This is a genomic window from Streptomyces sp. NPDC033966, assembly GCF_055575955.1.
Genome location: NZ_JBVIRQ010000020.1, coordinates 1 through 56,050, shown reverse-complemented (window position 1 = coordinate 56,050; position 56,050 = coordinate 1). Strand labels below are relative to the sequence as shown.

Genomic DNA, 56,050 nt, shown 5'->3' with positions numbered 1-56,050 from the left:
GCTGGTGCTGTACACCTCCGGCACCACCGGCCCGCCCAAGGGCGTGGTCCTGACCGCCGGCGCCGTCGCCGCCGACCTCGACGCGCTCGCCGGAGCCTGGCAGTGGAGCGCCGAGGACACCCTGGTGCACGGGCTCCCGCTGTTCCACGTGCACGGCCTGGTCCTCGGCGTGCTCGGCGCCCTGCGCACCGGAAGCCGCCTCGTGCACACCGGCCGCCCGACCCCGCAGGCGTACGCCGCCGCCGGGGGCAGCCTGTACTTCGGGGTGCCGACCGTGTGGTCCCGCATCGCCGCCGAACCGGAGCACGCGGCCGCGCTGTCCGGGGCCCGCCTCCTCGTCTCCGGCAGCGCCGCCCTGCCCGCGCCCGTCTTCCGGGACCTGGAGCGCCTCACCGGCCACCGCCCCGTCGAGCGCTACGGGATGACCGAGACCCTGATCACCGTCAGCGGCCGCGCGGGCGGCGAGGTCCGCCCCGGCACCGTCGGCACGCCGCTCCCCGGCATCCGCACCCGGATCGCCGCCGAGCCGGGCGCCGAGATCGGCGAACTCCAGCTCACCGGGCCCACGCTGTTCTCCGGCTACCTGGGCCGCCCCGAGGCGACCGCGGCCGCGTACACGGACGACGGGTGGTTCCGTACGGGCGACATCGCCGCCGTCGACCCGGAGGACGGGGTCCACCGCATCGTCGGCCGGGCCTCCATCGACATGATCAAGTCCGGCGGCTACCGCATCGGCGCGGGCGAGATCGAGAACGCCCTGCTGGACCACCCGAAGGTGGCCGAGGCGGCCGTCGTGGGGGTCCCGGACGCGGACCTCGGGCAGCGGATCGTCGCCTTCGTCGTCGCCGAAGGGGTCACCGGTCCCGAACTCACCGACTTCGTCGCCGCGCACCTGTCCGTGCACAAGCGCCCCCGCGAGGTCCGCTTCGTCCCCGCGATCCCGCGCAACGCCATGGGGAAGCCGCAGAAGAAGCTCCTGCTGACGGGCGGGTCCGGGGAGTCGGGGCCGTCCGGCGGGGCCGGGTCGTCCGGCGGCTCCGGGCCGTCCGGCGGGGCCGGGCCGTCCGGCGGGGCCGGGCCGTCCGGCGGGGCCGGGGCGGATCGGTGAGCGGCGCCGGCCCGGGCAGCCCCTGGATCCGCCGGTTCCACCCGCCGTCGATGCGGCCGGGGAGCCCCGTGCCGGTCCTCGTCGTCCTCCCGCACGCGGGCGGCAGCGCCTCCTTCTACTTCCCGCTCTCCCGCGACCTGGCCGCGCACGCCGAGGTGCTCACCGTCCAGTACCCGGGCCGCCAGGAACGGCTGGGGGAGCCGATCCCGGACACCATCGCCGGGCTGGCCGACGGGGTGGAGCGGGCGCTGGATCCGTGGCGCGGCCGGCCCCTCGTCCTGTTCGGGCACAGCATGGGCGCGGTGCTCGCCTACGAGCTGGCCCGGCGGCTGGAGGCGGCCGGCGAGATCCCGCGCGGCCTGATCGTCTCCGGGCGGCGGTCGCCGCTGATCGAGCGGGAGGAGGAACTCCTCCACGCGCGGGACGACGACACCCTCCTCGCCCGGGTGCACTCCCTCTCCGGGACCGATCCCGCGCTGCTGGCCGACCCGGAGTTCAGGGCGCTGATCCTGCCGGCGCTGCGCAGCGACTACAGGGCGGTCGAGACCTGGCGGCACGAGCCGGGACCGCCGTTGCGCACTCCCGTCAGCGTGCTCTGCGGAGAGTCCGACCCGCGGGCGAGCGTGGCGGAGGCGATGGGCTGGCGGGAGGTGGCCGGGGGCGGGTTCGGCTTCCGGGCCTTCCCCGGCGGGCACTTCTACCTGGCCGAACAGCACACGGCCGTGGTGCGGGCGATGGCGGAGGACCTGGCGGGATTCACGGCGGGCTGACGCCGTCTCAGGCCGTCCCGCTCAGGCCGTCCCCCTCAGCCTCCCCCTTCAGGTCGTCCTGCTTCAGGCCGTCCCCCTCAGCCGTCCCGCTTCAGGCCGTCCCGCTTCAGGCCGTCCCGCTCAGGCCGTCGCGTTGCCGCGGACCGCCAGGTGCCGGGCGAGGACCTCCAGGGCCTGCGTCACCTCGGGGAGCCGCTCGGCGCCGGCCTCGCCGAGTGCCCGGGCGAGCGCCTCCTCGACCTTGGAGCTGCCGGCGGCCCGTACGGCGGCCACCCGCGCGGAGGCCTTGGGGGACTGGCGCACCAGGGTCCGGCGGCGGTCGGCGGGGTCGGGGGCCGTCTCGACCGAGCCGGCCTCGCGCAGCCGGGCCACGGCGCCCGAGACCTGGCTCTGCGGCAGCCCCGTGCGCTGCGCCGTCTCGCCGACGGTCGTGTCCGGGTGCGCCGCGATGTCCCCGGCGACGATCACCACGGAGCGGGTGCCGCCCGCGTACTGCCCGGACCCGCCGGGGGGTTCGGGCAGGGCCTCCTCGCCGAGCTTCATCAGGGCGCGGCCCAGCAGGAACAGTTCGATGCCATCCACCACTCCAAGGTACATCAGGATTGATTCATCGAAAATGATCCATCGGTCTTGATGTATCGAGATCGATGGAATACCTTGATTGCAGGGCGGCGGACGAAGGGTCCGGCGCCGACAGTCGAAGCAGTCGAAGGAGAGTCGTCATGCCCGCTCTCGCCGTTCCCGGTGCCACCCTCCACTACCAACTCCAGGGATCCGGGCCCCTGTTGCTCATCTCGCAGAGCGGCGAGGGCGACGCGGACCGCACCGTGGACATGGTCCCGCACCTCACCGACACCTTCACCGTCCTGACCTACGACCGCCGGGGACTGTCCCGCAGCCGCCTGGAGCAGCCCGGCCGGACCACCTCGCTCGCCGAGCACGCCGAGGACGTCCACCGGCTGCTGGCCGCCGTCACCGACGAGCCGGCCCTGATGCTCGGGTGCAGCCTCGGCGCCGTCATCGGACTGCACCTGGCCGCCGAGCACCCGGGGCAGCTCTCCGCCCTCGTCGCCCACGAGCCGGTCGCCCCCCGCCTGCTGCCGGACGCCGCCGACCGCGAGCGGCACGAGGCGGAGCTCGTCGAACTCCAGCACATCCACCGGGAGGAGGGGCTGTCCGCGGCGGCGCGGGAGGCCGCCCGGGTGCTCGGCATAGACACCAGCGGCAAGGACTACGAGCCGGGCCTCACCCCGCAGCCGATGAGCGAGACGCGACGCGCCAATTTCGCCTACTTCATCGAGCACGACTTCTCGGCGATCCTCCAGGACACGCTCGACCCGGCCGCCGTGGCCGCGACCACGACCCGCATCCTCCCGGCCGTCGGAGCCACCACCCCGTCCACCGTCTTCGACGTCGCGTGCGCCCACGCACTGGCGGATCTGGTGGGCTCGGAGATACGGGTCTTCCCGGGCGGGCACAACGGCAACACCAGCCACCCCAGGGCCTACGCGGAGCGTCTGCGTGCCGTTCTGACGGCCCGCTGAGAGGCCGCTGAGCGCCTGCTGACGGCCCCTTGACGCCCTGCTTGCGGCCTGGCCGGATCGCCCGAGACGACCTAGGCAGCGTCAGCGCCCGTCGGTACGTTGGCCGGCATGGATCAAATGGCCGGTGCCTCCCGAACCAGTCTCGATCAACGTGCCCTCGCGGCCGCCGCCGTCACCGTCGTGATGTGGGCCTCCGCGTTCGTCTCCATCCGCGCCTCCGCGGAGCACTTCGGCCCCGGAGCGCTCGCACTGGGCCGGCTCCTGACGGCCTCGCTCGCGCTGGGCGCCGTACTGCTGGTCAAGCGGACACCGCTGCCGCCGCGTCAGGCGTGGCCCGGGATCCTGGCTTCCGGGGTGCTGTGGTTCGGGCTGTACATGGTGGCGCTGAACTGGGGCGAGCAGGGGGTCGACGCCGGCACCGCCGCCATGGTGGTCAACATCGGGCCCATCGTCATCGCCCTGCTCAGCGGGTGGATGCTGAAGGAGGGCTTCCCGCCGATGCTGCTCGTCGGGATGGGCGTCTCCTTCGCGGGGGCGGTCGTCGTGGGGATGTCCAGCTCGAAGGGCGGCACCTCGTCCCTCACCGGTGTGCTGCTCTGCCTGGTGGCCGCGCTCGCCTACGGCGCCGGGGTGGTCTCGCAGAAGCCCGCGCTGCGGTACGCGAATCCGCTCCAGGTGACCACGTACGGCTGCTTCGTCGGCACCGTCTGCACCCTGCCCTTCGCCGGCCAGCTCCTCCAGCAGCTTCCCGAGGCACCCCTGTCCGCCACCCTCAACATGGTCTACCTGGGCCTCTTCCCGACCGCCCTCGCCTTCACCACCTGGACGTACGCCCTCTCCAAGACCACCGCCGGGAAGATGGGCGCCACGACCTACGCGGTGCCCGCCGTGGTGATCGTCATCGCCTGGGCCCTGCTGGACGAGGTCCCGGCCTGGCTGACCCTGCTGGGCGGAGCGATCTGCCTCGCGGGCGTGGCGGTCTCCCGCCGCCACCCCCGCCCCGCGCCGCGACCGGCGGCAGCGGTGAAGTAGCCGGGGGTGGGGTTCACCTCCGAGAGGCTGCGGAGATCCGTTCCGCGACCTGGCCGGCCTGGGACGCGGCGTCAGTAGGAGAGGAGATGTGGACCGCGATGGCCACCGGCCGGCCGGCCGAGGTCCGGGTGGCCGACAAGGCCCAGGCGGTCGAAGCGGAGGGTACCCACGTGCCGAACGAGTCCCCGAGCGCCGACCGCAGCTCATCCGCGGTGTGCTGGGCGACGGCACGCTGAGCCGGCGCGGCTGTATTCGAACCGGTGACGAGGTTGGGATGAACGCGGCTGCCACCGTTCACGAGCAGAGCCATGACCATGGCCATCTGTATCGGGGTGGCCTTCACCTCGAACAGGCCGTTGGCCATCATGGCCAGCTGGGTGGGGTTCTCAGGCTTGCGCGGCCAGGTGCTCTCGAAGGCACGCACCGGCGTATCCATCGTGCCGTTGTTGAATCCGAACGTCTGTGCTGTCGATGCCAGTGCGTCGGCGCCGAGGTCGGATGCGATACGGGCGAAGACGTTCGCGCACGCGTACCGCAGGGCTGTGCGGAGGGAGGCGTCGGTGCAGTGTGCCGGGTCACCGGAGAACTGGGTGCTGCTGTCCGGGGCGGCGTAGACCGCTGGGGTGCGGGTCGGCGTGTCCACCGACGGCAGCAGGCCCTTCTCCAGGGCGGCGGCCGCGACCAGGACGTGGATTGCCGACCCCGGGTTGAACGTGTCGCGGAGGGCGCGGTTGACCAGGGGCCTTTCGTCGGCGTCCTTCAGCTGGTCCCAGGCCCGTTGGTCGTTCATGGAGTTCCCGCTGAAGGTTCCGGGGTCGTACGAGGGGGTGCTCACCTGGCCGAGGACGTCGCCCGTCTGCGCGTCGAGGACGATCGCGGCCCCGCGCCGGCCCCGGAGTCCGTCGTGGGCGGCGCGCTGTACAGCGGGGTCGATGGTGGTCGCCACATCCTTGCCGGCCTTGATGTCGTCCGCGAAGAGGGACTCGAGCTGGGTGGCTCCAAAGGGCAGGGACGAGTACCCGGTGACCGCCGCGTACAACTCGCCCTCTGTGTATGTGCGTTTGAACGGCGCTCTGGCGATGCCGGACGGCACCGATCCCGTGATGGGGCGGCCGGCGACCAGGATGTCGCCGGGGCTGCCGTCCTGCTTGGGAGGGCGCGGCTTGGCGGCGGGAGTCTGCCCGGTGCTGCCCGTGGCCGGACCGGCCGTGGCCGCAGAACCGTGTTCCGCGGTGCAGCCCGACAGGGATGCGGCGAGCAGCGTGGTGAGGGCGGTGACCAGGACGCCGGAGGCGCGCAGCGAAATGGGCATGAGGGCATCCTATGAGCTGGAATGATCTACGTCCGCGCCGCGGTGGACGGGCCGGACCGTCACGCGAAGGGGATGCGTCGGCCTCCCCGTTCGCGGAGGTAGGCGTCCAGTTCGGCGGCGCCCTTCAGCAGGGCCCGGCCGCGGGTGGACAGGCGGGTGTGCCAGTCGTGCAGGGCGGCTTCCAGGGGCTCCAGGCCGCCGGCCGTGCGGACCTGGGTGATCAGCGGGGCGATCTGCTCCAGCAGGTAGCCGCCCCGGCGGAGTTGGTGGGCGAGGCGGGCGTCGCGCACGGCGGCCTCGTCGTAGACGCGGTATCCGGTCCGGGGATCGCGGCGCGGGCGTACCAGCCCGGCGTTCTCCCACTTCCGCAGGGTGGCGGGCCGGACCCCGAGTTTCGCCGCCAGCGGGCCGATGAAGACGCCGCCCGGCTCGGGTGCCGGGAGGGGCTCCAGGCCGCGGAGCGCGGCCTCCACGGCCTGGAGGGTCCGGCGGTCGTCCAGGAGCTGGGCGTGGCTCTCGTCGATGAGGCGGAACGCCTCGTCGACCGCGTCCTCGTGCACGGCCCGCATGACGGCCGTCGCCGTCCGGTGGCCGTGGCCCGGCAGCAGGGCCAGGAACGCGCGCAGGGCGCCCGCGTGCAGCGGGGTGTAGGCGCGGTAGCCGCTGGCCGTGCGGGCGGCGGCCGGGAGGATGCCGGCCTCCTCGTAGTTCCTGACCGCCTGGGTGGACAGGCCGTGCGCGCGTGCCAGGTCGATCGGCCTGAGCTGTCCGCCGGTTTTAAGGTTCTGGCCCATGGAGGCCGAGAATAGCGGCCAAAGTTTCAACCGAAGGTTCAGCGATAGCGTTGAAGGCATGGAAACCTCTGTGAAGGACCACGTCCGTTCCGTCGACGCCGCCGCCGTCATCGGCCTGCTTTCGCGAAGGCCCCGGCTGCTCGCCCTCGGCGAGCCCACGCACGGCGAGGAGACCCTGCTCGAACTGCGCAACGAGCTCTTCCGGCAGCTGGTGGAGGAGGGCTACCGGACCATCGCGATCGAGAGCGACTGCCTGATGGGCCTGACCGTGGACGACCACGTCACCTCCGGCGAGGGCGTCCTCGACGAGGTCGTGGAGGGCGGCATCAGCCACGGCTGGGGCACCTCCGCCGCCAACCGCGAGCTGGTGCGGTGGATGCGCGCCCACAACGAGGGCCGGCCGGCCTCCGAACAGGTCCGCTTCGCCGGCTTCGACGGCCCGTTGGAGATGGCCGCCGCCGCGAGCCCCCGGCACGCCCTCACCGCGCTCCACGGCCACCTCGCCGCCCGGGTGGACGCGGACCTGCTCCCCTGCACGCGCGAGACCCTCGAACTCCTGCTGGGCGCCGACGAGCAGTGGACCGAACCCGCCGCCATGACGGACCCGGCCCGGTCCGCGGGCCAGTCGGCCGAGGCGGGCCGGCTGAGGCTGATCGCCGACGACTTGGCGGCCCTGCTCGAAGAGCAGGAGCCCCAGCTGACCGCGGCGGGCTCGCGGGAGGAGTGGGACCGGGCGCGCCTGTACGCGCGGACGGCCACGGGCCTGCTGCGCTACCACCACTGGATGGCCGACGGCTCGCCCGCCCGGCTCGCCCGGCTCGCGGGGGTGCGCGACCAGATGATGGCCCGCAACCTGCTCGCCCTCGCCGAGCGGGGGCCGGTGTTCGTCCACGCCCACAACGCGCACCTCCAGCGGGAGAAGAGTTCCATGCGGATGGGCGGGCAGCGGCTGGAGTGGTGGAGCGCCGGTGCGCTGGTGGACGCCCGCCTCGGTGCCGGGTACGCCTTCGTGGCCACGGCCCTCGGCACGATCCGGCACCGGGGAGTGGACGAGCCGGCGCCGGACACCTTGGAGGGGCTCCTGTACGAGCTCCCTGAGGACCGCCGCCTCGTCGACACCCGGCGGCTGGCCGAGGTGTTCGGCGGTGCCCGGCCCGCGCCCCGCGTATCGCCCTGGTTCGGCTACGCCCCGCTAGACCCGGCGCACCTGGCGGACGGCGACGGGGTCGTGTTCGTCAAGGACATGGCTCCGGCGTAGCGTTCAGCCTTCGTCTGTTGCAACGGAAAGGCGGCGTTCGTTGCGTTGAATTCAGACCCGGTGCAACGATTGCATGGCTCTGACCTGCAAGGATTGCGGTTCTTCGCAATGGGTGTGTTGCTGGGTGTGTGAACGCGACGTAGCGTTCAGGTCGTTGGAAACACCGAGTGATGAACCCGAGGGAAGAGAAACCATGCAGAAGTTCGCCACCGCCGCCGCGATCGCCGCCGTCCTGGACGTCCCGGCCGGGAACATCCGCTTCATCGCCGCCGACCGCGCCGACACCACGGTCGAGGTCCTGCCGGCGAACGCCTCCAAGAGCCGTGACGTGAAGGCGGCGCGGGAGACCGCCGTGGAGTTCCGTGACGGTGTGCTGCGGATCGCCTCGCCGCGGAAGAACCAGATGTTCGGGGCCTCGGGTACGGTCGAGGTGACGGTGCAGCTGCCGGCGGGGTCCAGTGTCGAGGCGAAGACGGCCAGTGCCGAGTTCCGGGGTGTGGGCCGGCTGGGTGAGGTGTCGCTGGAGAGCGCGCACGGCACGGTCAAGCTCGACGAGGCCGCCGGGGTGCGGCTGGTGCTGGCCGCCGGTGACATCGCGGTGGGCCGGCTCGGGGGTTCGGCCGACATCCGGACCCAGAAGGGCGACCTGACGATCGCCGAGGCCACCGGCGGCACGGTCACGCTGCGCACCGAGCACGGGAACATCTCCGTCGGCGCGGCCCGGGGCGTCTCGGCCTCCCTGGACGCCGGCACCTCCTACGGCCGCATCAGCAACGCCCTCCAGAACACCGGCGAAGGCACCGTCCTGAACATCCACGCCACCACCTCCTACGGCAACATCACCGCCCTCACCGCCTGAACACGGTCACGGCAGTAAGGTCGGCCGGACCGAGGGAGTGAGGAGAGCCGTGACGACCGGCATCGTGATCGCTCAGACCACCGTCGACGACGCGGAGCGCGCCCAGCGGCTGGCGCGCGGGGCGGTGGAGGAGGGGCTGGCCGCCTGTGCGCACGTCGACGCTCCCCTCACCGCCGTCTACCGGTGGAAGGGGAGCGTCGAGACGGCCACCGAGTGGCGGGTCTCCTACAAGACCGCCCGGGACCGGCTGCCGGCCCTCGCCGAGTGGGTCGAGCGGGCCCATCCCTACGAGGTCCCGGAGTGGATCGTCCTCCCCGTCGTCGGCGGCTCGGCCGCCTACCTCGAATGGGTCGACCGGGAGAGCCGCGGTTGACGGTCCGTCAAAGGACATAGGTCGCCTCGTTGCGGCCGAGCAGGTACCCGAGCTGGAGCCGGTTCAAGGCTCCGAGGTCCTGTTTGATGGCCGCGATGTGCGCCTGGAGGGAACGCTCGCTGATCCCTATGCGGCGCGCGATGGCCTTGTCGGAGTAGCCCTCCACCAGCAGCCGGCTGATGGACTCCCGGATCGCCGGGACCACCTCGTCCGCCGCCTTGGCCGCGTGCAGCGGGACGAAGGGAAAGGGTTTCGCCCGGTCCCAGGCCTTGTCGAACGTATCTCTGAGAAATCGTACGATGGTCGGTTCGGTAATGGAGATCGCCGTGGTACGGTCCTCGTTTGCCGAAATGAAGGCGACATCGTCCACAATGATCAAACGGTCAAAGAATTCTTCCAGCGTCCGTACTTGAGCGCCGTATTCCGTTACGGTGCGGACGTATTCCTTCGTCGCCTCGTCGAATCTCGTCGTGTGCTGATACAGCGTCCGCATGGCGATCCCCGCCGCGATCTGCCGCCGCACGGATTCCAGGGCGTCCTTCAGCACCGCACTCGGGCGCGCCCCGTCGGGCTGCGCGGTGAGGATGTCCCGCCGGACCGATCCGAGGGCGTCGTTGATCGCCGTCGAGATGCTGCCCAGGCCGTGCAGGTACCGGACCCCGGGCCCCACCACCTCCTCGCCGCAGGTCTCCAGTCCCGCGGGCGGTGCGGGGTGCGCCGCGGCCTGCTGCGCGGCTTCCTGCGCCAGCAGGCCGAGGTGCGTTGCGAGTTCCCGCAAGAACGCCTGCGGTTCTCCCGCCGCAGCCGCGTACAGCTCCTCAGGTGCACCGCTTTGTGCGGTTTTGACGTATTTGACTACGTCCACTTGTCACCCCTGTCTGTCCGGTATGCAGGTATTTGCGGCGGTTGAGACCCCGTGGGTTCCCGCAATGCGGAAACCGGAGCCATCGTAGGTCTACCTGGTCTCGAGTCGGCAGGGGAGATTTGGTCTCACCGCAGGAACGAACACCGAGAAGGCGCACCGGAGATCAGCACCGCCGGAAACCGCCTCGGTTTGGCGTTCCTGGAATGGCCAAAGGCGAAACGACTTGAGGGGACTGGGAAAAATGGGGAAGAACCACATGGTGACTCGTCCGGCCGGCCGCGTTTCGGGAATCCGCGGCCGTGTCGTACTCGCGACGGCGGGCATCGCCCTCGGCCTGGGTACGACGGTCGCCGGCATCGCCACCCAGGGTGCCTTCTCCGCCGACTCCGGCAGCCACCTGCGCCTCGGCGACGTCGGCTGGAACAACGCGAACCCGCACGTCGTGGCCGGTGGCACCGATGACGTCGGCTGGAACAACCCGCAGCCGGTCACCACCCCCGCGCCGACGCCCTCCTCCTCCGACGACGTTGGCTGGAACTGACCCACCCCCAGAGCCCCGTACTGCACTGCCTCACCTCCCGCCACTGACCGACCGGCAAAGGAATGGCTGATCCTCGTGGTTGCCTCCCCCTGGTTCCTGACCTCCGAGACCGTCGCGGTTCCCGGCCCCGCCGCCCGCGTCTTCTGCTTCCCGCACGCCGGCGGCAACCCCCGGACCTTCCTCGGCTGGCAGCCCGCGATGCAGGACGACGCGCAGGTCTTCGCCGTCTGCCCGCCCGGCCGCGGCCACCGCTTCCGCGAACCGGCCCCCGCCTCCCTCGCCGAGCTCGCCGACGGCTCCGCCGCCGCCATCGCCCTCGCCGCCACCACCGACGACCGGCCCCTCCTCCTCTTCGGCCACAGCTTCGGCGCCGCCCTCGCCTTCGAAGTGGCCCGCCGCCTCGACGGCGTACGCGGCCTCGCCGGGCTCGTCGTCTCCGGCTGCAGTGCCCCCTCGCTGCTGCCCACCCCCCGCGTGGTCGAGGCGGCCCGGCTGGAGGGCCGCGCGTTCACCGAGGCCGTCGGCTTCTTCGGCGGCCTGCCCCCCGAGGTGCTGGCGGACGAGGCCGTGCAGGAGCTCCTCCTGCCGCACCTCAAGGCCGACTTCCGCATGGTCGCCGGCTACCGCTACCGGCCCGGCGCCCCCCTCGCCGTCCCCGTCACCCTGCTCAACGGCACCGAGGACCCGCACGTCAGCGCCACCGCGCTCGACGCATGGTCCCGCGAATGCGCCGCGCCGCCCGAACGGCACTGGACGGACGGCGGCCACTTCTACTTCGAGGACCGGCCCGACGCCGTCACCTCCGTCCTGCGCCCGCTGGCCCGCGCGGCCGCGGCCGGAGCAACCCGCCCCGACGCTGAGTACGTTGAGCTGATCTAGCCCGTACGAGGCCCTGCGAGGAATCCCATGCACCCCACCACCACCCCGAGCACCGACCACGCCGCCCGGTTCCGGCGCGCCGTCGCCTTCCGCGACCTGCACGAGGGACCCGGCCCCTTCGTCGTCCCGAACCCCTGGGACGCGGGAACCGCGCGGATCCTGGCCTCCTGCGGCTTCGCCGCCCTCGCCACCACCGGAGCCGGCCTCGCGCACAGCCTCGGCCGCCCCGACGGGGCCAACCAGGTCAGCCGCGCCGAGATCCTCGCCAACGCCGCCGCGATCGTCGACGCCACCGGACTGCCCGTCACCGCCGACCTGGAGAGCGGCTTCGGGGAGCGCCCCGAGGACGTCGCCGAGACCATCCGCCTCGCCGCCGGAGCAGGCCTGGTCGGCGGCTCCGTCGAGGACTCCACCGGTCGTGACGGGGACCCCGTGCGGCCCCTCGAAGAGGCCGTCGAACGCGTCGCCGCCGCCGTGGAGGCGGCAAAGGCACTGGACTTCCCCTTCACCGTCACCGCCCGCGCCGAGAACTTCTTCCAGGGCCGGCCCGACCTCGACGACACCATCCGCCGCCTGAGGGCGTACGAGGCCGCCGGCGCCGACGTGCTCTACGCCCCGGCCCTGCCCGACGCCGACGCCGTCCGCGCCGTCTGCGCCGCCGTCGAACGGCCCGTCAACGTCCTGATGACCGCCGCCCTGAAGCTGTCCGTGGCCGACCTCGGCGCCCTCGGGGTACGCCGCGTCAGCACCGGCTCCGCGCTCTCCCGCGCCGCCCTCGGCGCCCTCACCCGCGCCGCCCGCGAGATCACCGGGACGGGCACCTTCGGCTTCGTCGCGGACGCCCTCCCGTACGACGAGGCCAACGCCCTGCTGGCCGCCGCCCCCGCCCCGTCCGCCGACCCAGAGAGCGACCCGGCACCGTGAGCCTTCCGTACGCGTCACCCGCCGCCTCCGCACCGGCCGAGGCCCCCGCCGTCCACCTGTCCGCGCCCCGTTACGTACTCGGCGAGACCGCGGCCGACCACACCACCGTCGAAGGCCTCCTGGAGCGCGCCCGCGGCTTCGGGATGCCTCCCCGCGCCGAGCTGTGGGGCTGGGGCACGGTCCACCGGACCGCCAAGACCCTGGAGACCCTCGCCGCCGAGACCGCCGCCGCCACCCTCGACGGCGCGGGGGTCTCCCCGGGGGAGGTGGACTGCCTCATCCTGTGCTCCACCCGCTTCCCCGGCGGCCCGCGCACCCACGGCGCGTTCGTCGAGAACGTCATGGCCGCCACCGGCCTCGGCGCCGCCGCCTTCACCGGCCTCACCCTCGGCCGCTGCGCCAACCTCCTCGCGGGCATCCGCACCGGCCAGGCGTACGTGGCCTCGGGCATGCACCGCCGGGTCATGGTCATCACCGCCGACCGGGTCACCGACGAGGCGGTCCGCATGGAGAACTTCGCCCTCTTCACCGACGGCGCCGCGTCCTGCCTGGTCAGCGCCGAACCCCTCGGCGCCGACGCGTACGAGATCGTCGCCGGGGCCGGCGCCCAGGACCCCGCCGGACTCGACTGGTCCAACGAGATCAGCTCCGACCTCGCCCGCGAGGTCAACGAACGGATCCTCGACGAGGCCGGCATGAAGATCGGCGACATCCACGGCGTGCTCCACGCCAACCTCTACAAGCCCCTGGTCGTCCTCAAGGAACGCCAGGCCGGCTTCACCCGCGAGCAGCTCTTCCTCGACAACATCCCGCGCGTCGGCCACTGCTTCGCCGCCGACCCGCTCATCAACCTCGTCGACCGCGACGCCGCCGGAGCCCTCAAGCCCCACGGGCACTACCTGCTCGCGTCCAGCGTCCCCGGCGTGCGGATCGGCGTCCTGCTGCGCAAGCTCCCGCACCACACCGCACCGGACACCGCACGGCTGGGGGACCACTGACATGACCGCGCCCATCACCCCGGACGAGGAGACCTCCCTCGACATGGCGCGGAGCTTCTACGCCCCCGCCTTCACCCTCCCCGACCTGACCACCTCGCTCCCGGCCGGCCCCGTCGAGGCCTCGGCGGCCGGCGCCGACGAAGCCGCCCGGATCACCGCCGCGCCACCCGCCGAGCTGTTCCGCCGGCTGATCTCCGACCAGGAGAGCGAGGCCGTCCTGCTCGCCGCCCGCCGGGTGCTCGCCGCCTTCCTGACCCCCGCGGAGGCGGCCGGCACCGACCCGGCCGGCACCGACGAGGCGGGCACCGACGAGGCCGACGCCGACGCCGTCGCCGCCGAGGTGCTCGCCGCCCGCGACGGACTCGCCGCCGTCCTCGCCCCGCTGCGCACCCACCCCGACCCCGAGGTGCGCGAGGCCGTCCTGCGCCAGCGCGCCCCCCTCGCGCTCACCGGCGGCTGCTGGCTCGACACCCTCTCCCAGGCCGCCACCCAGCCCGCCGAGATCGTCGGCCGCCTCTTCGGCCAGCACTGGCGGCTCCAGGGCGAGGGCACCGCCGAGGCCGGACTGCCCGCCCGCCGCCGCCGGGCCCTGGTCGCGCAGGGCGTCTTCCTCCCCGGAGTGGAGGCCGCCGCCTTCCTCGACGACGCCGGCGCCCTGCCCCTGACCGCCCTGCACGGCGCCTTCCGGCTGGCCCTGTCCCGGCTGCCCGCGTCGCACCTCCCCGAGGTCGTCGGCGTCCACTACGCCGCCCACGCCCTCGGCCTCGACGAACTCCTGCTCGGCGGCGAGCCGGTGCTCGCCGAGAGCGACGTACGCCCCGTGCTCGCCGCCTACCTGTCCTACACCCGGCAGTCACCGACCGGGCCCGAGGACCGCCGCCGCGCACTGGCCGCCGTACGCCTCCTCGTACGCCTGGAGCGCGAGCACACCGCCGCCCTCGCCGAACTCGCCGCCTGGCACGACGGGCTGTCCCTCGACGCCCGGGTCGCGCGGATCGTCGAACTGCACGCCCCGCACGCCGGCCGCCAGCACCGCGCGGTGCGCCTGGGCACCCGCAAGCTCACCGACTGGCTGGACGCCGGACAGCTCGACGCCGCCGCCTTCGTCCGCGAGTTCCGCACCGCCCGGCAGCTCCGGCCCGCACGCGACGGCGGCCCCTGCCGGTTCCTGAAGTCCATCAAGTTCGGCGGCCCCATGTTCGGCATCTTCGACGAGCGGGAAGCGGCCGTCCTCGCTTCCTGGGCGCGGTCCGTCGCCGCCGGCGAGCCCGCCGGGGCCGGCCTGGTCCCCACCACCGCCGGGCAGGACGCCGCCCGCGCCTGGAGCGAACGCCTCGCCGCGGCCGAACCCGCCGGCCTCCTCGTACGCGACCCCGACGGGCCCGGCGGCCTCGCCGACACCCGCGACCACCGCCGCTTCTTCCACCGCCTCGTCAACTTCGAGCGCCACCCCGGCGTCCTGCCGGCCGCCCGCGCCCGCGCCGAAGCCGGACTCGCCGAGGCCGAGCTGCTCTTCGAGCACGGCGCCGCCGGGCTGCTCACCGACGCGTCCTGGTTCACGTACACGCCCGAGGCCCTGCTGGAGCGGGTCGAGCGGATCTACTGGGACAAGCTCGTGGACCCGTACGAGCCGCTCACCGAGATCCCCTCACGCGACGAGGTCGTCTTCGAGCAGTCCACGTACGCGCTCGGCAGCCTCATCGACGGAGCCTGGGCGCACCGCGTCGGCAACCTCGGCCGGCGCGGACGGCGCAGCGACGACATGCTCTTCTCCATCTACGCGGACGAGATGGGCCGCGGCGACATGGACAAGAACCACATCACGATCATCCACAAGGTCCTCGCCAGCATGGACATGGACCTGCCGCACATCCGGCAGGAGGCCTTCCTGCACCAGGGCGACCTGCCCGACCACCTGTACGGCTTCTCCGTCCACCAGCTGTGCCTGTCGCTGTTCCCCGACAGCCTCTACAACGAGATCCTCGGCTACAACCTGGGCATCGAGATGTTCGGCCTCGGCGCGATGCGGATGCACGAGATCCAGAAGCTGCGCAAGCACGGCCTCGACGTCTCCTACGAAGAGGCCCACCTGTCCATCGACAACTTCTCGGCGGGCCACGCCCGCCAGTCCGCCGACATCGTCGTCGCCTACCTCGACGACGTGCGGCACCTGTCCGGCGAGGAGGCCGTCCAGCGCGAATGGCGCCGGATCTGGCGCGGCTACGCCTCCTTCGCCTTCTTCATCGAGCACGCGCTGGTGAAGCGGGTCCGCGCCGAGGCGGCCGCGGAGGCCGCCTCCGCGGCCGCCGGCACCCCCGCCGACCTGGTCATCTGAGGAGCGAGGCGATGGAAATGACGACGAGCTTCGACACCGAGGTCCTCGCGCTGCCCTTCTACGAGGACTCCCACCGCCGCCTCGCCGCCGAGGCGGGCGCCTGGTGCGACAGCAACCGGGTGCTCTGGGAGGAGATCCGCGGCCTCGCCCCCGACGCCGCCGGACGGCGCCTCGTACGCGTCCTCGGCGCGGCGGGCTGGCTGAGCGAACTCGACCCGGGCGGCGCCCCGGTGGACGACTTCCGCGCGGTGTGCCTGCGCCGCGAGGCCCTGGCGTACGCCGAGGACCTGGCCGACTTCGCCTTCTCCATCCAGGCGCTGGCCGCGACCCCGCTGCTGCGCTTCGGCAGCGAGGCACAGCGCCGCCGCTACCTGCCGGGCATGGCCGCCGGAACCCTGATCGGGGCCTTCGCGGTGTCCGAGAAGGAAGCCGGTTCGGACGTGGCCTCGGTCGGGCTGGAGGCGGTGCGCGACTCGGACGGGGACGGCTCGTACGTGCTGAACGGCCGCAAGGCGTGGATCGCCAACGGGACCATCGCCGACGTGTTCGTGGTCATCGCCCGCACCGGCCAGGGCCCGGGCCCGCTGGGCCTGTCCGCCTTCCTGGTGCCGGCCGGCACCCCCGGGCTGCGGGCCGAGCGGATCGACGCGATCGCCCCGCGCTCCTTCGCCCACCTGTCCTTCGAGGACTGCCGGCTGCCGGCCGACGCGGTGCTCGGGCGGCCCGGGAAGGGGTTCGTGGTCGCGGTCGACCTGCTGGAGCGGTTCCGCACCACGGTGGGGGCCGCGGCCCTCGGCTTCGCCCGGAGGGCCTTCGACACGGCGCTCGCGCACGTGCTGGCGCGGGAGGCGTACGGGTCCACGCTCTTCGATCTCCAGCTGGTCAAGGCCTCCCTCGCCGACATGGAGGTCCAGCTGAACGCGGCCGCGCTGCTGGTGGCGCGCGCCGCCTGGGAGACCGACCGGGGCAGCCGCCGGTTCGCCCGGCACTCCAACATCGCCAAGGTCCACGCGACCGAGGCCGCGCAGGACGTCGTCGACCGCGCCGTGCAACTCCTGGGCGCCGCGGGCATCGTGGAGGGCTCGGTCACCGAGCGCCTGTACCGGCAGATCCGCTCGCTGCGGATCTACGAGGGCACCACCGAGGTGCTGAGGATGGCCATCGCGGGGTCCCTGGACATGCGCAGGGCCACCCGGGCCACAGCAGCCTGAAACCGTCGTACCCGTACCACCGTTCAGCAGGGAGCCCGTAGTGAGCACCACCACCGTCAGCAGTCCCGTCGAGGCCGTCCGGCTCGCCGACCCGTACCCGTACTACGCGCGCCTCGTGGCCGAGCGCCCCTTCGCCTGGGACGAGGCGCTCGGGGTCTGGGTCGCCGCCGACGCGGCCGCGGTGCGCGCCGTGCTGGGCAGCGGCGCGCTGCGGGTGCGGCCCGTCGCGGAACCGGTCCCGGCCGGGATCGCGGGCACGGCCGCCGGGGAGGTGTTCGGCGAGCTCGTGCGGATGACGGACGGCGCCCCCGCGGCCCGGCTGAAGGGGGTCGTGGCCGGTGCGCTGGCCCGTGCGGACACGGCGTACGCGGCCTCGCTGGCGGCCCGCCTCACCCGCGAGGTGCTGGCGGCGGGCGGCGAAGTCCCGTACGAGGAGCTGATGTTCTCCGTCCCGGCGCGGGTGGTGGCCGCCCTCAGCGGCCTGACCGACGGGGCGGGCCGGGAGGCGGCCCGCGCGATCGGCGACTTCGTGCAGTGCATCCCCGCGACCGCGACGGAGGACCAGTGCAGGGCGGCCTCGGCTGCCGCCACCCGGCTGCGCACCCTCCTGGGACCGGCCCTGGCGGAAGCCCGGGCGACCCCGCCGGCGGACCCGGTTCCCGGGTCCGGGCACCCGGAACCGCCCGCGCCCGGCGCGGCGTCCGGGTCCGGGTGCGGGGTGGTGGCCGGCTCCGGCGCGTCCGCCGGGGTTCCGTATTCCGCCCGGCAGGGGCAGGGGCTGTTGCAGGAGCTCGTCGCGGCCGCCGAGCGGGACGGGTGGCCGCGTCCGGGGCCGCTGCTGTCCAACGCCATCGGCTTCCTCTCCCAGACCTACGACGCCACCGCCGGGCTGATCGGCAACACCCTCGTCGCCCTCGCCCGGGGCGCGGACGGCACCGACACCGGCGCCCTGGTGCGCGAGGTGGTCCGGTACGACGCCCCCATCCAGAACACCCGCCGCTTCGCCGCCGAAGCCTTCACGCACGCCGGCTCCACCGTGGAGCCGGGACAGCAGGTCCTCGTCCTCCTCGCCGCCGCCAACCGCGACCCCGCCGTCAACCCGGACCCGCACGCACTGACCCCCGGCCGGGTGAATCCGGCCGTCTTCACCTTCGGCGCGGCGGCCCACCGCTGCCCGGGTGCGGAGCTCGCCACGGCCCTCGCCGGCGCCGTCGTCACCGAACTGCGCGCGGCAGGCTTGGGCACCACCGCGACCCCCGCCTACCGCCCGCTGGCGAACGCACGGATCCCGCTCCTCTAGCGCGCGGGCCGTCCCCGACGGAAGCCGACGCAGCCCCCGCAACCGCGATCAGGCCGGGGGTCGGTCACCCCTATGCCTTCAGACAGGACAAACCGCATCATGTCGGACAGCCTTCACCTCTGGATGCGTCACGAGGCCCGCCCCACCGAACGCCGGGCCCCCCTCACCCCCGAGGACGCCGCCCGCCTCGTCGAGGCCGGCATCCGCGTCACCGTCGAGGAGTCGGACCGCCGCGCCTTCCCGCTCACCGCCTACGCCGCCGCCGGCTGCGCCACCGCCCCCACCGCCTCCTGGCACGAGCAGGCCCCCGACGACGCGTACGTCCTCGGCCTCAAGGAACTCCCCGCCGGCCCCGACGCCCCCGCCCTGCGCCACCGGCACATCTACTTCGGCCACGCGTACAAGGGCCAGGCCGGCGCCCGCGAGCTGCTCGCCCGCTTCACCGCGGGCGGCGGAGCCCTGCTCGACATGGAGTACCTCACCGACGAAGCCGGCCGCCGCGTCGCCGCGTTCGGCTACTGGGCCGGCTACGTCGGCGCCGCCCTCGCCGTCCTGCACCACCGCGGCGCCCTCACCGCCCCGCTGGTCCCCACCGACCGCCCCGCCCTGGACGCCCTCCTCGCGGCCGGAGCCGCCGGGGCCGCCGGTGCCGTCGGCGCGGGCGCTCCCGACCCCACCACCGCCCTCGTCATCGGCGCCCTCGGCCGCTGCGGCCGAGGCGCCTGCGACGCCCTCGTCCGGGCCGGGCTGGAGCCCACCCGCTGGGACCTCGCCGAGACCCGGAACATCGACCGCCCCGCCCTCCTCCGCCACGACCTGCTGGTCAACACCGTCCTGACCACCACCCCCGTGCCGCCGTTCCTGACCAAGGCCGACCTCGACGACCCCGAGCGCCGGCTCTCCCTGGTCAGCGACGTCACCTGCGACGTCACCTCCGACTGCAACGTCCTGCCGGTCTACGACGAGACCACCACCTGGACCGAGCCCGTCCGCACCCTCCGCGAGGGCGAACGCCCCCTCGACCTCATCGCCATCGACAACCTCCCCTCCCTCCTCCCCGTGGAGGCCGCCACCGCCTTCTCCGCCGAACTCACCCCGCACCTGCTGCGGCTGGCCGGGTGGGACGGCGTCTGGGCCCGCGCCCTGCACACCTTCGAGGCGGCCGTGCAAGCCCAGGAGGCACCCCTTGACCACTGACCCGCAGCCCGCCGCGCCGGCCTCCGGCACCGTCCACTGGATAGGCACCGGCCTGTCCACCGGCCGCTCGGGCCTCTCCCTCGTCTGCGAACGCGCCCGCCGCGTGGTCCTGTGGGACCGCACCGCCGAACGCGCCGCCGCCCGCCTGGCCGCCCTCGGCCTGGCGGGCCGCGCCGAGGTCCGCGCCCTCGCCCCCGCCGCCCTGGCGGCGGAGACCGGCGCGGGCGACGTCCTCGTCTCCATGCTCCCGGCCGCCGAACACCCCGCGCTGCTGCGCCTGGCGGCCGGCCGCGGCGCCCACTTCGCCTGCACCAGCTACACCACCCCGGAGCTGGCCGAGCAGGCGCGGGAGGCCGCCGCGCGGGCCCGTACCGTCGTCCTCACCGAAGCCGGACTCGACCCCGGCATCGACCACCTGATGGCCCACGACCTGGTCGCCCGCGCCCGCGAGGCCGTCGGCCCCTCCCCGGCGACCGCCGTGTTCACCTCCTACTGCGGAGGCGTCCCGGCGGACCCGGGCCCCTTCCGCTACCGCTTCAGCTGGGCCCCGTACGGGGTCCTGGCCGCCCTCGGCACCCCCGCCCGGTACGTGACCGACGGCGCCGAGGCCACCGCCCCGCGCCCCTGGGAGGCCACCCGCACCCTGACCCTGGCCGGCGAGGAGTTCGAGGTCTACCCCAACCGGGACAGCCTCCCCTTCGTCGCCCAGTACGGCATCCCGTACTACTGGCACCTCGACACCTTCGTACGCGGCACCCTGCGCAACTCCGGCTGGCGCGCCGCCTGGCGGGAGGTCTTCGACACCGTCGCCGCCGGGGACGCCGGGGCCGTCCGGGAACTCGCCGCCGAACTCGCCGCCCGCCACCCCACCACCCCCGCCGACCGCGACCGCGTCGTGCTCTCCGTCTCCCTGGAGCTGCGCACCAGGGCGGGCGGGAGCTGGCGCGGATCGCGGCTGCTCGACCTCACCGGCGACCCCGCCGAATCCGCGATGGCCCGCTGCGTCTCCCTCCCCGTCGCCTACGGCGTCACCCGGATCCTGGCCGGCGCCCTCCCCGCCGGCCTGGCCCGCGCCGCCGAAAGCCCCCGCGAGGCCGGCCGCTGGCTGGCCTTCCTCGGCGCCCACGGGCTCGCCGGGACCCGCACCGAAACCGCCTTCACCGCCGCACGCATACCCGCCTGACCGCCGTACCGGCACCGCACCCGCGCGCGCACGGCCGACACGGCCCAGCGCTCCCACCCCACCCACCCCTCCCTCCTCACCTCACACACCGAATCGAACGAGAGGTTCCGACAATGGGGCACGAGAGCTTCCGGCCGGGCATCACGCACTTCCGCTGCGTGGGAGTCGGCGTGGGCCCGGCCAACCTCAGCCTGGCGTCCCTGCTGCACGGCAGGCCGGACGTACCCAATCTCTTCCTCGACCGCAAGGAGTCCTTCGGCTGGCACGACGGCCAGCAGATCCCCGGCAGCACCCTCCAGGTCTCCCAGTTCAAGGACCTGGTCAGCCTCGCCGACCCCGCCAACCCCTTCTCGTTCCTGTCGTACCTGCACGCCAAGGGACGCGTCTACCACTTCCTCAACGCCCAGTTCGACGACGTGCCCCGGCTGGAGTTCCGCAACTACCTGGCCTGGGCCAGCCGCCGCAACGAGAACGTCGTCTTCGGCGAGGGCGTCCGCGAGGTCGACTTCGACGACGGACTCGGCGTCTTCACCGTCCGCACCGACCGGCGCACCGTCACCGCCGACAACGTGGTGGCCGGCGTCGGCAGCCGCCCCTGGGTCCCGCCGCAGGGCGAACACCTGCTCGGCCCCACCCAGTTCCACGTGGCCGACTACGTCCACGCCGCGCGCGACGTCGGCGGCAAGCGGGTCGTGGTCATCGGCGGCGGCCAGTCCGGAGCCGAGGCCTTCCTCGACCTGATCTCCCGGAGCGGCTGGGAACTGCCCCGCCGGGTCTCGTGGATCTCCCGGCGGCAGAACTACTTCCCCATCGACGACTCGCCCTTCACCAACGACTACTACATGCCCAGCCACGCCGACTACTTCTACGGACTGCCCCGCGAGCGCCGCCAGTCGCTGAACTCCCGCAACGTCCTGACCAGCGACGGGATCTCCGAGTCCACGCTGCGCGAGATCTACCAGACCATCTACGTCCACCGGTTCGTCGACGGCAACGAGGACCTGGTCGCCCTGCACCCCGGCCGCGAGGTCCACGACGTCACCCCCGGCCCCTTCGGCGGCTGGGAGGTCTGCGCCCGCCACACCGGCGAGCCCGAGTCCGTGGAGAAGTTCGAGGCCGACGTCATCGTCTGGGCCACCGGCTACCGGCCCGCCGCCATGGACTTCCTCGCACCCCTCACCGGACGCCTGGAGCACGAGGGCGACGAACTGCGCGTCGACGAGGACTACGCCGTCCGCTGGGACGGACCCGCCGACCGCCGGATCTTCGTACAGAACGGGGTCCGCGGCCAGCGCGGCCTCGCCGACCCCAACCTCAGCCTCAACGCCTGGCGCAGCCGGCGCATCGCCGACCGGCTGTGCGGCGTACGCGGCGACGAGCAGCTCGCCTCCTTCATCGAATGGTCCTCGAAGGCCCCCCAGGAAGAACGGTGGACCGCCTGATGAACACGGACAGCACCCGCGCCTGCCGCACCCTCGCCACGGACCCGGCGGCCGCCCCCATACCCACCGACCCCACGGACCCGGCGGCCGCCCCCGTACCCACCGACCCCACCGACCCCGCCGTCTACCGCACCGCGGCACCCCGCAGCGGCGGCCCCGCCGGGGCCCGTACCGACGTCGCCGTCGTCGGCGCCGGCATCCTCGGCGTCCTCATCGCCCGCGAGATCCTCACCCGCGACCCCGCCGCCGACGTCACCGTCCTCGACCGCGACATGATCGGCTCCGGCGCCACCCGCCGCTCCGCCGGACTGCACTTCCCGCGCGGCGCCAACGACACCGTCCGCACCCTCGCCGCCGAGAGCGAGCGCTTCTACGCCGACCTCCACACCGCCCGCCCCGACCTGCCCATCCACCCCCTCGGCATGACCGTCCTCGCCCCCGAGGCCGCCGAGGACCGGCTCCGCGAGGCCTACCTCCCCGAGGCCAAGCTCCGCTGGACCACCGAACTGCCGCCCGCCGTAACCGAGCTGCCGCGGGACTTCGGGGCCTGGGAGGGCGACGGCTGCCAGTACGCGGACGTCCACGCCCTCACCCAGCTCCTCGCCGCCGAACTGCGCCCCGCGGTCTCCTTCCGCGAGGGCGTCGCCGTCGAGACCGTCGCCGCCGGCCCCGGCGGCGCCCGTCTCACCCTGACCGGCGGCGCCACCCTGACCGCCGGGCACGTGGTCATCGCCCCCGGTCCCTGGCTCGCCGAACCCGCCTGGCGGGACCTGGTCGCCCCGCTCGGAGCCCGCGTCAAGAAGATCGTCGCCCTGCACGTGGAAGTGCCCCCGGCCCCCGGCGACCGGGCCCTCGTCCTGCACCCCGAGGACGCCTTCCTGCTGCCCTTCCACCACCGCGGCCACTGGCTCTTCAGCTACACCTGCCAGGAGTGGGACGTCGACCCCGCCACCGTCGACCCTGCCCTCACCGCCGGCCACCTGCGCGAAGCCCGCGCCCTGCTCACCCGCTACGCCCCGGGCCTGGCCGCGCACTGCCGCTCCGGCCGGGTCTTCTGCGACGCGTACGGGCCCGAGGGCACGCCGCTGACCACCCGCCTCGACCCCTACGGCCGGCTCCTCTTCGCGGGCGCCGCCGGCGGCTCCGGCTACCGGCTGGCCCCGGCCCTCGCCGCCCGGGCCGCCGACCTGATCCCCTCCCTCCCGTCCCCGCGAAAGGCCACGACATGATCATCGCGAGTTATGACGCCGACGTCCTGGAGCAGGCGTTCGGCATCGACATGAGCGACGTGGAGGGCCTGGGCACCGGCGCCGGATGGGGCCGCATAGCCCCCGGCGGCGCCACCGACGGCCACCACCACGACGAGACCGAGCTGTTCGTCATCGTCTCCGGCCGCGGCGAGTTCGTCATCGACGGCGAGACCCACCCCGCCGCCCCCGGCACCGTCGTCCTCTTCGAACCCTTCGAGTCCCACGTCCTGCGGAACACCGGTCCGCGCGACACCGCCGGCGACGGCGGCGACCTCGTCTTCTTCACCCAGTACTGGCGCGACGCCGAACGGGCCATGGCCTCCGCCTCCGCCCCCGCCCGCGAGGGCTTCGGCGACCGTCCCGTCTTCGTCTTCTCCACCCCGCCCACCCCCAACGGCGACCTCCACCTCGGCCACCTCTGCGGCCCCTACCTCGGCGCCGACGCCTTCACCCGCTTCCAGCGCATGAACGGTGCCGAGGCCTACCACCTCACCGGCAGCGACGACTACCAGAGCTACGTGGTCGGCGCCGCCCGCGCCGACGGCCGCACCCCCGCCGAGACCGCCGCCCACTACAGCGCCGAGATCGCCGAAACCCTGCGGCTGATGGACATACCCGTCGACCAGTACACCGTCACCGACCAGGACCCCGGCTACCGCGAAGGCCTGAAGGACTTCTTCACCAAGGTCGCCGCCTCCGGCAGGGTGTCCGTCGCCGGGCACGACGCCCTCTTCGACGCCGGGACCGGCCGCTACCTGTACGAGGCCGACGTCAAGGGCGGCTGCCCCGGCTGCGCCAACGACACCTCCGGCAACATCTGCGAGGAGTGCGGCGAGCCCAACACCGTCGCCGACCTCACCGAGCCCCGCTCCGCCGCCCCGGCGGCCCCGGTGCGCGGCACAGCCGCCCGCTGGACCCTGCCCCTGCACACCTTCTCCGGCGAGGTCCGCGAGCACCACGGGCTGGGCCGCGTACCGGCCCGGCTGCGCGAGCTGGCCGACCGGGTCTTCGCCCGCCCGAGCCTCGACATCCCCCTCACCCACCCCTCCGGCTGGGGCGTCGAACCGCGCGAGGACGACACCGACGGGCAGGTCATCTGGGTCTGGCCCGAGATGAGCTACGGGTTCCTGCACGGCATCCAATCACTGGGCGCCCGCATCGGCCGCCCCTGGCAGGCCGCCGCCCCCGCCCCCGACTGGAAGATCGTCCACTTCTTCGGCTACGACAACAGCTTCTACCACTCGGTCCTCTACCCCGTCCTCTACCGGCTCGCCTTCCCCGGCTGGACCCCCGACATCGACTACCACGTCAACGAGTTCTACCTGCTGGACGGCGAGAAGTTCTCCACCAGCCGCCGCCACGCCGTCTGGGGCAAGGAGATCCTCACCCCCGACACCGTCGACGCCGTCCGCTGGTTCCTCGCCGCCACCCGCCCCGAAGGCCGGCGCACCGACTTCCGCCGCGCCGCGTACGAGGCCGCCCTCGACGACACCCTCATCGGCACCTGGCAGCAGTGGCTCACCGACCTCGGCGCCCGCACCGCCAAGCACCACGCCGGCCGCGCCCCCGACGCCGGGAACTGGACCCCCGAGCACACCGCCTTCCTGGCCCGGCTCGGCACCCGCCTCACCGCCGTCACCGCCGCCCTCGGCAAGGACGCCTTCTCCCTCAACCAGGCCGCCGCCGAACTCGACGGCATCGTCCACGACACCGTCCGCTTCGCCCGCGCCGAGAGCCTCCTCACCGACACCCCCGGCTGGGAGGACGAGAACCGCACCGCCATCGCCCTCGAACTCGCCGCCGCCCGCCTCCTCGCGCACGCCGCCGCCCCCGTCATGCCCCGCTTCGCCGCCCGCCTCGCCGCCGCCCTCGGCCAGGACGCCCCGCGCACGTGGCCGCGTACCGTCGAACTCCTCGCACCCGGCACCGCGATCGCCCTCGCCGACGCCGTCTTCTTCCGGCCCGCCCCCGACGCGGGCGTCACCCCCGACGCCGACCCCGCCCTCACCCCCTGGCTCACCCGGATCGCCCGCACCGCGCTGCGCCTCGGCGAGGACGAGCAGATCGCCCACCGCACCCTCACCCAGCTCGCGGCCGGCTCCCTCCAGGCCGTCACCGTCCAGTACCAGATCCTCGACGCACTCGACGTCGACCTCTCCATGGACGAACTCCTGCACGGCGGCACCCTCGCCGAACTCGCCGCCGTCATCGCCGAGCGCGCCGAGCCCTCCGCCGTCGCCGCCCTGACCTCGGGGGAGGCCCGATGAACACCCGCCAGATCCTGCGCGAGATAGCCGAGCGAGGACTGTCCGTCGCCCTCGCCGACGGAGACCTGCGCCTCCAGGGCAACCGCGAACGGATGGACACCGAGTTCATCTCCCGCGTCAAGGCCGCCAAGCCCGCCCTCGTCGCCCACCTCGCCCGCGAGGCCGAACACGGCCCCGGCTTCCCCCTCACCCCCCTCCAGCGCAGCTACTACCTGGGCCGCAGCGGGGTCTTCGAGATCGGCGACGTCTCCAGCCACGTCTTCCACGAGATCGAGGGCGACTGGGACCTCGACCGCCTCCAGAGCTCCCTCGACACCGTCGTCGCCGCCCACAGCGCCCTGCGCTCCCGCTTCCTCTCCGACGAACGCCAGGCCACCGAACACGGCGACGCCGCCTCCCCGCGCATCGGCGTCCTCGACCTGCGCGCCCACAGCCCCCGCCAGCAGGAACTGATCCGCACCGAACTGCGCGAGATGCGCTCCCACCAGGTGCTGCCCGCCGACCAGGCCCCGCTGCTCACCGTCGACGCCACCATCCTCGACGACGACAAGATGGTCCTCCACGTCGGCCACGACGGGCTCGTCATGGACGGGATCAGCATGTTCCTGTTCTTCCGGGCCTGGTGGCACGCCTACCAGAACCCCGCCGCCGAGGTACACGAGGAACTCCCCTACGAGGACTACCTCGCTGCCCTGGAAGCCGCCCGCGACCGGGCCCCCGCCCGCCGCTCCCGCGCATACTGGACGGCCCGCGCCGACGACCTCGCCCCCCACCCCGACCTGCCGCTGCGCACCAGCCCCGCCGCCCTGTCCGGCACCCGCTTCACCCAGCGCGCCGTCCGCCTCGACCGCGCCGCCTGGACCGCCCTGAAGGAACGCGCCGCCGGCCACGGCCTGACCCCCTCCGCGCTGCTCCTCGCCGCGTACGCCGAGACCCTCGCCACCTGGGGCGCCGGCGAGCGCTTCACCCTCACCACCACCGTCGCCAACCGGCCGCCCGTCCACCCCCGGGTCTTCGAGGCCATCGGCCAGTTCTCCGACACCCTCCTCGTCGAGGCCGAGATCGACCGCTCGCTGCCCTTCGCCGCCCGCGCCCAGGCGCTCCAGACCCGCCTGCACACCGACATCGACCACCGGCACCACTCCGGCATCGAGGTCCTCAAGGAACTGGCCCGCCGGCGCGGCGGCATCGCCGGGGCCCGCATGCCGTTCACCTTCAACAGCGCCATCGGACACGTCAGCAGCGAGGTCGACGGCTCCGCGCTGGAACTCTTCGGCAAGGAGGTCTTCTCCGTCAGCCAGACCCCGCAGGTGTGGCTCAACGCCTTCGCGATGGAGCAGCACGGCGAACTCGTCGTCCAGCTCGACGGCATCGACGAACTCTTCTGCGAAGGCCTCCTCGACGACCTCGCCCACGGCTACGAGCGCCTGCTCACCGCCCTCGCCGACGAGGACGCCTGGCAGCGCCACTCCTTCGACCTGCTGCCGCCCGCCCAGCGCGCACGCCGCGCCGCCGCCAACGACACCGCCGTCGAACTCCCCGGGGAGATGCTCGGCGACGCCTTCGCCGCCCAGGCCGCCCGCACCCCCGCCGCCCCCGCCGTCCTCACCGCGGACCGCACCGTCAGCTACGGCGAACTCCTGCACCGGGCCGCCACCGCCGCCACCTGGCTGCGCGAACAGGGCGTCGGCCGCGGCGAACTCGTCGGCCTCGTCATGCGGCGCGGACCCGAGCAGATCGTCGGCATCCTCGCCACCGTCCTCGCCGGGGCCGCGTACCTGCCCGTGGACGCCGGCCTGCCCGCCGCCCGGCAGGAGTACATGCTCGCCGACGGGCAGGTGCGCTGCGTCCTGACCAACACCGGCTGGACCTCCACCGGCTCCATGGCCGCCTTCGACCTCACCCGGCCCTGCTCCGGCCGCGCCGAACTCCCCGACCGGCTCCCCGGATCCAGCCCCGACGACCTCGCGTACGTCCTCTACACCTCCGGCACCACCGGCGCCCCCAAGGGCGTCATGGTCACCCACCGCAACGTCACCAACGTCGTCGCCGACTGCCAGGACCGCTTCGGGATCACCCCCGAGGACCGGTTCATGGCCGTCAGCGCCTTCAACTTCGACCTGTCCGTGTGGGACGTCTTCGGAGCCCTCTCGGCAGGGGCCGCCCTGGTCATGCCCGACCACGACCGGGCCGTCGACCCCGCCCACTGGCTGGAGCTGTGCTGGCTCTACCAGGTCAGCGTCTGGAACTCCGTCCCCGCCATCGTCGGCCTGCTCCACGGCCAGGCCCGCGCCGACGGCGACGTACCGCCCGGCCTGCGGCTCGTCATGATGAGCGGCGACCGGCTCCCGCCCGCCCTGCCCGCGCAGCTGCGCGAGATGATGCCCGGCCTGGAGGTGGTCTCCCTCGGCGGCCCGACCGAGACCACCATCTGGAACATCCTGCACCCCGTCGGCGAGGACGAGGACGGCACCGACTCCATCCCGTACGGCCGCCCCAACGCCAACAACCGCGCCTACGTCCTGGACCGCGACGGCCTCGACGCCCCCGACTGGGTCACCGGAGAGATCACCGCCGCCGGCACGGGCCTCGCCCGCGGCTACTGGGGCGACCCCGAGCGCACCGCCGAGCGGTTCTACGAGGACCCCGAGCGCGGCGAACGCATGTACCGCACCGGTGACCTCGGGCGTTACCTGCCCGACGGGAACATCCAGATCCTCGGCCGCACCGACTTCCAGATCAAGATCAACGGCTACCGGATCGAAGCCGGCGAGGTCGAGACCCGCCTCGCCGCCCTCGCCGAGGTCTCGCGCGCCGTCGTCGCCGCCCAGGGCAACCGGCTCATCGCCCACCTCGTCCCCTCCGGCGGCCACCGCCCGCCCCTGACCGAACTCCGCCAGGCCCTGCGCGCCGACCTGCCGGACTACATGCTCCCGGCGGCCGTCCTCTGGCACGAGGAGCTCCCGCTCACCAGGAACGGCAAGGTGGACCGTACGCGGCTGGCCGCGCTCGGCGCCGAAGAGGGCGCGGCGCGGGAGAGCGGTGGCAACGCCCCCGCCACCCAGGCCGAGAAGATCCTCTGCGACATCTGGTCCACCGTCCTGCGCCGCCCCGACATCGGCGCCCTCGACACCCTCGCCTCCCTCGGTGGCGACTCCATCGCGGCCGCCCGCATCCTCACCGCCGCCCGCAAGCGCTTCGGGGTCACCATCACCCTCGACCAGTTCTCCGAGATGGACACCGTCCGCGCCATGGCCACCGCCCTCATGCCGGCGGCCGACCGATGACCCCGGCGGTGCCCCGTCAGGGGCGCGGGGAACCGCGCGACCAGCCACAGCCGGCCGGCAGCCGACAGACGACCGTCCCCGACACGATCCGGCGGATCACCAGCCAGGTGCCCCGGGGCGGCCACCTCCACGTAGCCCGCCTGGAAGGCACCCGCACCGTCACCCTGCGCGAGCTCCACGACCGATCCGGCCGTCTCGCCCGCCACCTGCGCGAGCGCTACGGCATCGGCCGGGGCGACCGTATCGGCATCCTCGCCGCCAACAGCCTCGAATGGGTGCTGCTCGACCTCGCCGCCCTGCGCCTCGGCGCACAGACCGCCGGCCTGGAGCCCGGCAAGTTCACCCCGTCCACCGAACTCATCGACGGCTACGGCCTCCACCTGCTCTGCACCGACCAGGACACCGGCGCAGTCCCCGACACCCTCCCCATGGCCGGACTGTGGGAGCTGACCGGTCCCGGCGACGACCCCGACACCCCGCTGCCGCCCGTCACCTGGGGCGCCCAGGACGTCACCACCATCAAGTTCACCTCCGGCAGCACCGGGATCCCCAAGGGCCTCGGCGCCACCGCCGGCAGCATCGACAGCTCCCTCCGGGCCGTCCAGGAGATCTTCGAACACACCCCGGACGACCACCTCTTCGTCTTCCTGCCCCTCTCCCTCCTCCAGCAGCGCTACTGGGTGTACTCCGCCCTCCTCCACGGCCACGACGTCACCATCACCACCTACGAGGCCGCCTTCGCCACCCTGCGCCGCGTCCGCCCCACCGTCGTCATGGGCGTACCGGCCTTCTACGAGAGCGCCCGCCGCCAGGTCGAGGCCCGGCTGCGCCGCACCCCCGACCGGACACCCGCGGAGGTCGCCCGGACCCTCTTCGGGGACCGGATCCGCTACCTGTGGACCGGCTCCGCCCCCGCCTCGCCCGCCGTACTGGGCTTCTTCAACGACACCGCCGGCCTGCCGCTCTACGAGGGCTACGGCCTCAACGAGACCTGCATCGTCACCAAGAACCACCCCGGCGCCCACCGCGAGGGCAGCGTCGGACGGCCCGTACGCGGCAAGGAGGTGCTGATCGGCGACGACGGCGTCATCAGCGTCCGCAGCACCCATCCCGTCAACAACCACTACGAGTACGCCCGCCCCGGCGACTCCGAGAAGGTCTTCTCGCCCGACGGGACCGTCCGCACCGGCGACCTCGGCCACCTCGACGAGGACGGCTTCCTCTTCGTGCACGGCCGCGCCGACGACGTCATCGTCCTCGACAACGGCAAGAAGGTCATCGTCCGCCCCATCGAGGAACTCATGCGGGCCGACCCGGCGATCGCCGAATGCGTCCTGTTCAGCCCCACCCAGACCGACCTCGTCGCCGTGGTCTCCCCGGCCGCCCGCCCCGCCGACCGCCGGGCCATCGCCGCCCGCCTCGCCGCCGTCAACGCCGCCACCACCCCCGACGAGCGGATCAGCCGCGTCGTCGTCGCCGATCCGCCGTTCAGCATCGAAGGCGGCCTGCTGACCTCCCAGTACAAGCCGAAGCGCCCCGACATCCGGGCCGCCTACCACTCACCGCTGCACACCCAGGAGGCCGGAATCCATGCCTGACACGACCGACACCCTCGCGGCGATCGAGGCCGCGGCCCGCGACCAGCTCTCCCTCGTCCTGGTCCCCGAGGTCGAACCCGGGGCCATAGACCCCGGCGCCGACATGGTCTCCGCCTACGGACTGACCTCCCTCAACAAGGTCCTCTTCCTCACCGAGGTCTGCGAGGAGACCGGCGTCGACCTCGCCCACTTCACCGAACACGACCTCGCCGACATGAAGACCCTGCGCGACGTGACCGCCGCCCTCGCCCGCCACCACGCCACCACCACCGGAGTCTGAACCATGAGCGCCCTGAGCTGGACCGAGCACGCCGCCGCCGTCCTGGAGAACGACCGGGTCCGCCTCACCCCCGTCACCGAGGCCGACCGAGAGGGCGTCCGGGCGGTGGCCATGGACCCCGACATCTGGCGCTACTTCGTCGCCGCCGTCGGCACCGACGCCGACTTCGAGGCCTTCTTCGACGCCTGCCTCGCCGACCACGCCGCCGGCCGCCGCGCCGTCTGGACCATCACCGACAAGGACAGCGGCCGCATCGCCGGCAGCATGAGCTTCGGCAACATGGCCGAGGCGGACCGCCGCCTGGAGATCGGCTGGTCCTGGCTCGGCCGCGACTTCCGCGGCCGCGGCGTCAACCACTGGGCCAAGGCCCTGCTGCTGGAGCACGCCTTCGAGGTGCTCGGCGCCGAACGCGCCGAGTTCAAGACGGACGTGCTCAACACCCAGGCCCGGCGCGGCCTCGCCAACATCGGGGCCACCGAGGAAGGCGTCCTGCGCAGCTTCAACTACATGCCCGGCGGCCGCCGCCGCGACGCCGTCTACTACAGCGTCCTGCGCTCCGAATGGCCCGCCGTCCGCGCCCTCCTCGCGCACGGCCCCAAGAAGGCCGTACCGGCATGAACGAGGACACCGCCGACCCCGGCATCGCCCGAATACGGGCGTCCGGCACCCCCTGGGAGATCGGCCGCGCCCACGGCGCGGCCCTGGCCGCGCCCCTGCGGGCCTTCCTCGACGACGGCCTCGCCCGCCTGGGGCACCTCGTCGACCGGCCCCTGACCCTGCCCGCCCTGCTGCCCTCGATCGCCGCCCACCGCGACGCGGTCGAGGCCGCCCTGCCCGACCTCGCCGAGGAAGTCGCCGGGCTCGCCGACGGGGCCCGGATCAGCGAGGACGAGGCCTGGCTGCTCCAGCTGCGCCGCGAACTCACCGGCTACTCGAAGATCCGGTCCGGCGGCGACTGCACCACGTACGCCCGAACCGGACCCGGCAGCCCGCCCGTCCTCGCCCAGACCGTCGACCTCAGCGGCGACCTCGACACCCACATCGCCGTCCTGGAGACCGCCCGCGCCGGCTCCGCCCGGCGCTCGCTCGTGCTCAGCTTCGCCGGACTCCTCGGCTACCTCGGCGTCAACAGCGACGGCCTCGCCGTCGGGATCAACCTGGTCCTCGGCGGCACCTGGCGCCCCGGAGTCCCCCCGTACCTGGCGGTCCGCCACCTCCTCGACACGGCCGCCACCGCCGAACAGGCCCTGAAGGTCCTCGCCGACCTGCCGCTGTCCAGCTCCCGCTCCCTCATGCTCTGCGACCACGAGCGGGTCCTGTACGCCGAACACCTCGACGGCGACCTGCGCGTCACCGAGGCCGCCCCCGGCGCCCTCGCCCACACCAACCACTACCTCCACCCGGACTTCGTGCCCGCCGACGAGCTGAACGTCTTCGCCCGCAACTCCTCGCGCCGCCGCCTCGCCGCCGCCCGCGAGGGGATCGCCGCCCTCCCCGGCGACGCGGACGCCGAGGACCACTTCGCGCTGCTCGCACGGCCCCCCGTACGCGTCCCCGACCGGGGCGACATCCGCGCCGAACGCACGGTCGCCGCGGCCGTCCTGTTCCCGGCGGCCGGGCGGCTCCACCTCCGGCCGGGCGACCCCGCGCGCTCCCGCACGAGGGTGTTCACCCTGTAGCCCCACGGCAGGGACAGGGATGTGTCCGAGAAAGGAGCATGATGGACGCATGGCTGGTCGACCTCGACCAGGTCGCCCCCACCGAGATCACCGCGCGCTATCCCGAGGGCCTCACCGAGGACGAACTGCGGCGCGGCGCCGAGTTCGTCCACGCGCGTGCGGCCCACCGCTTCTACCGCGCCCGGCTCACCGTCCGCCGCCTGCTGGCCGAACGCCTCGGGCTCGACGCGCACGACCTGCGCATCCACTACGACCCCGCCGGCAAGCCCTACCTGCCCGACCAGCCCGGCACCCACGTCAGCTGGTCCCGCTCCGACGGACTGCTCCTGCTCGGCGCCACCGAGACCGGACCCATCGGGGTGGACGTCGAACTGGTCCGCCCGGCCTCCAGCAGCCTCGACGTGCTCACCTTCATCTACCCGGGGGTCCCGGACGGGGTCGGCCCCGAGACCTTCTTCCACGCCTGGACCCTGCTGGAGGCCGCGGTCAAGGCCACCGGGCGCGGCCTGACCGACGGCGCCCGCGAAGTCGACCTGGCCTTCGGCCCGGACGGCTCCGTCGGCCTGCGCGGGATCACCGGCCACGGCGCGCTGCCCTGGCACGGCCACACCGCGCTCCAGCCGACCCGGCAGGACTGCCCGTGGGCGATGACCGCGTTCGTCTCCCGGGAACTGCCCCCGGTCACGGTCCTGACCTGGCCGGACCGGGCCGGCGACGCCGTACGGCCGCCGGCCCGGGCCCCCTCCGGGCTCACTCCGCGCTGACCACCGGCGAACCGTCGGGGGCGATCGCCGAGAAGCCGGTGTACGGAACCAGCGCGGGCGGCACGGCCACCGAGCCGTCCGCGCGCTGGTACTGCTCCAGGACCGCCACGAGCGTCCGCCCCACCGGCAGCGCCGAACCGTTCAGCGTCGCCGCGAACCGCTTGCGCCCGTCCCGGTCGCGGACCTTGATGCCGGCCCGGCGGCCCTGGAAGTCCCCGCAGTCGGAGCAGGAGGAGATCTCCCGGTACGTGCCCTGCCCCGGCAGCCACACCTCGATGTCGTAGGTGCGCCGCGCGGCGAACCCGAGGTCCCCGGCCCGCAGTTCCACCACCCGGTGGGCCAGTCCCAGCCGCCGCAGCGCCGTCTCCGCGTGCCCGGTCAGCAGCTCCAGCTCCGCCGCCGAGTCCTCCGGCCGGCAGATCCGCACCAGCTCCACCTTCTCGAACTGGTGCAGCCGCACCAGCCCCCGCGTGTCCCGGCCGTACGAGCCGGCCTCCGCCCGGTAGCAGGGCGTGCACGCGGTCAGCGCCAGCGGCAGTCCGTCCTCCCGCAGGGTCTCCCCCCGGTACAGGTTCACCAGCGGCACCTCGGCGGTCGGGATCAGCAGCAGGTCCCGGTCGGCGGCGTTCGTCAGGAACAGGTCGTCCTCGAACTTGGGCAGCTGCCCGGTACCCGTCATCGTCTCCCGGGTCACCAGGTGCGGCAGCCCGTGCTCGGTGTACCCGTGCTCGGTGGTGTGCAGGTCCAGCAGGAACGCGGCCAGGGCCCGTTCCAGCCGGGCCCCCGCCCCCCGGGTCACGGCGAACCGGGACCCCGACAGCCTGGCGGCGCGCACCTGGTCCAGGATCCCCAGCCGGGTCCCGATGTCCACGTGGTCGCGCGGGGTGAACTCGAACCCCGGGACCTCTCCCCAGGTCCGCCGCACCACCGGCGGGTCCTGCTCGGTCCCGTCGGGCACGTCCGGGTGGGGCCGGTTGGGCACCGCCAGCAGCAGCGCGGCGAGCCCCTCCTCCGCCTCCCGGAGCTCCTCCGACACCGACCGCAGGCGTTCCCTGGCCGCCGCCGCCCGGGCCCGCGCCGCGTCGTCGGGCCGACGGCGTCCACCGGGGGCTTCGCCGGGGGCTTCCCTGGCCGAGCGGTTCTGCTCGGCCCGCAGCTTGTCCCGCTCGGCGATGAGCCGGGCGCGCCGTTCGGTCAGGTCGCGCAGGGCGGCCCGGTCCAGGACGTGTCCGCGGCGGGCCAGATCGGCCCCGGACGCCTCCTGGAGCAGCGTGTGCGGGTCGTGCATGACGTCTCCTCAGTCCTCGTCGGTGACGTGCGCGGTGGCGATGGCCCGGTACCGGTCCGGCCGGCGGGCCCGCAGCCGCCGGGCGCGGCCGAGCCCGCCCAGGGCGGCGGCCGCCATCAGCCACGGGATCCGGTTCACCCAGGGCGAGGTGCTCCCGGTGACCAGCGCGAAGTTGTCCAGCAGCAGCCAGAGCGCCCCCACCAGCCCGGCCAGGGCCAGTACGGGAGCCAGCCGGGTCCGCCACCAGTGCGCCCCGGGGTGCCGGCGGAAGAAGACCAGCACCGCCACGGCCACCGCGGCCTGGAGGGCGACGATCCCGACCGTGCCCAGCGCCAGCATCGTGGTGGCCAGATTGGTGTACGGATGCGCCCCCGCCAGCGCGAACACGGCGCACACGGCGGCCGTGGCCACCGACAGCACCACGCTCGCCCGGTGCGGGGAGCCGTGCCGGGGGTGCACCCGGGCCAGCGGGCCCGGCAGCACCCGCTCCCGGCCCAGGACGAACAGGTACCGGTTCGCGGCGGTGTGCAGCCCGAGCAGCGCCCCGAACAGGCTGGTGCACAGCAGCACCTGCATCACGCCCGTCGCGAAGGTGCCCAGGTAGTCGTCCGACAGGTGGAAGAACAGGTCGCCCAGCTCCCTGCCGGCGGTGTCCGCCACCCGGTCCGCGCCGACCGCCCCGACCGCCGCCCAGCTCATCAGCGCGAAGAAGACGGTGATCAGCACGACGGAGGCGTACGTGGCGACGGGCACGCTCCGCTTCGGGTCGCGGCTCTCCTCGCCGTACAGCGCGGCCGCCTCGAAGCCCACGTACGAGATCAGCGCGAACATCAGCGCCACCCCGAGCCCCGGGGCCAGTACCGTCTCCGGCCGGAACGCGGCCGCGGGCAGGGTGTCCGTCCCGTGCCGCACCCCGATGGCCAGCGCCAGCAGGCCCAGCACCGCCACCTCGGCGACCATCAGCACCGCCAGCAGCCGGGCGCTCAGGTCGATCCGCCGGTAGCCCATCACCGCCGTCAGGGCGAGCGCCCCGCCCGTCCACACCGGCCACGGCACCGGCAGCCCGTGGGCGGCGGAGACCAGTTCGGCGAAGTACCCGAAGGCCCCCGCCACCCCGGCGACGGCCGCCGTGTACGCGAGGACGGCCGTCAGCCCGGCCGCGACGGCCGGCGGCCGCCCGAGCCCCTGCCCGACGTACGTGTAGAAGCCGCCCGCGCCGACCACGTGCCGGCTCATCGCCGCGTACCCGACGGAGAAGCACAGCAGGATCAGCCCGGCCAGGGCGAAGGTCGCGGGCACCCCCGCGCCGTTGCCGATGGCGTAGGCGAGGGGCACCGAGCCGACCACCCCGGACATCGGGGCCGCCGCCGCGACCACCAGGAAGACGATCCGGGGGGTCGTCAGCGTCCGCCGGAGCCCGGGCGCGGCGGAGGCGGGGGTCCGTGCGTCCCCTCTGACGGGGATCGTGGAGGTCACCGGATCACCTCGGGTGGTTGCGGATGATGTCGACGGCCTCCGGGACACCCATGTACGGCAGCCGCACCTCGGCCATGTCGTCGGTCCACTGCTCGGCGAGGTCGTAGCGCTGCTTGGGCGTGGTCTCCAGCAGCCGGCAGCCGGGGAACACCTCGTAGTCCTTCAGCAGTTCGGCGTGCGCGAACATGCCCTGCTGGAACAGCTCCTCGCGCTCCAGCACGAACTCCTCCGACGGCAGCTCGTCCCACAGCCGCCGGCCGCGCCGGATCAGCTCGATCAGCCGCGGCCGGTACGAGGGGTTGCGCGCCAGGTGCTCGCGGACGATCGAGCTGCCCACGGTCAGGTGCCGGATCTCGTCGATGGACGCGCCGCGCGCGATCTCCGCGGCGGCCGGGTCCAGCAGGGTCCACTTGCGCTCGCTGAGCTCGGCGGCGGGCGCCAGCACCCCCTCGATGACGATGGTGAACACCGCGACCGCGCCGATGAAGTCGCCCTCGTCACGCACCACGCCCGTGGCGAACTCGGCGATCGGGTTCAGCACCCGGCGGGTGTAGTCGGCGCCCTGCTCCTTGATGAACCCCAGCAGCCCCGCCGCGGGCACCCCCAGGTCCACCAGGTGCTTGCGGAAGATCATCGCGTGCCGGGCCTCGTCGACCACCTGGGTGGTGAAGAACTCCTGCTCCACCACCCCCGGTGCGCCGATCACGTAGTGGGACAGCACGTCCACCGCCCGGGACTCGGCCAGCGACCGGTTGCCCAGCTCCAGCACGAGCGCCTGCCGCAGCGGCCCGTCCTCCTTCATGTGCGCCGGCGTCCCGGCGTCGTGCCCGGCCTCCGCCCGCCCGCGCAGGGTCCCCTGCGCGACGGCCGACAGCCAGTAGCCCAGATCGCACTCCTCGGCGGTCAGGGTCATCTCCTGCGCCCCGTCGAGCAGGTTGGGCGCGCGGTCCCAGTCGGCCTCTACGGGGATCTGCGGAAGGGTGGTCATGACGCAACCTCACTGGGGGAAGCGGGAACGGAGACGGAAGCGGCGGGGGTGACGCAGGCGCTGTGCATGCGGCCGGCGAAGCTGAGCATCGGGGAGTCGACGGTGTGCGAGCCGCCCGTGACCTCGGCGAGGAGCATGTCGTGGTCCCCGACCTGGTGCCAGCCCAGCACCCGGCACGCCATGTGGGCCAGGCTCCCGCCGATCAGCGGGGCGCCGGTGAGCGGGTCGGTGGTCCAGTCGAAGCCCTCGAACTGGGCGTCGCCGAGCGGGCGGGAGGGGTTGGCGAAGCGGCGGGCCACGTCCTGCTGCGCCGAGCCGAGCACGTTCACCGAGAAGCGGCCCGCCCGGCGGACCATCCCCGCGAAGGTGGAGGTGGGCCGCAGGCACGCGCCGAGGACCAGCGGGTCCCGCGACAGGGTGACCACGGCGCTGGCGGTGGTGCCGTGCCGGACGCCGTCACGGCTGACGGTCAGCACCGTCACGCTCGACGCCAGCCGGCGCAGCGCCAGCCGGGCCGCGTCCGGGTCCTCGTACCCCTCGGCGGCCACCGAGGGGCTGCGGTCCGTCAGCCAGGCCGGGTAGCGGCTCACCGGTGCGCCCCGACGGCCGGGGCCGCGGCGGTGGCGGCGATCGTCGCGGGGTGGTCCTCGTACGGCAGCGGGACCGGGCCCCCGGTCGCCGAGCGGCGCTTCAGCATGGCCGTCAGCTGGTGCACCAGCGGCGTGTCCTCCGGCTCGAAGGGCAGCCCGAACGGCTTCAGGAAGTTCCCGAAGACGCCCCGGTCGCCGAACACGTGGAAGGGCAGCGCCAGCAGCGCCCACTCCGGCCCGATCAGCCACATCCACAGCAGGCCCACGGCGGCCACGCTGAGCAGGCTGTGCATCGAGTTGTAGAGCACGTAGTACGCCTTGTGGATCCGGCCGTCCTCGCTGCGCCGGTAGGCGATCGCGCCCGGGATGTAGCCGAGCAGGTCGATGTACAGGAACAGGCCGATCGCCGCGAACCAGTTGATGTCCGTGAAGTGCCACAGGATGAACCCGATCGTCACGGCGAACGCGACCAGGTACTCCAGGCGGTGCAGGTTGAAGGTGACCGGTGACTCCACCGGGTTCTTGATGTCCATGAGGGGCGTCCTTCCGACGGGCCTGGCTGCGTGGTGCTGTGGGGGGTCAGGACAGCCGCAGCGGACCGCCGGCGAACCAGCCGGCCAGCTCCGCGGCGACGCTCGCGCGCGACGGCGGGTGGAAGGCCAGGGCGCGCACCGCCGAGGACAGGTACGCCACGTCGGCGGAGCGGATGAAGGCCATCCCGCCGAGCATCTCCACGGCCTGGTCGACGGTCCGCGCCAGCAGGTCCTGCACCGCGTAGCGGGCGGTGAGCACCGCCGCGACCGCCTCGTCGCCCTCCGTGCCGTCCTCCAGGGACCGGGCCGCGCCCTCCACCAGCGCCACCGCCGCCTCCAGCCCCACCGCGAGCTGCGCGCGCTCCGGGGCGCTGCCGCGGCCGCCGTCCAGCACCTGGGCGACCAGCGCGGACGCGGCCCCCACGTACGAGGAGGTGGCCAGCAGCTCGAACCAGGTGAACCCGGCCGTCTGGAGGTCGTCGAGCCGTTCGGCGTCCTCGGGCGTGCTGTGGATGACCAGGTCCTGCGGCACCTCCACGTCGGTCAGCCGGACCTCGTCGCTCTGCGATGCCGCGAGGACCGGCGTGGCCCAGAACGGCCGGGTCTCGATCCCGGGGGAGGAGGCGGGGATCAGCATCAGCGCCAGCGAGGAGCGCCCGTCGTCGTGCGCCACCATCACGCTCGCCGTCAGCACGTCCATCGAACGCGACAGGCTGCACGGCTTCTTCGACCCGTTGACCAGGTAGCCGCCGCCCGGGGCGCGGTCGGCCACCACCGCCGGCGCCAGGATGTTCTGGTCGGTACGGCCCTCCGCCCAGCCGGACGCCAGCAGCAGCCCGTCGGAGGCCACCGCCGACATCAGCTTCAGCTGGGCCGGGGTGAGCCGGTCCGCGACCTCCGCCAGCCGGAACAGCATCGCCACCGTGAAGTGGTGCATCACCGTGGCCACGCCCAGCGAGGGCGAGGCCGCGGCGACCGCCCGCTGCACCCGCACCGCCTGGAGCGCGGAGGCGGCCGCGCCGCCGTACGCGGCCGGTACGAGCAGCCCGGGACCGCCGTGCTCGCGGTACAGCTCCAGCACCGGGCTGTCCGTGCCCTCCCGGGCCATGAGCGGCAGCTCTTCGAGTGCGTCGAGAAGGCCTGCGTGGAATTGCTCGCAGACCCCGCGCGCTGTCGTCAGGGAACGCATCGCCGTGTTCTCCTCGGGCTGTCTCGGAATTTCGTTCCGGACCGGCGGGGATTCCCCGTGATCCGAAAGTCAATATGCGGTGAGAAGTCTTTCACCCGCTATCTGACTGAGGCCTGACGCCCATCTGACCAGCGCTTTCAGCTGACCCATCGCTGACCGAGGGCTGACCGGAAGGCCGGTCGGGTCTTGTGGTGCTCGGCCCCGCGTGCCATAAGTGAGGAAGTTGTCGGCGCGAGAATGGATCTGAAATGACCGGAACGGTTCTGGATAAGGATGTCGCGCTCGACGCCATCCGGCAGTACGCGGACGCGGGAAATCCCAGCGCGTATTTCGCCTTCAGTGACGGGAACAGCCATTTCCGGCTCCCCGGCGTCCCCGGGGTGATCGTCTACCGCCCCGTCGGCCGCTACCTGGTCCAGTTCGGCGGCCCGTTCGCCCCCTTCGCCCCCGCCGGTCCCGACGGCCCCCGGGCCCGGCTGCTGGCGGGCTTCACCGCCTTCGCCGCCGCGCAGGGCCGCGAGATCGTGTCCGTACAGCTCCAGGGCGCGGACGCCGACGTCTACGTCGACCAGGGCTTCACGGTGAACCAGATGGGCGCCTCGTACGCCGTCGACCTGGAGACCTTCACCCTGGCCGGCACCAGGTTCATGCAGCTGCGCAACAAGATCTCCCGCGCCCTGCGCAGCGGCCTGGAGATCAAGGAGGTCGAGTACGAGGACTTCGCCGACCGGATCGCGGCACTCGACACCGCCTGGCTCTCCACCAAGGGCGAGGGCGCCAAGCCCCTGGAGTTCCTCGTCGGCCAGACCGGCGGCCGCTACCAGCACCTGCGCCGCCTCTTCGCCGCCGTCCGCGACGGCGAACTGATCGGCTACGTCTCGTACGCCCCCGTCTACGGCCCGCAGGCCGGCTGGATGCACGACCTGAGCCGCCGGCAGCCGGACTCCCCGCCCGGGGTGATGGAGGCCCTCAACAAGGCCGCGATCGACGTGTTCACGGCCGAGGGCACCCGCTGGCTGCACTTCGGCTTCACCCCCTTCACCTCGCTGACGGCCCCGCAGTTCCCCGGCCACAGCCTCGGCTTCCACTGGTTCATGGAGCACCTCTGGGAGCACGGCGCGCACATCTACCCGGCGCGCACGCAGCTGGAGTACAAGCAGAAATGGGCGCCCTCCGCCGTACTGCCGGAGTACATCGCCTTCCAGCACGGCGCGAGCCTGCCCGCGCTGGTCCACGTCTTCCGCGCCTGCAACGCGGTCTGAGAGGGAGGTCGTACGCCATGCCGTCCGACGAGATCGAGACCCAGGGCCTGCTGGTCGTGGAAAGCTTCCAGGCCTGCGCGGCCGCCCCCGACGACCTGGAGGCCGCCCGCCTCTGCGACGCGGACCTCGCCCGCCTGGACGAACTGCTGCGCGCGGCACAGGCGTAGCCGTCCTCGCACGGGCCCCGCCGGCACGGCCGGCGGGGCCCTTCCGCGCGCACGGAGGAGGGGGCGGTGGGGAGAGGTGCTCCCCACCGCCCCCTCGGGGGCCCCGGCGGTGTCAGCGCAGTGCCGGGCGGGTGCTGATCAGGGTGCCGGCCGGGCCGCGGACCAGCATCGGACGCCTGCGCAGGGCCGGCTCGGGTCCGGCCGGCCGGGACACGTGGGCGACCAGCAGGTCCTGCACCACCGGCCCGGCCGGGCCCGCCGCCAGCTCGTGGCGCTCGCGCGTGACCGTACGCCGGTCGAACAGCAGAGCCTGCCCCGGGACCGGGGCCGCCTCCAGCAGGGGCGCGGTCCGGCCGGCGCCGAACAGCCGCGCCCGGCCCGACCCGGCCCCGGCCCGCCCGACCACCGCCACCAGCCCGAACCCGCCGCCGCCCGCCCCCGGCGGCCCGGGCAGCCGCACCGGGACCGTGGTCCCGGCCGGCGCCACGGTCCGGACCCGGTGCAGCTCGATCAGCCAGTCCGAGTGGACGTCCAGCCACGGCCCGCCCAGGGCCCGCCGCAGCAGCGCCGCCATCCCCGCCTCCAGCCGCCGGTCCGCCCCGTCGTACGGGACGTCGTACGGCACCTCGTACGAGGGGACGGGCAGGAACAGCCAGTCGTCGTCCGCCGTCCAGGACATCCGCAGCCGCACGACCCGGTACACGGGCTCGGCGAAACCGGCCGTGACCTCCCCGGGGACCGGGTCCAGCCCGACGAGCGCGAAGCCGTGCTCCCGCAGTGACACGGCGGCTCAGCCCGCGGCGACCGGGGTGCGCTCCGCGAGCGCGCCGCCCTCGGCGCCGGGCCGCGCCAGCTCCAGGCGCTCGTCGAGGTGGCGGGCGGAGGAGTTGGCGCGCCACAGCGCGCCGCGGGCGATGCCCCGGCGCATGTAGGCGGAGTCGGCGGTCGGGATGACCACGTTGTGGAACCAGCCCGCCGCGTGCTGGGAGTCGATGGTGATGTGCAGCCGGTGGTAGGTGATCCCGACCTCCGGCAGGCCCAGGCGCTCCCAGGCCCGTACGACGTTGCGGAACCGGTCGGGCGCCAGCCACTCGGTCATCCCGAGGAACCCGACCGCCTCCGGGTACAGGTGCCGGTAGCGGCACAGCAGCACCGCGAGGTTCCCCGAGTGCAGGTCGGTGGTGGTCATGGCGGCTTCCAGGTCCTCGGCGCGGACGTCGAAGACCTCGTAGATCTTGTTGAAGAGGTGGGTGTGCACGGCCTCCGGGTCGCCGTTGCCCATCTCGTCCCAGTAGTTGCCGGCGATCTCCATCTTGCTGGCGCCGACCGTGCCGATCTGCATCATCGCGAGGAAGTCGTCGAAGCGGCCGTCGATCAGCGACTCCTGGATGACGTACGTGCGCAGGTCCTCGCTGCGCGCCTCGCGGTTGATGAAGTCGGTGTAGTACGGGTGCTTGAAGGCGCGGTGCTTGCGGACGATGCCCTTGAGCCAGGACAGGAACTGCTTGGGATCGGCGGGCGCCGACTCCAGGAGCCCGGGCTCCAGGTGGGCGTCCTCGGCCTGGAGGGTGGCGTTCTCCAGCAGCCGGGTGACCTCGTGCAGCAGCACCGAGCCCTCGGCGCTGGGGCGGTCGGGTATCTGCATCACCGTCTGGTAGATGCGGGACAGGAGGAGCTGCTGGTGGTAGTGGGCGTCCTCGCGGCCGGGGCCGGGGCCGGCGACGGCGGCGGCGTTCATGTCGGTGACGGCCTCGACGATGCGGGAGCGTTCGCCCGAGAACTTGGCGTCGATCTCGTCGGCGTCCACGGCCAGCCAGGACGAGACCTCCTCGACGAGCGCGGCGGCGTCGGTCCTGCGGATCGCGGGCATGTTGGGGTGGTCGCTGGTGGGCAACTGCGTCTCCATGTCTCTCGGGGTCCCTCGGGAAGACGACGCCGTGTTCGGGGTCGCGCGGGGTTGAGAAGAGGGAAGAGGAAGGACATACGTCTCCGCCGCGCGGACCCGCGCGTACGGGCGGCCCCTCATGCCAAAGCACGCGCATCCCTCGTCGTCGTATCGGGATGCGCGTGCCTGGGATGAGCACCTGCGGAGAGGGCAGGATTCGAACCTGCGTGGGCAGAGCCCGTCCGGCGAAGGGCCGGACCCCATTCGGCCGCTTTGGGTACCTCTCCAACGGCCTTTCTCTGCCATCAGCTTGGCACGGTCCGGCTGACACGATGCTGATGAATTTCTGAGACCGTAATTCCGCCCGGGGTGGGCAATCGGTCAGGGCCGCATCAGCGTCGGCTGGGATAGTGAAAGGCGGTCGATCGAACTACTTCACTTCACTTCACTTCACGTCACCAGGTAGCAGGGGAGTTCCCGTGAGCGCCGAGACCGCCAAAATCGCCGTTTCCCGTCTCTACAACGACGAGAACGGCGAATCGCATTTCATAGACGAGACGCTGGAGGTGACGGCCCTCAATTTCGCCCCGCCCGCGCCCTCGCTCTTCGTCTCCGAGGGCGTGCCGGCCAAGCAGGCCGTCTACCTCTACATCCCGGCCGGCTGGTTCGGCGACTTCCACCCGGCCCCGCGCCGCCAGATCATGACGCTGGTCAGCGGCAAGATGGAGTGCGGGGTCAGCGACGGCACCTGGCGCACGTTCGTGCCCGGCAACACCCAGCTGGTCGAGGACACGAAGGGCAAGGGGCACGCCACCAAGGCCCTGGAGGACTGCGTGATGATCGTCTCCCAGCTCGCCGACTGACGCCGGGCGGCACGCGCGGGCCGCACGCGCGGGAAGAGGGCGCGGGAAGGGCGCGCGGGAAGGGCGCGCGGGAAAGGGCCCGGCCGGAATTCCGGCCGGGCCCCTCTTCGCTCTTGGGTTTGGTTATCCCTTGACGTACCCGAAGCTCTCGGCGAGGAGACCGTTCTCCAGGCGGTGCACGTTCACCCCGCGCACGAAGTCCCGCGCCCCGCTGCCCCAGCGCAGCGTCCAGCGGCAGACGGCGCGCTCGCCGGCCGTCCAGACGTCCTCGACCTCGAAGGTCATGTGCTCGTTGCCCGCGATCGAGGTCCAGAACTGGAGACATTCGTCGTAGCCGACGTGCTTCGTGCCGTCCGGGGCGGGCCCGGAGTTCTCCAGCCGGCAGTTCGGGGCGAGGATGTCCTTCAGCAGGCCGGGGTCGTGCAGCTGGAATGCCTGGTTGAACTGTTCGATAACCTTGCGCGTCTGCTCATCGGACATCGGGACTCCTCATGTCTCAGGTCTCATGTCTCATGACTCGGCATGGATGGCGGCCGGTCGCCCGGGGCGGCGGCCAGGGCCACAGGAGAAAGTAATACAGTCCAACGGCTTCCTGTCCAAGACTTTGGGAGTTCCGGCCATTTGAGTCAGTCGCACGTCAGTGCCAGCCGCCTAGCTTCGTACTATGACCACAGCAGACAGTGCGCCTCTCGCATTGGCCTATCAGCAGGCCATCGAATATCTGGCGGGTCTCGCCGATCGGCCGGTGGGTGCCACTGCCGGCTCGGAACAATTGCTGAAAATGTTCGGTGGCCCGCTGCCGGACGGCCCGGCCGAGGCCACCGAGACCATCGAGGTCCTCGGCCGCGCGGTGGCCGAGGGCGGCATCCCCACGGCCAACGGGCCCCGCTACTTCGGCTACGTCACCGGCGGCACGCTCCCCGTGGCGATCGCCACCGACTGGCTGGTCGCCGCCTACGACCAGACCGCCAGCCTGTACAACCTCTCCCCGGCCATCGCCGTGGCCGAGGACGTCGCGGCGCAGTGGGTCCTGGAGCTGCTGGGCCTGCCCGCCCACGCCTCCGTGGGCTTCCCCACCGGCTGCACCATGGCCCACCTGACCTCGCTCGCGGCCGCCCGCCACAAGCTCCTCGCGGAAGCCGGATGGGACGTGGAACGCGAAGGCCTGGGCGGCGCGCCCGACGTGGCCATCGTCGCCGGCGCCCAGCACCACATGACCATCGACCTCGCCGCCCGCTACCTCGGCTTCGGCACCGCGCGCATCCGCAACGTGCCCGTCGACGACAAGGGCCGCATGATCCCCGCGGAACTGGAGGCCACCCTCGCGGGGATCGACGGGCCGGTGATCGTCTGCGCCCAGATCGGCGACGTCAACTCCGGCGCCATCGACCCCGTCGGGGAGATCTGCGACATCGCCCACCGGCACGGGGCCTGGGTCCACGTGGACGGCGCCTTCGGCCTGTGGGCCGCGGCCAGTCCCAAGCTCCGCCCGCTCGTCGAGGGCGTCGAACGGGCCGACTCCTGGGCACTGGACGCCCACAAGTGGCTCAACGTCCCCTACGACTGCGGCATCGTCGTCATCGCCCACCCCGAAGCCCACCGCGCGGCCATGCTCAACGAACGCGCCGGCTACCTCCCGCCGGGGACCGATGGTGAACGCGACGCCATCGAATGGGTCCCGGACTTCTCCCGCCGCGCCCGCAGCCTCCCGGTGTGGGCGGCGCTGCGCTCCCTGGGCCGCAGCGGCGTCGCCGACCTGGTGGAACGCTGCTGCGCGCACGTGAGCCGGTTCGCGGAGCGTCTTGGCGGGGTTCCGGGGGTGGAACTCCTCAACGACGTGGTCCTCAACCAGCTCCTGGTCCGCTTCGGCGACGACGACGAGACGACCCGCCGGGTCATCGCCCGCATCCAGCGCAGCGGCGAATGCTGGTTCGGCGGCACGCTGTGGGAGGGGCGGGCGGCGATGCGCGTCTCGGTGGTCAACTGGCGGACGACGACGGAGGACGTCGACCGGAGTGTGGAGGTGATCCTGGAGGCCGTGGCGGGGGAGGTGGCGGCTGGCTGAGCGGGCCCGCCATCTCCCCCTCGAGGTACCGGGGTCGGGTCGGGCGGTAGTTGCCCACCCGCCCCCTTGTCTGCGGGCCGGTGGGGTGGGGGCGGGGTCCTGGCGGGGCGGTCTCGCAGCTGGTTCGGGGGTTTCCCGTCAGTCCCATCGTCCTTCCGGTTCGGGCCGGCCTGTCAAGGGCGCTCCCTTCGGTCGCGTCGCTTCGCGATGGCCTTCGGCCACCCTTGACACGCCGTCCCGCCCCGGAAAGACAAGGACTGCCGGGAAGCCCCCAAAAGGACGGTCACGGGGCAGGAGGGGGAGGGGCGGGGCTCTCAGCGATGCGGCGAGGGGCCGGGGGCCGGCCGGCCGGGCATCCGGGCCCTCACGTCGAGATTCCGGGCTGGGGGCGCGACCATGCGCACGAGAGGTTGATCAGAGCGACCTGGGGAGCACCCAGGCGCACCAGATCGCTACGCGCTCCTCGCATCTCGGCGTCTGGCGGCCGTCTTGGGCCGGTCATTCGCGCGTCAGGCGCATCATCAGCGGTCGGACCATCGCCGTGAGCACGGGGGAGTCAGGGGCGGGCTGGACGGGGCCGATCGCCTCGTAGCCCCAGGACTCGTAGACCCGCTGGACCTTTCCGTCTCCGGCGGCCGGATTGACCATGAGCGATGCGTACCGGTCCTCGCGGCCGGCCAGCAGCTCGTCATGGATCCGCCGGGCCAGTCCCGTCCCCTGGTGGGGAACCGTCACGCCGATCTCTCTGAGCGCCAGGGTCGGCGCACGGGTGTACTCCTCGTCCAGGTCGCCGATCCGCTTCCACCAGAGGTCCCCGGCCTCCACGGTGTTGCCGTAGGCGTACCCGACCGGCCGGTCCTCGGCGTCGAAGGCGAGCACCGCCGCGAAGCCCGGCGTACGGCCGTAGCGCTCCAGACGGTCCGACACGGTCGACACCGCGTAGTTCGGCAGGTGCAGCAGCGGTGCGCGGACCTCGCTGTACGCCTCGATGAGCGGACCGTGAGCCTGCTCCACGTCGGTGAACCGACGTAGCCGGGTCGTCATGTGATGCCCCTCCTGTTCGTTCAGATCGCGCCGTGCGCCGGTGCCGCTGCCTCGATGCGGCGTGCGAGCTCGATGTCGTGTTCGGCAACGTACCCGCCGAGGTCGCTCGAGCTGATCGAGACCTGAACGGTCTTGTAGCCGAGCGTCGCGTCCGAGTGGTGCCCGAGGTCGTTCTGGATGGCCGCGATGTGGACGATGAACGCCGCGCCCTGGATGTGCGGGACCGAGTACGAGCGCGCGATCCTCCGGCCGTCCGTGGACCAGCCGTTCAGGTCCTTGATTCGCTGCTCGACCTGCTCCGCCGACAGAGCCTCAGCCATGTTCAAGCCCCCTCTTCTCAAGGCGCCTCGGCGCCGGCCCTTCTCCAGCCAGAGGCTATAGATCCCGGACCATGACCGCGTAGACGGGCGAGTCGTCCGAGGGCTTGGCTTCGTCCCGCTTCTCGTAACCCCAGCCCTCGTACAGAGCCTGCACCTTCAAGTGGGAGGAGTCCACGAGGAGCGTCGCGAAGTCCACGTCCAGCGACTGAAGCAGGGCGTCATGGATCCTCTGTGCGCGGCCGGTCCCCTGCCACGGGGGTGTCACCATCAGCTCGGACAGGGCGAAGATCCGGCCGCGTACGCCCTTGGGTTGGTGCGCTCCCTTCCACCAGCCGCCCGGCTTGAATTTCGATCCGTACGCGTATCCGACCGGCCCGCCGTCTTCCCAGCCTGAGACGCACGTCCAGTCCTCGCGCCCCGACCACAGGTCGACGAAGTAGGAGAACCGCTCGCGGGAGTGGAACGGGTCGGGATCGTTCGCGTACACCTCGCCGTGGATGTCCAGGAGCAAGGAGCGGACGTCCGGCGCGTCGGTGTGCGTGTACCACTTCAGGTCCATCGTCGTGACTCCTCGATGCGGCTCACGGCCTCGGGCGTCCGTGCTGTCATCGGCCGGTCAAAGCCTGTTCAGCATCACCGCGTACACCGGCGAATCCGCGAACGGCTGGTTCTCCCCGATCTTCCGGTAGCCCCACGCTTCGTACATCGCCTGGAGACGCGGTCGCTTCGTGTCCACGGTGAGTACCGCCAGCGCCTCTGGCCGGCCTGCGAGGAGTGCGTCGTGCAGGCGCGGGCCCAGCCCGGTTTTCCGCCACTTCAGGCGCACCATCAGCTCCGAGACGGAGAACGTGGAGACCTGTTCTGGTGAGGTGTCGAGGTGGCCTTGCCACCACTCCCGGCCCGGGGCGGCGGGCGCGCCGTAGGAGAAGCCGACCGCCACGGGCCCCTCCCAGGCGATCACGCAGGAGAAGCCGGGATTCCCGCCCCAGTGGTCCACGAACCAGGGGAAGCGTTGTACGAACTCCTCGTGCCGGCGATCCGCGTACGCGTCCTCGTGCACGTCCAGCAGGACCTGGCGGATGTCGCCGAGATCGTCGTGGCCGTAGCGCTTCAGGTCGATGGTCACCCAGTGCTCCATTCGGTGCGGTAGCGGTCCGCCCATTCCCGGGCCACCTGCGCGGAGGCGGCAACCGTGAACAAGGCCCGGTGGAAGTCCCCGATCATCGTGCGGAGACGGCCGGGGAGCGGGTCACCGGCCATCAGCTCGAAGATGGTGCTCGTCGTCGCACATGCCTGTTCCACCTCGCCCTGGTGGAGTTGGGCGGTGCCGAGCCGGGCGATGGTCATCGACCGGTTCCGCCGCAGCTCCTGGGGCAGGGAGGCGAGGGCTCGGTGAGAGGCTGCCTCGGCATGCGCGTGCTTGCCGAGCAGCTCGTGCACGATCGCGGTGAGTGCCGCGAGCTCGGCCGGCCCGTAGAAACCGATCCACGGGGCCCGAGGGGCGGCCGGGTCTGCCTTCGCGAGGGAGGCCTCCGCGTGGCCCAGGGAGTACAGGGCCGGATTGCGGTCCCCGCGGGAGGCGTGCCCGATCGCCGTTCGGGCGTGGGCGAGGGACGACAGCAGGGGGTCGCGCCTCGCCGCCGCGGTGGACTGGGCGGCCTGCGAGGCGGCGATGCCTTCGCCGTACTCGTGCCGCTGGTGCGCGAGCATCGCGGTCGAGTTCCAGACCCGCAGCTGGGCCACGGAGTCCTGGGCCATGCCCGCCAGACGCAGGGCCTCGTTCAGGTGGACGCGGGCCCGGTCGAACTGCCTGGCGTCGACGCATGACCATGCGGCCGTCGACGTGTAGTGCGCGGCCACCGACAGAAGGCGCTGGCGCACGGTCTGCGACACGGCGTTCCGTTGTAGCCGGACCGCTTCGGACGCCCGGGTGAGGGCGGCACCCTCCAGTGCCACGTGCCCTCCACGGGACTGGTCGAGAGCCGTCAGTGCCGCCATCCCGTCCCGCAGGCGGATCACGTCCGACATGCCAACGGACCGGCCGTTCGTGGTCCCCGGAACGGACGTGGCGAGTGCGCCGGCCGTGGCGGTGAGGAAGGAGCGGCGGAGCACAGGGTCCTCCGGAGGTCTGGTGGCGGCAGCCGGTACGAACCCTAGTTCCGTGCTCGGGCAGCCGAACACCTTCTCAAGTGCCGCACGTGTCCGCCCGATCGGCCGCCGGGTGGCACCACTGAGCAGGTTCCGCACCGTCCGGGCGGAGACGTCACCGAACCGGCCGGTGATCTCCAGCAGTGCGGCGTTCATCTGACCTGCCAACTCCTCTTGGGTGAGCCCCAGGTCAGCCATTCGTGCCCGTAATACGGCGTTCCCGGCCATGCCGCCGAACGTAGCCCCGGCCTCACACGGCCGACAAGAACGTCCGTAAAGGGCAGACAAAGTCTTCCGGTCCCCGGTCGGGCGGAGGCAGAGAGCCCTTCCTGTTCCACCCGGGTTGTCGGCCGTTCACTGGTCACAGTCACGCGAGGCGAGGATGCTTCGCGGCCACCTCTCGTCAGACGACGGTTGGGAGCCCCTTTGACCAGTCCACTTCCGCGCGATGTGCTGAGCCTGGACACCCCCGACGGAACCGGGACCCGCATTGCCTCGCTGTCCTTGCCCAGTGGGGACCTGCTCGCGCGGGCCCACGTCGGGTGGGAGCACTTCCTGCTCGGGATGCGCTGGGAGGCGCCGGATGAGTGAGCAGTACGAGTACGTGCCGCACCGGCTTCTGCGCCGTCGGGTACGCGACATCGCGTCCGGAGTGGAGGGTGAGCTGATGGCCGTGGTCAACGAGAACGTCTCCGACACCGGGATCGAGCGGTGGATGGAGCTCGCGTACATCCGGGGCGCGTCCGGGCGCGAGTTCACCACGGCCGTCGGGAACGTCCAGCCCGCCTGATGAGCGACCAGATGAAGGGAGAGTTCATGGGCAAGCACCGCAGTCCGATCGGAGACGACGGAAGCCAGCCCGGGCGGCCCGTTCCGCCGCCGCCGTCGAAGTAGGGAGCCGCCGTGAGGGCCGAGGCACTCCTGGCCGCGATCCCCGCGGTGCCGACAGGTAGGCGCGGGTGAGGCGTTCCACGTAGTCATGGTGGTCCGCCGCGGTGGTCTTGAGACCGCGGAGTCTTGCCGGGCCAGGGAAAGGCTGCCGCCCAGGTGGACTCGGAAGCTCTGGCCCGGCCGGAGCGAGCCTCGCCGCGTCAACCGGACGGCTGATCGGCCCTTTCCACAAGGACGTGCAGCTCGTCCGCACAGAGCTCCGCGAACGCAGCGGACAGGCCCGGGGGAACCCCGCGGGCCTCGCCCTCGGCGCACAGGTGCTCGAGTACGTCGTCCACACGCTCGAACCCGCCCACCGGGTGCAGCAGCCACAGCCGGCCCGCCGGGCGTGGTGGGATCCCGACGCGGGCCAGGTCCTCGGCGGCATCCCTCTCCTGCCTCTCCCGCTCGGCCTCGGATACCGGGCGGCAGACGACGTCCAGCACCCGGCCCGCCGCGTCCAGGGTGGTGTCGATCTGCCAGCGCGTCGACCGGTCGGGCACCCAGGTGCGCGCGCCCGGGGGCCACACGTAGGGCAGGAACACCCACATCGGAGCGTCCGGTGCCGGCGACCAGCCCCGTTCCCCCAACTCCCGCACCTCCGGCAACCGGTCCGGCTCCAACTCGGTCACGCCGGACCGACGCTCCGCCAGCCGATGCGGACGACCACTCGCATCCCACGACATGTCGCGCACGCTACCGGTGGCGAGGTACGGGATGACCGTCAGCGGCGAGGGTCTCATACGCCCTGGCTGGATTCGCCCGGCACGCCGGTCCCTTACTGGAGGGCGGATTCGTCGCAGCGCGATACCCAGGCCGTGAAGGACTCCGACGGGTCCGTGCGGTCCGAGAGGTAGGTGCGGGTGAGGCGTTCCACGTAGTCCGGGAGGTCCGCCGCGGTGGTTTTGAGGCCGCGGAGCTTTTTGCCGAAGCCGCCCTCCTGGTCCGCGGAGAGGGACAGGGTGCCGCCCAGGTGGACCTGGAAGCCTTCTACCTGGCGGCCGTGCTCGTCCGGGACCAGCTGGCCCTTGAGGCCGATGTCCGCGACCTGGGTGCGGGCGCAGGAGTTGGGGCAGCCGTTCACGTTGACGGTCAGGGCTGCCTCCTCGCCGGCCAGGCGTTTTTCCAGTTCTGTGATGAGGGTCGCCGCGCGGTCTTTTGTCTCCACTATCGCCAGCTTGCAGTACTCGATGCCCGTGCACGCCATCGTGTTGCGGCGCCAGGGGGAGGGGCGGGCCTGGAGGCCGATTTCGGCGAGGTCCGTGATCAGGGGTTTCGGGTCCGCCACGTCCAGGACGAGGAGCTTCTGGTACGGGGTCAGGCGGACCCGGCCGCTGCCGTGGGATTCGGCCAGGTCGGCCAGGGCGGCGAGCTTCGTGCCCGAGAGACGGCCCGCCACCGGTGCGGCCCCGACGTACGACAGGCCGTCCCGCTGGCGGTGTACGCCGATGTGGTCGATCGGGGCCGGGGGGAGCGAGGGGGCCGGGCCGTCGAGGAGGGGGCGGCCCAGGTACTCCTCCTCCAGGACCCGGCGGAACTTCTCCACGCCCCAGTCGGCGACCAGGAACTTCAGGCGGGCACGGCCGCGCAGACGCCGGTAGCCGTAGTCGCGGAAGAGGCGGGCCACCGCCACCCACACGTCCGGGACGTCCTGGAGAGGGACCCACACGCCTACGTGTTGGGCGAGGATCGGGACCGTCGACAGGCCGCCGCCCACCCACATGCCGAATCCCGGGCCGTGCTCGGGGTGGACCGCGCCCAGGAAGGCCAGGTCGTTGATCTCGTACGGGACGTCCGGCAGCCAGGACACCGCCGACTTGTACTTGCGCGGCAGGTTGGAGAGGGAGGGGTCACCGATGTAACGGGCGGCGATCTCCCGCACGGCCGGGGTCGCGTCCAGCACCTCGTCCGCGCCCACCCCCGCCACCGGGCTGCCCACGATGACGCGCGGGCAGTCCCCGCAGGCCTCCGTCGTCGACAGGCCGACCTCCTCCAGCCGCCGCCAGATCGCCGGGACGTCCTCGATCCGCACCCAGTGCAGCTGGATGTTCTGCCGGTCGGTGACGTCGGCGGTGTTGCGGGCGAAGCGCATCGAGATGTCGGCGATGGCCCGCAGCTGGGCGGCGTCCAGGGTGCCGCCGTCGCTGCGCACCCGCATCATGAAGTGCTCGTCCTCGAGCTCCTCCGGGGCGAGCGAGCCCGTCTTCCCGCCGTCGATGCCGGGCTTGCGCTGGGTGTACAGGCCCCACCAGCGCATCCGGCCGCGCAGGTCGTCGGGGTCGATCGATGCGAAGCCCGTCTTGGAGTAGATCCGCTCGATGCGCTCCCGGACGAGGAGGGGGTCCTCGACCGCCTTGAACTCCTCGTTGGAGTTGAGCGGTTCCCGCTCGCCCAGCGCCCACTGGCCCTCGGGGCGCTTGGCGGCGGCGGGGCGCGCGGTTCTGGCGGTCCGGACCGGCGGCGCGGCGACTGTTTCCGTCATTGTCCTGCTCCTTGTCAGGTGGTGCCCAGGGGCGAGACCGGGACGATCATGCCGCTGGGGAGCCAGCTCGCGGATGCGGTGTGGTGGTGGCCGCCTGCCGCCGACGGGCCTCCGCTGCCGGGTACGTACAGCACGGCGGCGGCGTACAGCTTCGCGGGCGCCGGGCCCGCCGCACCGCGGGCGGTGCGCCAGGCCTCGTACCCGGCGGCGGTGGGCACCTCGCCGGGCAGGCGGGCGCCGAGCGCCGCCGCGTACTCCACGGCGGCCGGGCTGTTCGGGGCGTAGCGCAGCGGGATCAGCTGGCCCGCGCTCGGCGAGAGCAGCGGCGCGGTCAGCAGCCAGGGCGCCAGGTACGTGCCCTCGGCGACGGTGCGGCCCGCTTCGACGTCGCGTACGGCGGTGTCCGCGCCCGACCAGCCGGAGGTGACCACCAGCGGCCGGCGGGCGGAGGCGTCCGGCGCCCCCACGGAGATCCCCGCCCGGGCCGCGGCGGCACGCACCTCGGCGGCCGCGGCCCGCCCGCGCGGCGAGTCGTCCTCGGCCAGCGCCAGCGAGCGCGCCCCGCGCCCGGCGAGGAACCCGACGGTGTCCCGCAGCGCGGCGGCGTCCGCCTCCGTCAGGGCGTCGGACGGGCAGCCGGAGGGCGCCTCGGCGCTGCCGCCCAGCACCGCCCCGGCGGCGGCGCTCGCACACTCCGCGCCGTCGGCGCCGCGCAGCCCGGCCGGCGCCGGCTTCCCGCCCGCGCGGCCCGTGTCCACCGCCAGCGGCGCAGAGTTCCCGCCGGCCGACACCCACACCTGCCCGGGCCCGGCCGGCAGTTCCACCGGGATCCACGTCAGCGTCGACCCGGGACGCCGCCCGCCCCGCGCGAGCCGCTCCCGGTCCGTTCCGGCCGAGGCGTCGGCGGCGGCGACGCCCACCAGGTTGGGCCCCGGCCGGTTCGGCACCACCAGCACCGGCACCTGCTCGCCGCCCAGGCCCAGCGAGCCCAGCAGCGGTCCGGCCGACACCCGCGCACCCGCACCGCCGTCCGAGGGGGCGAGGGCGGCGACGAGGGCCGCGCACGCCACCGCCGCGGCGAAGTACGCCGTGGCGGTGGTGCGGCGGGCGAGCAGCCGCGTGCGGAGCAGCAGCAGTACGCCCACCGCCAGGGCGGCGGTCAGGACGACCGCCGCCGGCAGGACCGCGTTCACCGTCGGACGGCGCTGTCGCTGACCACGAACAGGACGCCGTGCGGCTGCGCGTCGCCGAAGTCGCCGTGCGGCCACGACGCCCGGTTGAAGCCGACGCACGGCTTGCCGGTGTTCTCGTCCCGGAAGGACCGGTCGAGGGTCACCCGGCCGCGCCGGTCGAGGTCGAACACGCACACCCGGTGGTCACCGCCGCCGCCGAAGGACCCGGCGACGAAGTAGTTGGCGACCGCGATCCGGCTCACCTGCGTGGTCTCCCGGTAGACGCCGTCCGCGCCGCGCCGGAAGTTGTCCATGGCGCCCCAGTGCGGGCCGCCCGAGCTGACGTCGCGGATCGGGACGGTGCTCACCAGCTCCGGGCAGTCCCGCTCGCGCCCGCCCCGGCTCGCCTCGGCGAGCTCGTCGACCGAGCACTTCGCGCCGGTGCCGGCCGCGAGGAGCTTCTGGATGTCCAGGACGTAGATCATGCCCGTGGTGGCGTCGAGCGACTTGCCGTACGGCACGGACTGGCCCATCACCGTGTGGAAGAGGAAGCGGTCGTCGGGGCTGACGGCCAGCCAGCTGCCGTTGTCCCCGCTGCCGGTGACCTCCTTGTCGCGCTGGAAGGACCGGTAGGCGGTGGTGTCGTCGAAGACCTCCTTCCACTGCGGGTCGGGGGCGGTGATGTCCGGCGTGTAGAAGATCGCCCCGCCGGCCATCGACGACACGAACGCGCCCTTGTTGCCGGGCCGGTTGGTCAGCGCGGTCTCCATGACCACGCGCGACTCGCGGAAGAAGGCCCGCTGCTCCTGCGCGCCGCGCGGACCGTCGGCGACCTTCGACACCGACTTCAGCTTCGGGTCGTCGCGGTCGGTGATGTCGAAGACGCGGACCGTCTGGCGGGCCAGGTTCTCCTTCAGCGCCGAGTCGGGCGTCATGAAGTTGCGGGCCTCGGCGAAGTCGCTCGCCACCATCACGTTCAGGTCCTCGCGGACCGCGATGCCGTGCGGGTTGGCGCAGGTCGCGGCCGGCAGCGCGGGGACGTTGCCGCACTGGGCGGGGTCCTCGCCCGCCGCGGTGGCGGCCGGGATCTCCGCGATGGTCTTCCCGTCCCTGCCGATCCGGACGATCTCGCCGGGCGAGCCCGCCGCGCCGTTGCCGACGCGCACCTCGCCGTTGGTGTAGGTGCAGGGGCCGGTCACGTTGGGGCCGCCCATGTACGTCCCGTACGCGGTGCCGTCGCTCAGCACCTGGTAGGCGTCGGGCAGGGTCCCGCAGGGGGTGTCGGCGGTGGTGTTGACCCCGGCGATCGTCAGCGCGGGCAGGGCCTTCGCGTCGAAGACGAACGTCGTGTCGCTCATGATGCCGCCGGCGTAGATCCGGTCGCCCTTGTGCCACACGTACTGCATGTGGTGCGGCTCGTTGCCGTTGTTCGGGCCGACGGTGACCGTGTTGGCGACCTTCCCGTACGTGGGGGAGCCCGGGGTGGCGTCGATGACGGTGAGGAAGTCGGGCGCCGGCTGCTTCGCCGGCCCGGACCAGACGAGCATCCACTGCCGGCCGGGCCCGCGCGAGGCGTCCACCAGGTGGTTGGTCGCCGTGTACGTGACGCCGTCGCCGCCCTGGAAGCTGGAGGTCCAGGTCTCCGGCGTACCGGCGGCGGCGGGGCCCGCCGCGGTGAGCATGGAGGCGGTGAGTCCCACCGCCGACAGACAGAGCGCGAGGCGGCGTATCAGCCTTCCTCGGCGCAGACCTTGCAGACCTTGCAGACCCTTCAGGCTCATTTCTCCGCGTGCCCTCTCCGGGGTATCGGCCGGAAAAAGGCGGACCGGCCGGTCGACGGGAATTACCAAGCGATTTTCAGGTCACTGTGGCACAAGGGCGCTGGCGGTCCGCTGATAGGAGACTTACCGCACCCTGACATTGCGCCAGGAGGAACCCCGCAAACCCCCTCAACTGCACGTAATGCCTGATGGGGGGCGTGGGATGGCCGGTTCTCGGTGAAATTGCCCGCGATCAGCGCACCGTCAGTGCTTTATGTGCCGACATTGCTAATCTCGGCTCAGAAAAATCCTGCCCGGTCGCCGCGTTCCCCATTAGAAGGAGCCGCCGGATGACGACGACTCACGTGCATCGAAATGCGAAAGAACTCGCCGAACGGGCGGGCCGGGACCTGGAGGGCGCCTCCGCCCCGGACATCCTGCGGTGGGCCGCCGAGACCTTCGGGAAGAAGTTCTGCGTGACGTCCTCGATGGAGGACGCGGTCGTCGCCCACCTGGCCTCGCGGGTCGCCCCGGGGGTGGACGTGGTGTTCCTGGACACCGGGTACCACTTCGAGGAGACCATCGGCACCCGTGACGCCGTCGGGGCGGTGATGGACGTCAACGTCATCACGCTGACTCCGCGTCAGTCGGTGGCCGAGCAGGACGCCGCGTACGGGCCGAAGCTGCACGACCGGGATCCGGACCTGTGCTGCGCGCTGCGGAAGGTCAAGCCCCTGGAAGAGGGGCTGACCGGGTACGCCGCGTGGGCGACGGGTCTGCGCCGCGACGAGTCCCCGACCCGGGCCGGCACCCCGGTCGTGGGCTGGGACGAGAAGCG

54 protein-coding genes and 1 tRNA gene (1 of these 55 cut by a window edge) are annotated in these 56,050 nt (G+C 73.0%); 32 read left to right on the top strand and 23 right to left on the bottom strand.

Annotated elements, in window-relative coordinates; genetic code table 11:
* Positions 1-1,108: the 3' portion of an AMP-binding protein gene (locus tag ACZ518_RS35910; RefSeq protein WP_469117234.1), read on the top strand. Its footprint begins 341 nt before the window's first position; the window shows 1,108 of its 1,449 coding nt (coding positions 342-1,449); the start codon falls outside the window, past its left edge; it ends in the stop codon at positions 1,106-1,108.
* Positions 1,105-1,878 carry a thioesterase II family protein gene (locus ACZ518_RS35905; protein ID WP_469117233.1) on the top strand — a complete coding sequence of 258 codons (774 nt, stop codon included), beginning with the start codon at positions 1,105-1,107 and terminating at the stop codon, positions 1,876-1,878. Before ACZ518_RS35910 ends, ACZ518_RS35905 begins: the two co-directional genes overlap by 4 nt.
* Positions 1,879-1,998: 120 nt before the next feature.
* Here the strand turns inward: ACZ518_RS35905 and ACZ518_RS35900 are convergent, their stop codons facing one another.
* Positions 1,999-2,421 carry a MarR family transcriptional regulator gene (locus ACZ518_RS35900; protein WP_469117271.1) on the bottom strand — a complete coding sequence of 141 codons (423 nt, stop codon included), beginning with the start codon at positions 2,419-2,421 and terminating at the stop codon, positions 1,999-2,001.
* A 179-nt stretch (positions 2,422-2,600) separates the two neighbouring features.
* On the opposite strand from ACZ518_RS35900, the gene ACZ518_RS35895 reads away from it, so the two are divergent.
* The gene (locus ACZ518_RS35895; RefSeq protein WP_469117232.1) at positions 2,601-3,422 is read left to right on the top strand and encodes an alpha/beta fold hydrolase; all 822 of its coding nucleotides are present in this window, start codon (positions 2,601-2,603) and stop codon (positions 3,420-3,422) included.
* 117 nt (positions 3,423-3,539) lie between these two features.
* Positions 3,540-4,454, top strand: a complete 915-nt coding sequence (locus tag ACZ518_RS35890) for a DMT family transporter (protein WP_469117270.1) — start codon at positions 3,540-3,542, stop codon at positions 4,452-4,454.
* Positions 4,455-4,467: 13 nt separating this feature from the next.
* On the opposite strand, the gene ACZ518_RS35885 is transcribed toward ACZ518_RS35890, so the two are convergent.
* Both ACZ518_RS35885 and ACZ518_RS35880 read right to left on the bottom strand, forming a co-directional pair.
* Positions 4,468-5,766: a penicillin-binding transpeptidase domain-containing protein gene (locus ACZ518_RS35885; protein WP_469117231.1), complete on the bottom strand. Its 1,299-nt coding sequence runs from the start codon at positions 5,764-5,766 to the stop codon at positions 4,468-4,470.
* 59 nt (positions 5,767-5,825) lie between these two features.
* On the bottom strand, positions 5,826-6,560 hold the full coding sequence (locus ACZ518_RS35880; protein ID WP_469117230.1) for a TioE family transcriptional regulator: 735 nt from the start codon (positions 6,558-6,560) through the stop codon (positions 5,826-5,828).
* Between the two features lie 58 nt (positions 6,561-6,618).
* Here ACZ518_RS35880 and ACZ518_RS35875 point away from each other — a divergent pair, with 58 nt between their 5' ends.
* The 3 genes from ACZ518_RS35875 to cutA all read left to right on the top strand — a co-directional run bounded on the left by ACZ518_RS35875 (position 6,619) and on the right by cutA (position 9,050).
* A complete protein-coding gene (locus tag ACZ518_RS35875) occupies positions 6,619-7,818 on the top strand; it encodes an erythromycin esterase family protein (RefSeq protein WP_469117229.1) in 1,200 nt (399 codons plus the stop codon).
* 193 nt (positions 7,819-8,011) lie between these two features.
* Positions 8,012-8,677, top strand: a complete 666-nt coding sequence (locus ACZ518_RS35870; protein WP_469117228.1) for a DUF4097 family beta strand repeat-containing protein — start codon at positions 8,012-8,014, stop codon at positions 8,675-8,677.
* 49 nt (positions 8,678-8,726) lie between these two features.
* Positions 8,727-9,050, top strand: coding sequence for a divalent-cation tolerance protein CutA (cutA, locus tag ACZ518_RS35865; protein ID WP_469117227.1), 324 nt, complete (start codon positions 8,727-8,729; stop codon positions 9,048-9,050).
* Between the two features lie 7 nt (positions 9,051-9,057).
* Here cutA and ACZ518_RS35860 read toward each other — a convergent pair whose 3' ends face one another.
* Positions 9,058-9,915: a helix-turn-helix transcriptional regulator gene (locus ACZ518_RS35860; protein ID WP_469117226.1), complete on the bottom strand. Its 858-nt coding sequence runs from the start codon at positions 9,913-9,915 to the stop codon at positions 9,058-9,060.
* 256 nt (positions 9,916-10,171) lie between these two features.
* Between ACZ518_RS35860 and ACZ518_RS35855 the strand changes: the two genes are divergently transcribed.
* From ACZ518_RS35855 to ACZ518_RS35770, 18 genes are all read left to right on the top strand, one after another.
* Entirely contained in the window at positions 10,172-10,456 is a 285-nt protein-coding gene (locus tag ACZ518_RS35855) for a hypothetical protein (protein ID WP_469117225.1), read from the top strand.
* Between the two features lie 75 nt (positions 10,457-10,531).
* Positions 10,532-11,335: a thioesterase II family protein gene (locus ACZ518_RS35850; RefSeq protein WP_469117224.1), complete on the top strand. Its 804-nt coding sequence runs from the start codon at positions 10,532-10,534 to the stop codon at positions 11,333-11,335.
* A gap of 27 nt (positions 11,336-11,362) precedes the next feature.
* Positions 11,363-12,259: an isocitrate lyase/PEP mutase family protein gene (locus ACZ518_RS35845; protein WP_469117223.1), complete on the top strand. Its 897-nt coding sequence runs from the start codon at positions 11,363-11,365 to the stop codon at positions 12,257-12,259.
* A complete protein-coding gene (locus tag ACZ518_RS35840; RefSeq protein ID WP_469117222.1) occupies positions 12,256-13,257 on the top strand; it encodes a beta-ketoacyl-[acyl-carrier-protein] synthase family protein in 1,002 nt (333 codons plus the stop codon). The genes ACZ518_RS35845 and ACZ518_RS35840 overlap by 4 nt, the downstream gene beginning before the upstream one ends.
* Position 13,258: 1 nt before the next feature.
* Positions 13,259-15,592, top strand: a complete 2,334-nt coding sequence (locus tag ACZ518_RS35835; RefSeq protein ID WP_469117221.1) for an iron-containing redox enzyme family protein — start codon at positions 13,259-13,261, stop codon at positions 15,590-15,592.
* A 17-nt stretch (positions 15,593-15,609) separates the two neighbouring features.
* Positions 15,610-16,803 carry an acyl-CoA dehydrogenase family protein gene (locus ACZ518_RS35830; RefSeq protein WP_469117269.1) on the top strand — a complete coding sequence of 398 codons (1,194 nt, stop codon included), beginning with the start codon at positions 15,610-15,612 and terminating at the stop codon, positions 16,801-16,803.
* A 40-nt stretch (positions 16,804-16,843) separates the two neighbouring features.
* The gene (locus ACZ518_RS35825; protein WP_469117220.1) at positions 16,844-18,103 is read left to right on the top strand and encodes a cytochrome P450; all 1,260 of its coding nucleotides are present in this window, start codon (positions 16,844-16,846) and stop codon (positions 18,101-18,103) included.
* A 99-nt stretch (positions 18,104-18,202) separates the two neighbouring features.
* Entirely contained in the window at positions 18,203-19,300 is a 1,098-nt protein-coding gene (locus tag ACZ518_RS35820) for a saccharopine dehydrogenase (RefSeq protein ID WP_469117219.1), read from the top strand.
* Complete coding sequence (locus ACZ518_RS35815; protein ID WP_469117218.1) at positions 19,290-20,483, top strand: saccharopine dehydrogenase C-terminal domain-containing protein; 1,194 nt, start codon at positions 19,290-19,292, stop codon at positions 20,481-20,483. Before ACZ518_RS35820 ends, ACZ518_RS35815 begins: the two co-directional genes overlap by 11 nt.
* Positions 20,484-20,596: 113 nt before the next feature.
* On the top strand, positions 20,597-21,925 hold the full coding sequence (locus ACZ518_RS35810) for a lysine N(6)-hydroxylase/L-ornithine N(5)-oxygenase family protein (RefSeq protein ID WP_469117217.1): 1,329 nt from the start codon (positions 20,597-20,599) through the stop codon (positions 21,923-21,925).
* Positions 21,925-23,154: an NAD(P)/FAD-dependent oxidoreductase gene (locus ACZ518_RS35805; protein WP_469117216.1), complete on the top strand. Its 1,230-nt coding sequence runs from the start codon at positions 21,925-21,927 to the stop codon at positions 23,152-23,154. The genes ACZ518_RS35810 and ACZ518_RS35805 overlap by 1 nt, the downstream gene beginning before the upstream one ends.
* Positions 23,151-25,442 (top strand): class I tRNA ligase family protein, encoded by a 2,292-nt coding sequence (locus tag ACZ518_RS35800; RefSeq protein ID WP_469117215.1) that lies wholly within the window; start codon positions 23,151-23,153, stop codon positions 25,440-25,442. The genes ACZ518_RS35805 and ACZ518_RS35800 overlap by 4 nt, the downstream gene beginning before the upstream one ends.
* A complete protein-coding gene (locus tag ACZ518_RS35795; protein ID WP_469117214.1) occupies positions 25,439-28,729 on the top strand; it encodes a non-ribosomal peptide synthetase in 3,291 nt (1,096 codons plus the stop codon). Before ACZ518_RS35800 ends, ACZ518_RS35795 begins: the two co-directional genes overlap by 4 nt.
* An 8-nt stretch (positions 28,730-28,737) precedes the next feature.
* A complete protein-coding gene (locus ACZ518_RS35790) occupies positions 28,738-30,327 on the top strand; it encodes an AMP-binding protein (protein WP_469117213.1) in 1,590 nt (529 codons plus the stop codon).
* On the top strand, positions 30,320-30,607 hold the full coding sequence (locus tag ACZ518_RS35785) for an acyl carrier protein (protein ID WP_469117212.1): 288 nt from the start codon (positions 30,320-30,322) through the stop codon (positions 30,605-30,607). The genes ACZ518_RS35790 and ACZ518_RS35785 overlap by 8 nt, the downstream gene beginning before the upstream one ends.
* Positions 30,608-30,619: 12 nt before the next feature.
* Positions 30,620-31,225, top strand: coding sequence for a GNAT family N-acetyltransferase (locus tag ACZ518_RS35780; RefSeq protein ID WP_469117268.1), 606 nt, complete (start codon positions 30,620-30,622; stop codon positions 31,223-31,225).
* Positions 31,222-32,286: a C45 family autoproteolytic acyltransferase/hydolase gene (locus ACZ518_RS35775; RefSeq protein ID WP_469117211.1), complete on the top strand. Its 1,065-nt coding sequence runs from the start codon at positions 31,222-31,224 to the stop codon at positions 32,284-32,286. The genes ACZ518_RS35780 and ACZ518_RS35775 overlap by 4 nt, the downstream gene beginning before the upstream one ends.
* Before the next feature lie 38 nt (positions 32,287-32,324).
* The gene (locus ACZ518_RS35770) at positions 32,325-33,050 is read left to right on the top strand and encodes a 4'-phosphopantetheinyl transferase family protein (protein WP_469117210.1); all 726 of its coding nucleotides are present in this window, start codon (positions 32,325-32,327) and stop codon (positions 33,048-33,050) included.
* On the opposite strand, the gene serS is transcribed toward ACZ518_RS35770, so the two are convergent.
* The 6 genes from serS to ACZ518_RS35740 are packed head-to-tail and all read right to left on the bottom strand — an operon-like array spanning position 33,037 to position 39,114.
* Positions 33,037-34,338 (bottom strand): serine--tRNA ligase, encoded by a 1,302-nt coding sequence (gene serS, locus ACZ518_RS35765; protein ID WP_469117209.1) that lies wholly within the window; start codon positions 34,336-34,338, stop codon positions 33,037-33,039. The two genes, ACZ518_RS35770 and serS, sit on opposite strands and share 14 nt — an antisense overlap.
* A 9-nt stretch (positions 34,339-34,347) precedes the next feature.
* Positions 34,348-35,814 carry an APC family permease gene (locus ACZ518_RS35760; RefSeq protein ID WP_469117208.1) on the bottom strand — a complete coding sequence of 489 codons (1,467 nt, stop codon included), beginning with the start codon at positions 35,812-35,814 and terminating at the stop codon, positions 34,348-34,350.
* Between the two features lie 4 nt (positions 35,815-35,818).
* The gene (locus tag ACZ518_RS35755) at positions 35,819-36,802 is read right to left on the bottom strand and encodes a ferritin family protein (protein ID WP_469117207.1); all 984 of its coding nucleotides are present in this window, start codon (positions 36,800-36,802) and stop codon (positions 35,819-35,821) included.
* Positions 36,799-37,392, bottom strand: a complete 594-nt coding sequence (locus ACZ518_RS35750; protein WP_469117206.1) for a flavin reductase family protein — start codon at positions 37,390-37,392, stop codon at positions 36,799-36,801. Before ACZ518_RS35750 ends, ACZ518_RS35755 begins: the two co-directional genes overlap by 4 nt.
* On the bottom strand, positions 37,389-37,925 hold the full coding sequence (locus ACZ518_RS35745; protein ID WP_469117205.1) for a hypothetical protein: 537 nt from the start codon (positions 37,923-37,925) through the stop codon (positions 37,389-37,391). Before ACZ518_RS35745 ends, ACZ518_RS35750 begins: the two co-directional genes overlap by 4 nt.
* Positions 37,926-37,971: 46 nt before the next feature.
* On the bottom strand, positions 37,972-39,114 hold the full coding sequence (locus tag ACZ518_RS35740; protein WP_469117204.1) for an acyl-CoA dehydrogenase family protein: 1,143 nt from the start codon (positions 39,112-39,114) through the stop codon (positions 37,972-37,974).
* Between the two features lie 248 nt (positions 39,115-39,362).
* Between ACZ518_RS35740 and ACZ518_RS35735 the strand changes: the two genes are divergently transcribed.
* Positions 39,363-40,376: a bifunctional lysylphosphatidylglycerol flippase/synthetase MprF gene (locus tag ACZ518_RS35735; protein WP_469117203.1), complete on the top strand. Its 1,014-nt coding sequence runs from the start codon at positions 39,363-39,365 to the stop codon at positions 40,374-40,376.
* 17 nt (positions 40,377-40,393) lie between these two features.
* Positions 40,394-40,543: a hypothetical protein gene (locus tag ACZ518_RS35730; RefSeq protein ID WP_469117202.1), complete on the top strand. Its 150-nt coding sequence runs from the start codon at positions 40,394-40,396 to the stop codon at positions 40,541-40,543.
* A gap of 112 nt (positions 40,544-40,655) precedes the next feature.
* Here the strand turns inward: ACZ518_RS35730 and ACZ518_RS35725 are convergent, their stop codons facing one another.
* The 3 genes from ACZ518_RS35725 to ACZ518_RS35715 form a co-directional block, all read right to left on the bottom strand.
* Positions 40,656-41,327: a hypothetical protein gene (locus ACZ518_RS35725; protein WP_469117201.1), complete on the bottom strand. Its 672-nt coding sequence runs from the start codon at positions 41,325-41,327 to the stop codon at positions 40,656-40,658.
* A 6-nt stretch (positions 41,328-41,333) separates the two neighbouring features.
* Positions 41,334-42,449, bottom strand: coding sequence for an iron-containing redox enzyme family protein (locus ACZ518_RS35720; protein WP_469117200.1), 1,116 nt, complete (start codon positions 42,447-42,449; stop codon positions 41,334-41,336).
* Between the two features lie 181 nt (positions 42,450-42,630).
* A tRNA-Lys gene (locus ACZ518_RS35715) sits at positions 42,631-42,715 on the bottom strand.
* 192 nt (positions 42,716-42,907) lie between these two features.
* On the opposite strand from ACZ518_RS35715, the gene ACZ518_RS35710 reads away from it, so the two are divergent.
* On the top strand, positions 42,908-43,291 hold the full coding sequence (locus tag ACZ518_RS35710) for a cupin domain-containing protein (protein ID WP_362054412.1): 384 nt from the start codon (positions 42,908-42,910) through the stop codon (positions 43,289-43,291).
* A 123-nt stretch (positions 43,292-43,414) separates the two neighbouring features.
* Here ACZ518_RS35710 and ACZ518_RS35705 read toward each other — a convergent pair whose 3' ends face one another.
* Entirely contained in the window at positions 43,415-43,771 is a 357-nt protein-coding gene (locus tag ACZ518_RS35705) for a nuclear transport factor 2 family protein (RefSeq protein ID WP_469117199.1), read from the bottom strand.
* Positions 43,772-44,072: 301 nt separating this feature from the next.
* Between ACZ518_RS35705 and ACZ518_RS35700 the strand changes: the two genes are divergently transcribed.
* The gene (locus tag ACZ518_RS35700; RefSeq protein ID WP_469117198.1) at positions 44,073-45,356 is read left to right on the top strand and encodes a pyridoxal phosphate-dependent decarboxylase family protein; all 1,284 of its coding nucleotides are present in this window, start codon (positions 44,073-44,075) and stop codon (positions 45,354-45,356) included.
* Between the two features lie 498 nt (positions 45,357-45,854).
* Here the strand turns inward: ACZ518_RS35700 and ACZ518_RS35695 are convergent, their stop codons facing one another.
* Genes ACZ518_RS35695 through ACZ518_RS35675 form a run of 5 tightly spaced genes read right to left on the bottom strand, consistent with a single transcriptional unit; the run spans position 45,855 to position 49,024 of the window.
* Complete coding sequence (locus ACZ518_RS35695; RefSeq protein ID WP_469117197.1) at positions 45,855-46,400, bottom strand: N-acetyltransferase; 546 nt, start codon at positions 46,398-46,400, stop codon at positions 45,855-45,857.
* 20 nt (positions 46,401-46,420) lie between these two features.
* A complete protein-coding gene (locus ACZ518_RS35690; protein WP_469117196.1) occupies positions 46,421-46,720 on the bottom strand; it encodes a 4a-hydroxytetrahydrobiopterin dehydratase in 300 nt (99 codons plus the stop codon).
* Between the two features lie 55 nt (positions 46,721-46,775).
* Entirely contained in the window at positions 46,776-47,279 is a 504-nt protein-coding gene (locus ACZ518_RS35685; RefSeq protein WP_469117195.1) for a GNAT family N-acetyltransferase, read from the bottom strand.
* Positions 47,280-47,336: 57 nt separating this feature from the next.
* Positions 47,337-47,846 (bottom strand): GNAT family N-acetyltransferase, encoded by a 510-nt coding sequence (locus ACZ518_RS35680; RefSeq protein WP_469117194.1) that lies wholly within the window; start codon positions 47,844-47,846, stop codon positions 47,337-47,339.
* Positions 47,843-49,024: a hypothetical protein gene (locus ACZ518_RS35675; RefSeq protein WP_469117193.1), complete on the bottom strand. Its 1,182-nt coding sequence runs from the start codon at positions 49,022-49,024 to the stop codon at positions 47,843-47,845. Before ACZ518_RS35675 ends, ACZ518_RS35680 begins: the two co-directional genes overlap by 4 nt.
* A gap of 270 nt (positions 49,025-49,294) precedes the next feature.
* Here ACZ518_RS35675 and ACZ518_RS35670 point away from each other — a divergent pair, with 270 nt between their 5' ends.
* On the top strand, positions 49,295-49,459 hold the full coding sequence (locus tag ACZ518_RS35670) for a hypothetical protein (RefSeq protein WP_469117192.1): 165 nt from the start codon (positions 49,295-49,297) through the stop codon (positions 49,457-49,459).
* On the top strand, positions 49,452-49,658 hold the full coding sequence (locus ACZ518_RS35665; protein ID WP_469117191.1) for a hypothetical protein: 207 nt from the start codon (positions 49,452-49,454) through the stop codon (positions 49,656-49,658). Before ACZ518_RS35670 ends, ACZ518_RS35665 begins: the two co-directional genes overlap by 8 nt.
* A 301-nt stretch (positions 49,659-49,959) precedes the next feature.
* Here ACZ518_RS35665 and ACZ518_RS35660 read toward each other — a convergent pair whose 3' ends face one another.
* From ACZ518_RS35660 to ACZ518_RS35645, 4 genes are all read right to left on the bottom strand, one after another.
* Positions 49,960-50,484, bottom strand: coding sequence for a DUF5956 family protein (locus tag ACZ518_RS35660; protein ID WP_469117267.1), 525 nt, complete (start codon positions 50,482-50,484; stop codon positions 49,960-49,962).
* A 92-nt stretch (positions 50,485-50,576) separates the two neighbouring features.
* A complete protein-coding gene (locus ACZ518_RS35655) occupies positions 50,577-52,280 on the bottom strand; it encodes a nitrite/sulfite reductase (protein WP_469117190.1) in 1,704 nt (567 codons plus the stop codon).
* A gap of 14 nt (positions 52,281-52,294) precedes the next feature.
* Positions 52,295-53,473 carry a hypothetical protein gene (locus ACZ518_RS35650; RefSeq protein WP_469117189.1) on the bottom strand — a complete coding sequence of 393 codons (1,179 nt, stop codon included), beginning with the start codon at positions 53,471-53,473 and terminating at the stop codon, positions 52,295-52,297.
* Entirely contained in the window at positions 53,470-55,233 is a 1,764-nt protein-coding gene (locus ACZ518_RS35645; RefSeq protein ID WP_469117188.1) for a hypothetical protein, read from the bottom strand. The genes ACZ518_RS35650 and ACZ518_RS35645 overlap by 4 nt, the downstream gene beginning before the upstream one ends.
* Positions 55,234-55,562: 329 nt before the next feature.
* Here ACZ518_RS35645 and ACZ518_RS35640 point away from each other — a divergent pair.
* On the top strand, positions 55,563-56,050 hold a 488-nt coding region (locus ACZ518_RS35640), incomplete at its 3' end, for a phosphoadenosine phosphosulfate reductase domain-containing protein (RefSeq protein WP_469117187.1).

Excerpts from the sequence above, each read along its gene's own strand:
- ACZ518_RS35900 (WP_469117271.1), bottom strand. The coding sequence starts at position 2,421 with ATGAAGCTCGGCGAGGAGGCCCTGCCCGAACCCCCCGGCGGGTCCGGG.
- ACZ518_RS35895 (WP_469117232.1), top strand. The coding sequence starts at position 2,601 with ATGCCCGCTCTCGCCGTTCCCGGTGCCACCCTCCACTACCAACTCCAG.
- ACZ518_RS35890 (WP_469117270.1), top strand. The coding sequence starts at position 3,540 with ATGGCCGGTGCCTCCCGAACCAGTCTCGATCAACGTGCCCTCGCGGCC.
- ACZ518_RS35885 (WP_469117231.1), bottom strand. The coding sequence starts at position 5,766 with ATGCCCATTTCGCTGCGCGCCTCCGGCGTCCTGGTCACCGCCCTCACC.
- ACZ518_RS35880 (WP_469117230.1), bottom strand. The coding sequence starts at position 6,560 with ATGGGCCAGAACCTTAAAACCGGCGGACAGCTCAGGCCGATCGACCTG.
- ACZ518_RS35875 (WP_469117229.1), top strand. The coding sequence starts at position 6,619 with ATGGAAACCTCTGTGAAGGACCACGTCCGTTCCGTCGACGCCGCCGCC.
- ACZ518_RS35870 (WP_469117228.1), top strand. The coding sequence starts at position 8,012 with ATGCAGAAGTTCGCCACCGCCGCCGCGATCGCCGCCGTCCTGGACGTC.
- ACZ518_RS35855 (WP_469117225.1), top strand. The coding sequence starts at position 10,172 with ATGGTGACTCGTCCGGCCGGCCGCGTTTCGGGAATCCGCGGCCGTGTC.
- ACZ518_RS35845 (WP_469117223.1), top strand. The coding sequence starts at position 11,363 with ATGCACCCCACCACCACCCCGAGCACCGACCACGCCGCCCGGTTCCGG.
- ACZ518_RS35835 (WP_469117221.1), top strand. The coding sequence starts at position 13,259 with ATGACCGCGCCCATCACCCCGGACGAGGAGACCTCCCTCGACATGGCG.
- ACZ518_RS35830 (WP_469117269.1), top strand. The coding sequence starts at position 15,610 with ATGACGACGAGCTTCGACACCGAGGTCCTCGCGCTGCCCTTCTACGAG.
- ACZ518_RS35820 (WP_469117219.1), top strand. The coding sequence starts at position 18,203 with ATGTCGGACAGCCTTCACCTCTGGATGCGTCACGAGGCCCGCCCCACC.
- ACZ518_RS35810 (WP_469117217.1), top strand. The coding sequence starts at position 20,597 with ATGGGGCACGAGAGCTTCCGGCCGGGCATCACGCACTTCCGCTGCGTG.
- ACZ518_RS35805 (WP_469117216.1), top strand. The coding sequence starts at position 21,925 with ATGAACACGGACAGCACCCGCGCCTGCCGCACCCTCGCCACGGACCCG.
- ACZ518_RS35800 (WP_469117215.1), top strand. The coding sequence starts at position 23,151 with ATGATCATCGCGAGTTATGACGCCGACGTCCTGGAGCAGGCGTTCGGC.
- ACZ518_RS35795 (WP_469117214.1), top strand. The coding sequence starts at position 25,439 with ATGAACACCCGCCAGATCCTGCGCGAGATAGCCGAGCGAGGACTGTCC.
- ACZ518_RS35785 (WP_469117212.1), top strand. The coding sequence starts at position 30,320 with ATGCCTGACACGACCGACACCCTCGCGGCGATCGAGGCCGCGGCCCGC.
- ACZ518_RS35775 (WP_469117211.1), top strand. The coding sequence starts at position 31,222 with ATGAACGAGGACACCGCCGACCCCGGCATCGCCCGAATACGGGCGTCC.
- ACZ518_RS35770 (WP_469117210.1), top strand. The coding sequence starts at position 32,325 with ATGATGGACGCATGGCTGGTCGACCTCGACCAGGTCGCCCCCACCGAG.
- serS (WP_469117209.1), bottom strand. The coding sequence starts at position 34,338 with ATGCACGACCCGCACACGCTGCTCCAGGAGGCGTCCGGGGCCGATCTG.
- ACZ518_RS35755 (WP_469117207.1), bottom strand. The coding sequence starts at position 36,802 with ATGACCACCCTTCCGCAGATCCCCGTAGAGGCCGACTGGGACCGCGCG.
- ACZ518_RS35745 (WP_469117205.1), bottom strand. The coding sequence starts at position 37,925 with ATGGACATCAAGAACCCGGTGGAGTCACCGGTCACCTTCAACCTGCAC.
- ACZ518_RS35740 (WP_469117204.1), bottom strand. The coding sequence starts at position 39,114 with ATGCGTTCCCTGACGACAGCGCGCGGGGTCTGCGAGCAATTCCACGCA.
- ACZ518_RS35735 (WP_469117203.1), top strand. The coding sequence starts at position 39,363 with ATGACCGGAACGGTTCTGGATAAGGATGTCGCGCTCGACGCCATCCGG.
- ACZ518_RS35730 (WP_469117202.1), top strand. The coding sequence starts at position 40,394 with ATGCCGTCCGACGAGATCGAGACCCAGGGCCTGCTGGTCGTGGAAAGC.
- ACZ518_RS35720 (WP_469117200.1), bottom strand. The coding sequence starts at position 42,449 with ATGGAGACGCAGTTGCCCACCAGCGACCACCCCAACATGCCCGCGATC.
- ACZ518_RS35705 (WP_469117199.1), bottom strand. The coding sequence starts at position 43,771 with ATGTCCGATGAGCAGACGCGCAAGGTTATCGAACAGTTCAACCAGGCA.
- ACZ518_RS35700 (WP_469117198.1), top strand. The coding sequence starts at position 44,073 with ATGTTCGGTGGCCCGCTGCCGGACGGCCCGGCCGAGGCCACCGAGACC.
- ACZ518_RS35695 (WP_469117197.1), bottom strand. The coding sequence starts at position 46,400 with ATGACGACCCGGCTACGTCGGTTCACCGACGTGGAGCAGGCTCACGGT.
- ACZ518_RS35690 (WP_469117196.1), bottom strand. The coding sequence starts at position 46,720 with ATGGCTGAGGCTCTGTCGGCGGAGCAGGTCGAGCAGCGAATCAAGGAC.
- ACZ518_RS35685 (WP_469117195.1), bottom strand. The coding sequence starts at position 47,279 with ATGGACCTGAAGTGGTACACGCACACCGACGCGCCGGACGTCCGCTCC.
- ACZ518_RS35675 (WP_469117193.1), bottom strand. The coding sequence starts at position 49,024 with ATGAACGCCGCACTGCTGGAGATCACCGGCCGGTTCGGTGACGTCTCC.
- ACZ518_RS35665 (WP_469117191.1), top strand. The coding sequence starts at position 49,452 with ATGAGTGAGCAGTACGAGTACGTGCCGCACCGGCTTCTGCGCCGTCGG.
- ACZ518_RS35660 (WP_469117267.1), bottom strand. The coding sequence starts at position 50,484 with ATGTCGTGGGATGCGAGTGGTCGTCCGCATCGGCTGGCGGAGCGTCGG.
- ACZ518_RS35655 (WP_469117190.1), bottom strand. The coding sequence starts at position 52,280 with ATGACGGAAACAGTCGCCGCGCCGCCGGTCCGGACCGCCAGAACCGCG.
- ACZ518_RS35645 (WP_469117188.1), bottom strand. The coding sequence starts at position 55,233 with ATGAGCCTGAAGGGTCTGCAAGGTCTGCAAGGTCTGCGCCGAGGAAGG.